Origin of the sequence: Providencia sp. PROV200 (assembly GCF_049901995.1) — a bacterium.
Classification (GTDB): Bacteria; Pseudomonadota; Gammaproteobacteria; order Enterobacterales; family Enterobacteriaceae; genus Providencia; species Providencia rettgeri_E.
On record NZ_CP096307.1, the window covers coordinates 3,336,475 to 3,394,145 of the forward strand.

A 57,671-nucleotide genomic window follows, 5' to 3' on the forward strand; every position below is an offset into this window, starting at 1 on the left:
GCAGAACAAAATAGATAAATATTTTTCTTATTCATTCCTTATCCTTTAATTCGTTCTATTTTTTATTACCGCTGTGACTTATAAATTTTCTTATAGGCTTATCATGTAATCTAACCTTGCACACTAAAGAACATAATTATCTCTAGTTGAAGGGAGTATACTGTCTTCCCTGCACTTACGATAATTCAAACTAGCTAACAATTGTCTCCTATTGACCATCAGCTATGACGACCTTCACATTTATATAAATATTTTGCGTCAATAAAAAAGTTATATTGATATCAAATAATGACAAGAAATGAATTAAAGGTGGGTAATACGACATTTTAATCGAACATTTACAGCCAAAAAAAAGACCCACTTCAACTGAAAGGGGTCTTTTTAAGAAAGAGAAAGTACGAATTAGTTACAAGAAGCTGTTTTGTCGAATTTAATCTCACCAGTTGGTACTAATGCGGCATCAAACTGGCCATCTTCCATTGAAGGGCGAATTGTATAATAACCTTCAATTTCTGCGTAGACAGGCGTACCACCATCAACTCCTGTTTCACCATACGCTTTTTCTAATTCGATGCCAGAAGTTGCGTATTGACGACCACTAGCACACTCTGTGAAGACAGCGGCATCAGCCATATAGCGGTACTGTCCCACTTTTTTACTCGGCTTAACTTGGTCTAATGTATAATTCATCTGTGTTTCAATCGGATTGCCCTCTAAATCCAATAAGGTCACTGATTGGCCATCTTCCGACTGAGCAAAATAAGTACTTTCACCTTTAGGATTAGTTGCACGTAATTTATTATTTTCTATATCCCACTTACCAGTATCATGAAAAGCGGTATCACCATCTCTAGTGCCTAAATAAACCAGTTGTTCAACATAACTACCATCTTGGTTAACTAACAATGTTGCCTCAATACCAGAGCAATCAGCACAAGGTAAAACCCCTGTATAGACTTTATCGACTGGTGCTGCATCAGTATTTTTTGTCGCACTTTGGCAGCCAGCTAACGTAATGCTTCCAACCGCCATTAAGACTAACATTAGTGATTTTTTCATTATAATTCCCTTAAAACCGTGTGTTTTGACTTATTAACCAATATAAGCATCATAGCATTTCATCTAATAAAAATATGGCATACCGAAGAAAATTCGGACATTACTGATCAAATACGTTATGCATTGATTTGGCGAATAAGAATTGTCTTTTTCCCTTCGCTGTGATTATAGTTATTAAAGTTACTATGCTATTATCGTATTAAGCACATTTTTGCTTGGTACAACATGTTCAAGGCGGCAATAACCGCCACTAACACAGTGGTGAGGGAATATGTCTACAGATACTGAATATCAACCTATCAATTGTGATGATTACGAATATCTAGAAATCGCATGCCAACGCCAACTAAAGTTGCAAATAGCACTTAATGACGGCATGAATATTGAGGGGCAGGCCAGTGATTTACTCCTACGAAAAAAAGTTGAGTACCTGATTGTTGAAACACATGAAGGAACCAAGGAGTTAAGATTGGATTGCATAATTTCCTTCAGTCATCCAGAAATCGGCACGATTGTTGTCGACCACTCTCACTAATACTCACGATTTTGAGTCCTTCTATAGCCCCTTATGGTAATCACAGTCATAAGGGGCTTCTCATTAGTTCAATACCTTAAATTCACCCTCTTTTTGCCAATCGATAGCAATCCCCAGAGACGCTTCATCAACTAACCCCTCAGGGGTAATAAAGCACCCTACTGCGGTAATGAGCTGGTCGTTATAATAGATTAATGGCACTCTTTCTCTCATCCATGGCGCTACACCTAATTCTTGCCAGATCTTCTTACTGCTTCTGGAACGATGACGCCCTACAATGTTTAGCGTGCCTTGCAGCCCAAAACGAATTGTCACCATTTCATCTGGTTTGGGCGGACGTATTTGCCCCTCACCTTCCATAACCCGTAAAATTCCCAAGGATCCAGGCAATTTAAAAACCTTAGGAAAGTCCCATTCAAACTGTTGATTTACTAAGCTATTAATTCGCTTAACAACCCACAACGCCCCCTGATAACGACGAATTTCAAATTGCCCTAGTTGGCAAATAGGATCCGCATCCTGACGAGCTAATGCCACTTCTTGCCAAATTCGTTCCAATTGATTAAAAGGTGGCATGGGTAGCTGATGCAACCCAACCCAGCGACGAATAAGTGCATTGCGCTTTGATGATGAGCAGGCTTTCAGGTCATCAATAAATAGCCCGCCTCGATAGTCCATCATGTTTTCAAGGGTGTCTTTTAATAATTCATCGAGTAAGCTTTCTTGCTCCGCACATAGCGCCGCACTACGGGCAACTGCACTAGAAAAATGAGGCCAGCGCTCAACCAAAACTGGCATGACATTCAATCGCAAAAAATTTCTATCATAACGGTCATCTTGGTTACTATCGTCTTCAACCCACGATAATTTCTGCTCTTGCATATAAGCTTCTAGCGCTATACGAGGCGTTGTAAGCAATGGACGTAACAACCATGTTGAGCCACTACACGCGGTAAAAGCTAATACTTCAGGCATTGAAGATAACCCAGCAGGCCCACTGCCACGCTTTAGCGCTAACATGAAAGTTTCTGCTTGGTCATCAAGGTGTTGAGCTGTGACTAACACCTCACCCTCTTGTAACTCTTCTCGGTAAGCCTGATAACGGGCATCTCGTGCCGCAGCTTCAATACCTTTTTGGCTTGAGTCAACCACGACATGTCGGCAAATGAAAGGAATGTCCCACTGTAAACATAATTGAGCACAGTGCTGCTCCCATTCATTTGCTTTACTATTCAACCCATGGTGAACATGAATAGCGCGAATTTCTAGTGAAGGGAGTTGCTGTTGCCGAATAAGATAAAGCGCATGTAATAAAACAGTTGAATCAATACCGCCACTGAACCCCACTAGAATTTTTTGAATACCGTTTATTTTATTGAGAACCCGTTCAACAATGACTTGCGAATGCTGTATCATTTGTTCGCCCTTCTCATAATTTCTGACCATGTTTTTTGGAACCAATACACAAAATACCAGAAATAATTACTAGTAATACCCCTGCAATATAAGCAACTTCAAAAGCATCATTTAAGATTAACACTAACCAAAGTACCGATAATACGGGAGATAAAAATATCACAGAAGCAATTTTTGCTGAATGCCCTGTATTCATCGCCTTGAACCACAAAATATAAGACACTCCATTGATTAAAATGCCATTAACCAATGTTGGCCAAAAAGCGGCTTTTGAAGGTAATCTCATTTCACTGAACAGCATCAATAAGACAAAAGAAGTCAGCGTTGAAAAAATAAATAACCATACGGTACTAATATAAGGGTCAATCGAATATTGGCGGGAGAAAACTGACATTAGTGCGAAACAAAATGCACCACTAAAAACCAGTAATAATGCTGTTGGATTTTCAACATGAAGTTGAGTAATTTGCCCTTTGGTGAAAGTGATAATTACTGCAATAAAGCCAATAATGATACCAACGACTTGTCTTCCCACTAATTTGTCTTTTAGCAATACCACTGATAACAAGATAATAACTAATGGCCAGCTATATTGAATGACCAATACGGCGATACCATTTTCAATGGAATATCCGTAGTACAGTAACAAGTAGAATAAACAATCAAGAAACCCAAGAACAAAGACTTTGATTAGTACATCTCTTGGCAAAATAAACAATTTTGTTAGCCGATATCCTGAAGCAAACGCAACAATAATTACAGATATCGCAGAAATTAAGTTTGACCAGAAAAGGAATTGGAAACTATCCATACCTTCCTGCCCAAAACGAGAGACAATAGGAATAAAGCTCCATATCAATACGCAAGTAAAAGCATATAGCAAATAATTATATTGTCGCACCCTAGTTCCTATCTATTGTTATTCTCAGCAGATGAATAATTTAAATCAAAACACTCTGTTATCATTAAAAATGACTAGCTTAAAAATAAAAAACGGGAGCTGGCAAAAGCAAACTCCCGTTTTTATTAACGATTAGCTGTTAATGATTAACAATAACCATAGTCCATCAGGCGCTGATAGCGACGGTTTTTCAATGCTTCAGCATCTAACGCTTCTAATTCGTCTAAATCTTCAGTCAGGCGTGCTTTTAACTGTTCTGCAATTTCATCATAATTACGATGTGCACCGCCTAATGGTTCAGGGATCACATTATCAATTAATTTTAATTCTTTAAGGCGTGGAGCCGTAATCCCCATTGCTTCTGCTGCTAATGGTGCTTTATCTGCGCTTTTCCACAGAATAGATGCACAGCCTTCTGGTGAAATAACAGAATAAGTGCTGTATTGCAGCATATTGACTTTATCACCCACACCGATAGCAAGTGCACCACCAGAGCCACCTTCACCAATAACGGTACAAATGACTGGGACAGATAAACGAGACATTTCACGTAAATTACGTGCGATAGCCTCTGACTGACCGCGCTCTTCAGCACCAACGCCCGGGTAAGCTCCAGGGGTATCAATAAAGGTAATAATAGGCAAGTTAAAACGCTCAGCCAGTTCCATCAGACGCAATGCCTTACGGTAACCTTCTGGGGCTGGCATACCAAAATTACGACGGATTTTTTCTTTTGTCTCACGCCCTTTCTGATGCCCAATAATCATGACTGGACGGCCATCTAGACGCGCCATCCCACCAACAATGGCTTTATCATCTGCATAAGCACGATCCCCTGCTAATTCTTGGAAATCAGTAAAAATGCGAGAAATATAATCCAATGTATATGGACGACGTGGGTGACGAGCGAGTTTAGCGATTTGCCAAGCTCCTAGATCAGAGAAAATTTTACGTGTCAGTTCAACACTTTTTTCACGTAAACGAGCAACCTCTTCATCTAGGTTGACTTCTAAGTTGTTATCTTGACGGCTAACCGCTGTTAGAGAATCAATTTTCGCTTCTAATTCTGCGATTGGCTGTTCAAAATCAAGAAAATCCAGACTCATAATATTCCTATTTTAGTCAAATTCTAATTCTACCTGCTCACTACCCAGCAGAGTTCGAAGATCGTTCAGAAGAAGATCCACTGGCGTCACACGCCAAACAACACCAAATTTAAGCTTGGCTCTGGCATCATCCTTCTGGTAATACAGATGAACCGGGATCGTTCCTGAACGATGAGGTTCAAGAGTGCTACGAAGCCGGTTCAGCAATTGATCGTTAATTTGTTTATCTGACAGTGAAATTGCAAGTCCTCGAGCATATTTTTCCCTTGCTTCACTAATGTCCATTAACTCACGCACTGTCATTTTATTACCACCATTGAAATCATCAAAGCTGACCTGACCGGTGGCTATCAGGATATTGTCTTTTTCCAACATATGTTGGTATTTATCGAGCGCATCTGAAAATAACATAATATCCAGACGACCGGAACGATCATCAAGCGTACAAATACCAATTCTATTTCCACGCTTGGTTGTAATCACTTTAGCTGAAAGTACTAAACCTACCACAGTTGTCACTTGACCACGAGGGGTGGGGTTCACATCTTTTAATCTAAGCCCGTTAGTATAACGCTCTATTTCGCTCAAGTATCGTGTTATTGGATGCCCTGTTAAATATAAACCAAGCGTCTCGCGTTCACCATCCAATACCACCTGCTCTGGCCATTTAGGTACGCTTGCATATGAACTTTCAACTTGTTCGGGTGCTTCCGCTAAGACACCAAACATATCTGCTTGGCCTATTGCCTCTGCTTTAGCATGTTGGTCAGCCGCTTTTAACGCATCCTCAAGGGAAGACATCAATGCTGCACGGTGAGGGCCTAATCGGTCAAATGCCCCTGCCATAATAAGCTTTTCCATCACACGACGGTTAATTTTTTTAATATCAACTCGCGCACAAAGGTCAAAAATCTCTTTAAATATCCCGCCTTGTTGACGCGCTTCAACAATCGCTTCAATCGGGCCTTCACCGACCCCTTTAATTGCACCGATGCCGTAAACTATCTCACCTTCATCATTCACATGGAAGTGATAAAGCCCACTATTGATATCTGGTGGCAATACTTTTAAGCCCATGCGCCAACATTCGTCAACTAAACCAACCACTTTTTCCGTGTTATCCATATCTGCGGTCATGACTGCTGCCATAAATTCAGCGGGATAGTGGGCTTTGAGCCACAGTGTTTGGTATGAAACTAATGCATAGGCAGCTGAATGCGATTTATTAAACCCATAACCGGCAAATTTCTCTACCAAGTCAAAGATTTTCATTGATAACTCGCCGTCTACCCCGTTTTTGATTGCTCCCTCTTCAAAAACAGAACGCTGCTTCGCCATTTCTTCAGGTTTCTTTTTTCCCATCGCACGGCGCAGCATATCTGCACCGCCGAGTGTGTACCCAGCTAAAACCTGAGCAATCTGCATAACCTGTTCTTGGTATAAAATAATACCATATGTGGGCTCTAGAACAGGTTTTAATGATTCATGTTGCCACTGCACATCTGGGTACGAAATTTCTTCACGACCATGCTTACGGTCAATAAAGTTATCTACCATGCCTGACTGCAGTGGTCCTGGACGGAACAATGCTACCAGTGCGATCATATCTTCGAAGCAGTCAGGACGTAATCGCTTAATTAAGTCCTTCATTCCACGTGATTCTAACTGGAATACCGCTGTGGTTTCTGAGCGCTGCAGCATATCAAAACTTTTTTGATCGTGTAGCGGAATAGCAGCAATATCAATCGGCTCTAAGTTTTTCTTAGCGCGACGCGCGTTGATCATTTCCAACGCCCAGTTAATGATCGTCAACGTCCGTAAGCCGAGGAAGTCGAACTTCACTAGCCCTGCATATTCGACATCGTTTTTATCGAATTGTGTGACGGGGTTATTGCCTTCCGCATCACAATAAAGTGGGGCAAAGTCCGTAATTTTAGTTGGAGCGATAACCACCCCACCTGCATGTTTACCGGCATTTCGTGTGACACCTTCGAGTTTACGCGCCATATCGATAAGCGCTTTAACCTCTTCATCAGCCTCATAAATTTCAGGTAACTGAGGTTCTGCTTCGAACGCTTTTTCCAGTGTCATACCAGGATCTGGCGGCACTAATTTTGAAATTCTATCAACAAAACCATATGGATGCCCAAGTACGCGCCCCACGTCGCGGATAACCGCTTTTGCCGCCATCGTACCAAAGGTAATGATTTGAGAAACCGCCTCACGGCCATACATTTGAGCCACGTGATCAATCACTTGATCGCGTTTTTCCATGCAGAAATCGACGTCAAAGTCAGGCATGGAAACACGCTCAGGGTTCAAAAAACGCTCAAACAGTAAATCAAATTCCAGTGGGTCAAGGTCTGTAATTTTTAATGCGTAGGCAACAAGGGAACCCGCCCCTGAGCCTCGTCCTGGCCCAACGGGTACGCCGTTATCCTTCGACCATTGGATAAACTCCATAACAATCAAGAAGTAGCCGGGGAAACCCATTTGGTTGATTACGTTGAGTTCGATGTCTAAACGTTCATCATACTCAGGACGTCTTTCTGCTCTAATTTTTTCATCAGGAAATAAAAATTCTAAACGCTCTTCGAGCCCTTCTTTAGAGCGCATAACTAAAAAGTCTTCTGTTTTCATATCCCCTGTTGGGAATTGAGGTAAGAAGTATTCACCTAGACGGATAGTTACATTACAACGCTTAGCAATCTCTACACTGTTTTCTAGCGCTTCAGGGATGTCAGCAAACAGCTCACACATCTCTTCTTCGGAACGTAAATATTGCTGAGGGCTATAATTTTTAGGCCTTTTGGGATCGACTAATGTAAAACCATCATGGATAGCAACACGTATTTCATGAGCATCAAAATCACTACTTTCAATAAAGCAAACATCATTCGTTGCAACGACAGGTAGGCCTTTTTTAGTCGCTAACTCGACAGCCGCATGTAGATAACTCTCTTCATCAGGTCGCCCTGTCCTAACCAATTCTAAATAGTAGCTATCTGGAAAATGGGTTTCATAGAATGCAAGGCACTCATCCACTAAGGCTTGATTTCCCCTTAATAGAAATTGCCCGACATCCCCTTTACGGCCACCTGACAGCAGAATCAAGCCGTCTTTGTGCTTGGCCAGCCATTCTCGTTTTATGGTTGGCCCAACCGCACCATAGCCCTTTTGGTATGCTTCAGAAATTAGTAAGGTAAGGTTTTGATAACCTTCATTATTACGTGCCAAAACAGTTAAGTGGGATATTTCATCACCTAATAGTTCACTTTCCACATAAAAATCAGCACCAATAATTGGCTTGATCCCCGCCCCATGCGCTGCACCATAAAACCGGACTAACCCACAAAGGTTAGTAAAATCGGTGATCGCAAACGCAGGCATGCCCATCGAAGCCACTTTTTTAACCAGTGGCCCCGTTTTGGCTAGCCCATCAATCATGGAATAGTCACTGTGGACGCGTAAATGAATAAAACGAGGTGATGCCATCGACCTAATACCTACTTATTGCTGTCTAAAGCTCTTCTCACAGGAGCAAAGCTTTTACGATGGAATTCAGTTGCGCCATACTGCGCCAATTTTTCTAAATGATAAGCCGTTGGATAGCCTTTATGCTTCGCAAAGCCATATTCAGGAAAGGCTATGTCTAGCTCAACCATTTCCCTATCTCTGATCACTTTAGCTAAAATGGATGCCGCGCTAATTTCTTGTACTAAACTGTCGCCTTTAATTACTGCCTGTGAAGGCATTGGCAACTCAGGGCAGCGGTTGCCGTCAATGAGAACATACTCAGGAACAATAGATAAACCTGCAACGGCGCGCTGCATAGCTAACATGGTTGCATGTAATATATTTATATTATCAATTTCTTCTGGCCCTGCGCGGCCGATGCACCAACACAGCGCTTTTTCCTGAATTTCATCAAATAATTTCTCACGTTTTTTTTCGGTGAGTTTTTTTGAGTCTGCCAGCCCTGCAATTGGCTTATTGGGATCAAGGATCACCGCTGCAGTCACTACAGCGCCAACTAATGGACCTCGGCCCACCTCATCAACACCAGCAATTATATTTGCTTTTGGATAGATAAATTCCATTAATTTTTGACCATCTCTAATACCGCTTCAGCCGCTTGTTTATCTGCATCACAACGAATGAGCTGATGTAATTGCAAAAAAGTGAGCTTCAAGTTTTCAACCTGCTCGCCACCATTGAGTAATGGGAGTAACTGCTGTGCGAGTTTATCAGGCTGACACTCCTCTTGGAGTAACTCTTTAACAATCTCTTTTTCTGCTAATAAATTAGGCAAAGAAACATACGGCGTTTTTACTAATCGTTTTGCTAACCAAAAAGTGAAAGGTTTCATACGATACCCCACCACCATTGGGCATTTTGTTAACATGCACTCGAGTGCCGCCGTTCCCGATGCTAATAACGTCGCGTCCGCTGCAATCATCGCATCACGTGCTTGACCATCTAAAATATGGACTGCCAATTCAGGTGCGGTGTTTTCTTTTATCTCATCAAACTGCTGACGGCGTTTTTCATTCACCAACGGCACCACAATATGTAAATCTGGGATATTTCGCTGTAATATTTTCGCTGTATTGAGGAAGTCTGCACTAAGCATTTCGACTTCGGAATGGCGGCTTCCCGGCAGTAAAGCTAAACATTTAGCATGTTCAGGAATATTCAATCGATGTCGAGCGGCTTGTTTATCAGGATGTAATGGAATGGCATCGGCCATTGTGTGCCCGATAAAACGGCAAGGAACATTAAAACGATCGTAAAATGCTTTTTCAAAAGGTAAAAAAGCTAATACTAAATTCGTTGAACGACCAATTTTAAATACCCGCTTTTGGCGCCATGCCCAAACTGATGGGCTAACGTAATGAATGGTTTTGATACCTTTAGATTTCAAACGGCCTTCGAGGGTAATATTAAAATCAGGGGCATCAATTCCAACAAAAACATCAGGTTGCAGTTCGGTAAAACGCTGGGTTAAATCCTTACGGATGGATAATAACCGAGGCAGGCGGCCAAGGACTTCAACAATGCCCATGACAGCAAGCTCTTCCATTTCATACCAAGCTTCGCAACCCTCGGCTTGCATTAAAGGGCCAGCAACACCAACAAAGCGAGCATCAGGTATTTGTTCTTTAAGTGCACGGATAAGCCCTGCACCGAGAATATCACCAGATGTTTCTCCGGCAACAAGGCCAATAGTAAGTGGGCGGCTATTATTCACCGAAATTCGCTCCTTATTAAAGGCCTCGATTCATTAATACTAAATTAACGAATAATACCACGTTTAGACTGCGCAGAATCCTCTAAGAAATCACTAAACACTTTCACGTGTTCATTGGATTTTGCCATTTCTGCGATTTCTTCACGGGCTTCTTCTAACGATTTACCTGAACGATACAACACCTTGTATGCATTACGGATAGCATGTAGTGATTCTTTTTCAAAACCACGGCGTTTTAAACCTTCAAGATTTAAACCAAATGGTGTCGCGTGGTTACCTTGTGCAATGACATAAGGCGGCACGTCTTGTGCAACACCAGAACAACCACCGACCATAACATGGGCACCAATTTTACAGAATTGGTGAACTGCGGTCATACCACCAATAATGGCATAATCACCCAGTGTTACATGGCCACCTAGCGTACCGTTATTTGCAATAATACAACGGTTTCCAATGATACAATCATGGGCAATGTGCACATTCACCATCAGTAAATTGTCGTTGCCCACTTTTGTCAGGCCAACATCTTGAACGGTACCACGGTGAATAGTGACACTTTCGCGAATACGGTTTCTATCCCCGATTTCAACTCGCGTTGGTTCACCTTGGTATTTAAGATCTTGGTTAATTTCACCGATGGAAGCGAACTGGAAAATCACATTGTCACGGCCTATTTTTGTATGACCATTAACGACAACATGAGATTTCAACTCAGTACCTTCGCCAATTTCGACATTCGCGCCAATATAGCAAAAAGGGCCAATTTGAACATTGGCACCGATGATAGCGCCATCTTCTACGATAGAAGATGGATGAATATAGGCTGTATTATCAATCATATCAGACCTCACGGCGACGGGCGCACATCATTTCTGCTTCGCAGGCCACTTCTCCATCAACTTTAGCAACACCTTTAAAACGTGCAACTCCACGACGTTCTTTGATAAATTCAACTTCTAAGACCATTTGGTCCCCAGGCAGAACTGGACGTTTAAAACGCGCATTGTCTATCGCTGCAAAATAGTACAACTCACCAGGCTCTAATTTCCCAACGCTTTTAAACGCAAGGATCCCTGTTGCTTGTGCCATGGCTTCTAAAATTAATACGCCTGGAAAAATCGGTTTGCTTGGGAAATGTCCTTGGAAAAATGGCTCGTTAAATGACACATTTTTCACTGCACGCAATGATTTGCCTTTTTCAAAATCTAATACACGGTCAACCAAAAGGAACGGGTAACGGTGTGGAAGCAGTTCTAAGATTTCTTCTATATTCAGAGTATGATTATCACTCATCGAAATACTCTTCCTGTCTATTAATACGGTTTAATTAATGAATCGGCCTGCTTTAACCTTAGATTAGGTTAACTGGCAGGCCGGAAAACGTAACTCAGATAACTATTTTAGCCTGAATTACAAAATGATTACTGATTTTTTTGATTTTGGCTATCTAATTCACGCTCGACATGTTTCAGTCGCTTATTCATCTCATTGATATTTAAGACTAAAGCAGCTGTTTTACGCCAAGATTTATTAGGCTGTAAAGGGATCCCCGAAGAATACACTCCCGGTTCAGTGATAGGTCTCATGACCATCCCCATTCCTGTTACTGTGACCTTATCGCAAATTTCCATATGGCCGTTGATGACACTAGCACCACCAATCATACAGTAGCGGCCGATTTTTAAACTACCCGCCATGATAACACCTCCAGCAACTGCGGTATTATCACCAATTATGACATTATGTGCAATTTGGCACTGGTTATCGATAATAACCCCATTACCAATCACTGTGTTATCTAAAGCACCGCGGTCAATGGTCGTGCTCGCACCGATCTCAACACGATCGCCGATGATCACTGTGCCTAATTGAGGAATTTTGACCCAATTACCACGATCATTCGCATAGCCGAAACCATCAGAGCCAATTACTGTGCCAGATTGAACCAAACAGTGTTCGCCAATCTCAACATTGTGGTATACGCTAACATTCGCCCACAAACGGGTTCCTGTACCAATACGCGTATTTTTGCCCACAAAACAACCTGCGCCAATCACCACATTATCGCCAAGCTCAACACCACTTTCGATAACGGCATTTGCGCCAATTGCGACATTCTTACCAAGTTTTGCATCATCAGCAATGACCGCTGATGCATGGATATCTTCAGCCGGACTTGGCGTTGTATCCATTATTTGAGCCATTTTCGCATAAGCCAGATACGGGTTATCAACAACCAGTGCTGCAACTTTGCAGGCTTCGAGATCTTTTGCTGTGAGAACCACCGCTGCAGCTTGGCAATCAGCCAATTTATCACTATAACGACTATCAGATAGAAAAGTAATCTGTTGATTATTCGCTGAATGCATTGGAGCAATACCGGTGATGGTAATATCACCATCACCGTGTAATTGCGCATTCAACTGCTGAGCAAGGTCAGCCAATCGAATTGAAGACATCTATTATTTAACCTGTTTTTGAACCTGACTTGTAATGTCAACGCTATCTTTTGCATAAGCTACTGCATTTGCATCGATAACGACATCATAGCCTTCTTTAGCTGCAACAGACTTAATAGAGTTCTGAATACGAGTTAAAATTTTAGCACGCTCTTCGCCTTGACGACGACGGTTGTCTTCTTCAAATTTTTGAGCTTTTTCAGCAAATTGATCACGTTTAGTCATGAGTTCAGATTCAAGCTTTTCGCGCTCACTTTGTTTCATTGTTGCACCATCACGGCGCAATTTTTCAACACGAGTTTGCAAATCTTTCTCTAGATTTTGTAACTCAGTCGCACGGCTTTTGAATTCACTTTCAAGCTGTTTAGCAACGGCTTCACGCGCAGGCATATTTTGGAAAATTTCACCGACATTGACGATAGCGATTTTCTCAGCATAAGCCCCCGCAGACATTGCTAAAGCAATACTCACACCCGCTGCACACAACAATTTTTTCACACTAAACTCCTTAACCCATACGTATGGCTGGAAATTTTGGTTGCTCCCACAAAATTATGGGAGCCATCATAAGTAGAAACTGTAGTAGATTACCACGTTCTACCAATATTAAATTGGAACTGTTCTGATTTATCCCCTTCGTAGTCCTTAATCGGCTGCGCATAAGAGAAGACCAGTGGTCCAAGTGGGGACATCCATTGTAAAGCCACACCCGTAGACACTCGAACGTTAGATGCCTTACCATAGTCAGGCATACCTGCACGCCAAGCTGCTGGGATACTATTCCAATTCGTGTCCCATACCGTACCCGCATCAACGAACAAAGATGTACGAACTGAGTTCGAATATTTTTCATCAATAAATGGAGTCGGAGTGATTAATTCAAATGATGCTGCGTACATCGCATTACCACCGACCGCATCACTGGATGGGCTTCCCGGCTCAGGACCATCTTTTCCATTCACTTTCTTCAGGTAAACTGCTTTTGGACCGATATTATTCGAACGGAAACCACGAATGGTGCTTGAACCACCCGCATAGAAGTTTTCATAGAATGGCATTTGCTTACTACCAATACCATCACCATAACCTGCTTGTGCGCGTCCCAGAACAACCCAACTTTCGTCTTCATCCAGTGGGTAATACTGTGCTGTATCAAAGCGCAGTTTATAGTATTCGTTATCAGAGCCAGGTATTGTCACTTTAGCCGAGACGTTTGTTTTATTACCCGATGTCGGGAAGAAACCACGATTCAACGAGTTATAAGTCCAACCTAAGTTTAACGTAAAGTCATCCGCATCAAAGCTTTCTTTATTGCGTCCATCTGTTGTAACTGGTGGATTTTTACCCATAGAATCAAGGTAATCCCACATAGCAGCTTGAGCACGCATATCTGAAAGTCGGTTATGAACATAACCCGCACCGAGACGGAAAGAGTTATTTTCATTGAATGGGAAGCTTAAGAAACTGTCTAAACCATACGTTTTGTTGTTATAGCCTGACAAGTCTGCATCTTTTGCACTAAAGTCGTTATAGAAAATACGACCGCCTAAGCTCACACCATTAACCGTGAAGTACGGGTCAGTAAATGAGAATTCAACGTTAGTTGAGTAATCATTTTTACTTGCGTTAATACCAACCGCGTTACCTGTACCCAACCAGTTATCTTGTGTAACCCCAACTTGGAAGCTCACACCACTTTCAGTACCAAAACCGATACCGAAGTTCATTGAACCAGTATTACGCTCTTTAACCTTGTAGATAACATCAACTTGGTCAGGGCTACCAGGAACACGTTGAGTTTCAACATCAACCGTTTCAAAGTAACCAGTACGATTCAAACGTTCTTTACCCAGTTCAACAAGGTCATTTCCGAGCCATGCGCCTTCCATTTGACGCATTTCACGGCGTAAAACGGTATCTTTACTGGTGTCATTACCTTGGAAACGGATTTCACGTACATAGAAACGGTTACCTGCATCAATATTTAAATGCAATTTAACTGTTTTATCTGCATCGTTGATTTCAGGTTGTGTCATGACTCGAGGATACGCATAACCATAACGGCCAAACATATCTTTGATTTTGTTTTCCATGCTCGTCACTTGAGCACCGTTATATAATTCTCCCGGTGTGATAGTGATAAGTTCTTGGATTTCGGATAAGTGTTCCGCTGTATTACCATTAACCTCGACGCCAGATATTTTATATTGATCGCCTTCAGTGATGTTAATCGTAATATAAATGCCTTTTTTGTCTGGGGTCAGACTGACTTGCGTGGAGTCAATGTTAAAACGTGCATATCCGCGATCAAGATAAAAACTGCGCAGCGTTTCTAAGTCACCCGCCAGTTTTTGCTTCTGATATTTTTGGTCTGCAGCCAGGTTCCACCAAGGTACATCATCACGCAATTGCAGCTTATTAACTAATTCTGCTGTGGTGTAATTCTTATTACCCACAATATTAATTTGCTGAATTTGAGCTGAAACACCTTCAGAGAAAACAAATTTTAAATCCACACGATTACGCGGCAAAGGTGTTACAACAGCTTTTACTGTTGCATTATATTTACCAACGCTATAGTAAAAGTCTTCTAAACCTTTTTCGATATTCGCAATTGTCGTGCGGTCAAGTGCCTCACCAACGCGGATATTCGAAGCTTCCAAGTTCTGCTTGAGCATATCATCTTTAACAGACTTATTACCTGTAAAGGTGATACTGGCAATCGTTGGTCGTTCTTTTACTTGAACGATCAGCGTGTTTCCATCACGCAGGACCCTAACATCTTCGAAGTTACCGGTTGAAAATAGGGAACGGATCGAACGGCTGATATCATCGTTATCAACTGAATCGCCAACCCTAACTGGCATGTTCAATAATGCTGCACCAACGGCGACGCGTTGTAGACCTTCGAAACGAATGTCTTTAACTACGAATCCGTCTGAACCGTATGCAGTGGCGCTGCCGAAAAGCAGCGACGCTATGAGCAACTTTTTCATCGCCATCGTTGTTATGCGTATTCCTTACTGGTCCCCAGCTTATAAAAATTAGAAGCGAGAGAAATCATTAAAAAGTGCAAGTCCCATTAACAGAATCAATGCCATTGCACCTATCCGAAAACTAAAGTCTTGTACTCGCTCAGACACTGGACTTCCTTTAATTTTTTCAATTAATAAGAAGAGCAAGTGCCCCCCATCTAAAACAGGCAATGGAAACAGATTGATGATACCTAAATTGACACTAATAAGCGCAATAAACATCAAATAATATACCAAGCCTGACTCGGCGGATACCCCCGCACCTTTAGCGATAGATATCGGACCGCTCAAGTTATTGAGTTTGACATCCCCAACAACCAGTTTACCCATCATATTGACCGTCAACTTCATTAATTGCCACGTCTTATCACTGGCTTGGTAAAACGCAGAAAATGGCCCATATTGTTGCACCATTTTATATTCATCTGCTAACGGTAACACTGAAAGTTCTACACCTGCAAACCCAATTTTCTCCCCACGCTGTCCATTCTGGCTATCTGGGGTCAGTGTGAGTGAAATCAATTGTTGTGACCGCTGTACTTCAAGTTTTAACGGGACGCCTGGGTTATTACGAATAATGCGTGTAACTGGGTTCCAAAGACCTAATACTTCCCCATTAACACTGACTATTCTGTCGCCTTTCTGTAAGCCGGCTCGTTCACCAGCTAACCCTTGCGTCACCTTTTGGATAACGGGGTCAATCCTTGCAGAAACCGGCATTATACCTACCGACAAAATTGGATCTTGTTTCTCAGGATCAAGCTGCCAAGTCGTTAAATCAACTGTTTTTGTAATCGGCTCATTATAACCATTTGGTAATACTTGAGCTGTCAGTTCACGGTCGCCTATTTTGCCAACCAATGCTAAACGAACTGAATTCCAGTCAGGAGTTTCGATGCCATCAATGGATTTTAGTTCCATTTTTGGTTCAAAATTTGCAGTTGCCGCAATAGAACCTGGTTTTACGTCTTCAATGATAGGTTTTACGGAAGGAATACCTATCATAAAGACTATCCAATAGACAACAATTGCTAACAAAAAGTTCGCAATTGGCCCAGCACTAATAATGGCCGCTCGTTGACCTACAGTTTTATTATTAAACGCTTGATGGCGACGTTCAGGAGAGACGCTCCCCACTCGCTCATCAAGCATTTTGACATACCCCCCTAGCGGGATCATTGCCAAAACAAATTCAGTGCCATGTTTATCGACTTTGCGCCATAACGTTTTGCCAAACCCAATAGAGAAACGTTCAACATAAACACCACAACGACGAGCAACCCAGTAGTGGCCGAACTCGTGCACTGTAATTAACACGCCTATCGCGATAATAAATGCAACTAAACTCCAAATAAATCCCATGTATCTTCCTAAAGACCAAAACCGTTAAAAATTAACAAATTTAGCCCAGCAAAAACAGGAATTGCTGCTGTCAGGCTATCAATACGATCCAAGATACCGCCATGTCCAGGAATTAAGTGGCTACTATCTTTAATACCTGATTGGCGCTTAAACATACTTTCGGTTAAATCACCAAACACAGATACTATAACAACAATAATTGAAGTCACTAGCAAATAATCAGGCATCACAGGGATTGGCGCAAAGGCACTAAATAACCATGAAATTACCCCTGCAGTTATAAGGCCACCAATTAAACCTTCCCATGTTTTACCTGGTGATACCTTAGGGGCCATTTTGTTGCGTCCGATAGTTCGACCAAATGCATAAGCACCTGAATCCGCGCCCCAAACCAGCAACATGACATACAATAACCACCAAGCACCGAAGAATGTATCACTTTGATAACCAACGGTTCTTAAAACCATCATCCCACAATAGAACGGGATAATTGTTAACACGCCAAATAGCAATCGAATAATGACGGACTTACCCCATGCTGCAGAAGCAGGATAGGTAACCACTAAAATAATGGCAATTCCCCACCAAATAAGGCCTGCCCATAGGCCATACAGGATCATAGGTTCAGTAGAAAACTGATTTATATCGGAAATAGAAAATTGCATTGCGAGTAATATTGCAGTAAAAACAACCGCTAAGCCTATACGCTTAGCTTGTGAATGCCAGCCGACAAATTGCGCCCATTCCCAAGCGCCTAAAGCACAAACCGCAATCACAACAAACCCAAAATTCGCTGGAGAAAGTAAAAACAGCGCTGCAATAACAATCGGTATTAAGACTATCGCAGTAAGCAAACGATATTTCAGCACATCTTTCCCCTATTCTTTGCCCAGTTCATCATCTGATTCAGCTCCACCATAACGGCGCTCACGCTGACTAAAAGCATCAACTGCACTTTGAAACACCATTTCATCAAAATCTGGCCACAAAACGTTGGTGAAATAAAATTCCGCATAAGCGACTTGCCATAAGAGGAAGTTGCTAATACGGTGCTCCCCCCCCGTTCTTATGACTAAATCGACATTCTCTTGGTCATGCATACAAATATGGTTATCAATACTTTCTTCATTGATGTCATCAATAGAAAGCTCACCACTTTGAACCTTTGCAAATACTTGTTTTACACTGTTACTAATATCCCAGCGGCCACCATAATTCGCAGCAATATTCAGTTTTAGCCCAGTATTGTTTTGCGTTAATGCTTCCGCCTTATCAATTCTTTTTCTGAGACGTTCACTAAAACGGTTCACATCACCAATGACTTTTAGTTTTACATTGTTTTTATGTAAGTTTTTAACTTCATTATCAAGAGCAAAAACAAAGAGTTCCATTAAAGAACTCACTTCTTTCTCTGGCCTTCTCCAGTTTTCACTACTAAAGGCATACAATGTCAGCGAACTAATTTTATTTTTTACCGCAAAGCGTACAGAATTACGGACAGACTCAACGCCTGCCTTATGACCTGAAATTCTAAGTTTCCCTCTTTGTTTCGCCCATCGGCCATTACCATCCATAATGATAGCAACATGCTTAGGCATCATTGAATCAGAGAGATTTTCACCACTAGAGTTCATTAAATATTAATCCTTGTGAGTACCACTTTGAGTATACAGACCAATAATAACTACTATTATTGAATTTGCTGATAAGACACATCCTTAAATCTCTAAGCGATACCATGTTGTTTTTCTTTTTTTAAACACGTCACATATTAAAGAGTTATTATGGCTATCAGCAACTAAATAAAACACATACCAGTTCTAAATTGTCTGAGCGATTATTTTTTCTGCATTTTTACGCGCCCATCCGTCGATTTCTAAGACCTCTTCAATCGAAACTGGTTCAGAAAAAACTTGGTTTTCTAATACATTGTGGTTGATTTTGGCGATATCCGTAAAGCGTATTTTACCTTCAAGAAATGCGGCAACGGTCATTTCATTAGCACCATTAAGTACAGTTGTCGCGGCTTGTCCTTGATGACAGGCATCGATTGCAAGCTTCAAGCAAGGATAACGTTGATAGTCAGGCTGAACAAACGTTAATGATGAAAGTGTTGCAAAATCAAGCGGTTTTGCGCCAGATACGATACGCTGGGGATAAGCCATGCTGTATGAAATCGGTGTACGCATATCTGGCGTCCCCAACTGGGCTATCACGCTACCATCTTGATACCGAACCATGGAATGAATAACAGATTGAGGATGGATAATCACTTCCATTTGCTCGGCGCTCGCATTAAAAAAATAGCAAGCCTCAATATATTCTAGCCCTTTATTCATCATTGTCGCTGAATCGACTGATATTTTTCGCCCCATTGACCAATTTGGGTGGTTACACGCTTCATCAGGTGTAACATTATCAAAATGCGATAACGGGGTATCCCTAAATGGGCCGCCTGAACCGGTTAATACGATGCTCGAAATACCCGATGCAGACAAATCAGAGAATCCTAAATTTAATTGAATAATTTCAGGTAAACTTTGGAAGATAGCATTATGCTCACTATCAATAGGAAACACAGTTGCATTGTGCTTGCGAATCTCATTAAAGAATAAACGGCCACTGGTAATTAAAGACTCTTTATTCGCTAATAATATTCTTTTACCTTTGCGTATTGCTGCTAAAGTAGGAAGTAAACCGGCAACCCCGGTAATTGCTGACATCACTTGGTCTGCATCATCAAGGCCAGCAAGGTCAATTGCAGCTTGTTTTCCTGATAAAACTTCAGTTTTACAATTATTCTCTGTCAAAATAGTTTTTAACGCTTTTGCAGATGGTTCATCCGCCATTGAGGCATATTTCGGATTAAACTCAAGGCACTGTTTCGCCATTTCAGCGACATTCTTTCCTGCCACTAAAGCAATAATTTGAAATTTTTCGGGATTTTGGCGAACAACAGAAAGTGTATTGGTACCAATTGAACCTGTAGAACCCAGGATTGTCAGACGTTTCATAGTGATTGGTTACTCTGTATTAATTCAATACTGAGATTATATCAGCTTAATGATTAGAAAAGATTTATTAATAGATATGAAAATAATAAAGCCACGCTAGCGCACACTTTTACAGTTGTTTGCTTTGGTGGCTTTATTATCATGATGGATTAAAACTCCATCAGCTCCGCTTCTTTTTGCGCTAATGACTCATCAACTTTCTTGATGTAGTTATCAGTCAGCTTTTGGATATCATCCTGTGAACGACGCTCATCATCTTCACTGATTTCTTTATCTTTCAGTAAAGCTTTTACTTTATCGTTAGCATCACGGCGCACGTTACGAACAGCAATACGGCCTTGTTCTGCCTCACCACGAACCACTTTAATTAAGTCTTTACGACGCTCTTCCGTTAATGGAGGAAGAGGAACACGGATCACGGTACCCGCTGATGATGGGTTCAGACCTAAGTCAGATGCCATAATCGCTTTTTCAATCGCAGGTGACATGCTGCGGTCAAAAACAGAAATCGCTAATGTGCGTGAATCTTCAACAGTGACGTTTGCTAATTGGCGCAGAGGCGTTGCTGAACCATAATATTCAACAGTAATACCATCTAACAGACTTGGGGATGCACGGCCTGTACGAACTTTACTAATTTGGTTTTTGAATGCTTCAAGGCTCTTTTCCATACGGTCTTGAGCATCTTTTTGGATTTCATTAATCACGTTTTCAACCCTTAAGAACTGGTTATTAAAGGCCGCGATGCGGCCTCGCTTAAATAGTCTGAATTTATATGCTAGATAATACATTTAAACTCAGGTCATGTCTCTGAGTATTAATTGTGAGAAATCAGAGTTCCTTCATTTTCGCCCATAACTACGCGTCGTAAAGCGCCTGGCTTATTCATATTGAATACGCGAATCGGTAAGTTATGGTCACGTGCTAATGTGAACGCAGCCAAGTCCATCACTTTAAGTTCACGCTCTAAAACTTCTTGGTAACTCAGATTTTCATAAAGGACCGCATCTGGGTCCTTAGCAGGGTCTGCTGAATACACACCATCAACTTTTGTCGCTTTTAATACAACATCCGCTTCAATTTCAATGCCACGTAGACACGCAGCAGAGTCTGTTGTAAAAAATGGGTTGCCTGTTCCTGCAGAAAAAATAACAACACGGCCGTGACGTAACAAGCTAATAGCTTCTGCCCAGCTATAGTTATCACAGACACCGTTAAGTGGAATTGCAGACATCAGTCTTGCATTCACATAGGCGCGATGTAATGCATCACGCATTGCGAGTCCGTTCATCACAGTTGCTAGCATTCCCATGTGGTCTCCGACAACACGGTTCATGCCTGCTTGTGCCAAACCAGCACCACGAAACAGGTTACCACCGCCAATAACGACACCGACCTGTATACCCAGTTCTATGAGTTCTTTGATTTCCTGAGCCATACGATCTAAAACGCTAGCATCGATACCAAAACCTTCTGCGCCTTGTAAGGCTTCGCCACTTAGCTTAAGCAGGATACGCTGATAAACGGGTTTTGCATTGGTTGCCATGGTGTTCTGTCCTAACAGAGATTTATTGGGGTAACATACGTAGAATTATAGAATTCTACATACCTAAATTTTTAATGAGTTTAAATACAATGTTTTTATACACAATGAATTCTAGCGCTATTTATGTAAGTGACATAAACATCGATGGGAATAGACGTATATAAAACAGAGCCGCCAATTGGCGGCCCTTAGTTGATTACTTGCTCATTGCAGCAACTTCTGCTGCAAAGTCAGTTTCAACTTTTTCGATACCTTCACCAACTTCAAAACGAAGGAAACCAGAAACTGTAGCACCTTTCTCTTTCAGTAAGTCACCAACAGATTTGCTTGGGTCCATTACGAAAGGCTGGCCAGTCAGAGAGATTTCGCCAGTGAATTTGTTCATGCGACCGATAACCATTTTTTCAGCGATTTCGCGTGGTTTACCCGATTGCATAGCGATGTCTAACTGGATTTGGTGCTCGTGAGCAACAACATCAGCAGGGACATCATCTGGAGTCACATATTCAGGTTTGCTTGCAGCGATGTGCATAGCAATGTGTTTCAGTAATTCTTCGTCAGCACCTTCAGCTGCAACTAAAACACCAATACGTGCACCGTGCAGGTAGCTACCTACTTGTGCGCCTTCCAGAATAGCAACGCGACGAATATTGATGTTTTCACCAATTTTCGCAACTAATGTTGTACGAGCTTCTTCGAATTTTGCTTTCAGCGCTTCGATATCCGCATTTTTGTCAGCGACAACAGAAGCTAAAACTTCTTTACCGAATGCTATGAAACCTGCATCTTTAGCAACGAAGTCAGTTTCGCAGTTCAGCTCAACCAGAGCACCTGTTTTACCACCGTTGAAAACTTCAGTCAGGATAACACCTTCAGCTGCAACGCGACCTGCTTTTTTAGCCGCTTTTGCTTGACCTGATTTACGCATGTTATCAATTGCTAATTCGATGTCACCATTAGCTTCAACAAGTGCTTTTTTACATTCCATCATACCTGCGCCAGTACGTTCGCGCAGTTCTTTTACCAATGCAGCGGTAATTCCAGACATGTGATTTATTCCTCGATATTCCCCGTGGGAATATTCCCCACGTGGATAGTTCTGATTCATATATAAAAGGGGCCTAAATCAGGCCCCTTCTAACATATAGCAGTACCTGTATAGCAATACCTAAATAAGGGTTTAAACCTTATTATTCAGCTTCTACTAAGCTTTCTTCTGCTTGAACAGCCAGATCTTGTGAACGACCTTCACGAACGGTGCTTGCTACAGCGCCCAGATACAGTTTGATTGCACGGATTGCATCATCGTTACCAGGGATAACGAAGTCGATACCGTCTGGATCAGAGTTAGTATCAACGATAGCAAATACTGGGATACCCAAGTTGTTTGCTTCTTTAATAGCGATGTGTTCGTGGTCTGCATCGATAACGAACAGAGCGTCAGGTAAACCGCCCATATCTTTGATACCGCCTAAGCTGTTTTCTAACTTACCAAGTTCACGAGTACGCATCAGCGCTTCTTTCTTAGTCAGTTTGTCGAAAGTACCGTCTTGTGATTGAACTTCTAAATCTTTCAGACGTTTGATTGACTGACGAACGGTTTTCCAGTTAGTCAACATTCCGCCTAACCAACGGTGGTTAACGAAATACTGATCACAGCTGTTAGCAGCTTCTTGAACGGCTTCGCTTGCAGCACGTTTAGTACCGACAAACAGAATTTTGCCTTTACGAGAAGCAATTTTAGTCAACTCAGCCAGAGCTTCGTTGAACATTGGAACAGTTTTTTCCAGGTTGATGATATGAACTTTGTTACGCGCACCGAAAATGAAAGGTTTCATTTTTGGGTTCCAGTAACGAGTCTGGTGACCAAAGTGTACGCCTGCTTGTAACATATCGCGCATGGAAACAGTTGCCATTTAATACCTCTGTATTTAAGTAATTGGGGTTATGCCTCCACAAATCCCATGCTACCGACTCCAAAGCTGCGTTAAAACGCATAAGAGCACCCCGGTGCACGTGTCGATTTGTGTGTGTTATTACACAATTGAGTTTTAAGTTTCGCACATCCAAACTTTCATCATAAGCCACTTCATCTTGATGCCATAAAATGACACTTCGATGATGCTGATAAGAAATAATATGGATTGCCGGCGCGCTTTATACCATAAAACCAACTTAGAAGCCAACTTTTGTTGTTTTTTTCGTTCACAAAAATGCCTAAAAATGGATTTAATTTAAAGCGATTCGCCTGAGCAATATTTAACCATCACTCAGGCTAATTATAGTCACTTTTTGACAAGATAAAAAAGCCTTATTTTTATTATGCCATTCTCAATGGCCTTCGTGATTATTTTGCATTTTGTGCTATTAAAAGCTCAAAATGAACAAACTCCGTACCGTTCCTTATCTACTATGCAGCGACTTCGACTTTCGGATCCACTCGATAGCTAGTTGGCAGAAAATGTGGTGGCTGTTACCATATATCTTATCGAGGTAAAATGGGCTCCCTATTTTCCCCCCTCTTTTTAACATGCCATCAAATCAATGTTGGCATGAATGGACTAAATTCATGGCTATTATTATCAAAACTGAAGAAGATATTCAGAAAATGCGAGTTGCTGGTCGCTTAGCAGCAGAAGTATTAGAAATGATTGCACCGCACGTTGTGCCGGGTGTTAGTACAGGTGAATTAGACCGCCTATGTCATCAACACATTGTTGATGTGCAGAAAGCTATCCCTGCATGTTTGGATTATCACGGTTTTCCTAAATCTGTTTGTATTTCCGTGAATGATGTCATCTGCCACGGTATTCCTAGCGACGATAAAATTTTGAAAGATGGCGATATTGTCAATATCGATGTCACTGTTATTAAAGAGGGTTTCCATGGCGATACCTCCAAAATGTTTATCGTTGGTAAACCGACAATTCAAGGCGAACGCCTTTGCCAAGTCACCCTAGACAGCTTGTATTTAGCTATCCGTATGGTTAAACCGGGTATTCGCTTACGTACCCTGGGCAAAGCAATTCAAGAATTTGTCGAAAAACAAGATTTCTCAGTTGTGCGTGAATATTGCGGCCACGGCATTGGGCAAGGTTTCCATGAAGAGCCACAAGTTCTGCACTATGACGCTGATGACAGTGGCGTAGTCCTGCAAAAAGGGATGACTTTTACCATTGAGCCAATGGTCAACACGGGTGATCACCGCATTCGTACCATGAAAGATGGCTGGACAGTTAAAACCAAAGACCGCGGTTGGTCAGCGCAATATGAGCACACATTAGTCGTAACAGATAACGGCTGTGAAATACTCACACTCCGTAAAGAAGAAGAGCCCTTTATCTCTGCGGTATTAGTTAACGAATAATCTTCTTCTTAGAGCCTTTTTAATCGAAGGCTCTACCTCTGTTCATTTTTATCAAAAAACCGTAAGCTGGTAGCTAACCCCTATTGCTATCAATACGGAAAGATAAAGATGACAGCCAATTCAGCTTCCTACCTATCTCCGAATCAATTTAGTCCTCATGACCTCGAATTGAATTCATTAAGACAACATGTCGATGATTTCGACCAATGGTTGGAAGAGGCTTTCAACCAAGGTAAAAATGTTGCCGACCTTATTCACTTGCGAAGTGATTACCTTGATGCGTTACTAACTCGATTATGGCAATCTTTTAAATTTGATAAGCAGCCCGATATGTCACTGATCGCCGTTGGGGGTTATGGGCGCCATGAACTACATCCACTTTCTGACATTGATATTTTAGTTTTAAGTAAAAACCCCCTTCCAGAACACATCGCTAGCGAAATAGGGCAATTTATCACGCTCTTGTGGGATTTGCGGTTTGATATCGGCCACAGTGTTCGTTCCCTTGCTGAATGTATTGAAGCCGGAAATGCGGATCTAACCACCGCAACTAACCTCATTGAATCACGGTTAATTTGTGGTGATGTCACTCTGTTTTTACGATTACAAAAAACCATTTTTAGCGATGGTTTTTGGCCTTCTGCCGTCTTTTTTGCCGCAAAAATTGAAGAGCAACAAGAGCGTCATCAACGCTTCCATAGCACCAGCTATAATTTAGAACCTGATATTAAAAGTAGCCCTGGGGGATTGCGAGATATCCATACCTTACTGTGGGTCGGACGACGCCATTTTGGTGCAACTACCGTCGATGAAATGGTAGGCTTTGGCTTTCTCACTGAAGAAGAGCGCCAAGAACTCAAAGAGTGCTTAATGTTTTTATGGAAAATTCGCTTTGCACTCCATTTAGTGGTGAAACGCCATGATAATCGACTGCTATTTGACCGCCAGTTTAGTGTGGCTCGCTTACTGGGTTATGAAGGCGAAAAAAACCAACCCGTTGAACGGATGATGAAAGATTTCTATCGCGTCACTCGCCGTGTTCGAGAACTTAATCAAATGTTATTGCAGTTATTTGATGAAGCTATTTTAACACTTAACCCCAACGAAAAGCCCCGCACTATTGATTCACTATTCCAATTACGCGGGTCATTGATTGACGTTATTGATGAAGAGTTATTTATTAAGCAGCCAGCCGCCATTTTAAAAATGTTTTATCAAATGGCTCGCTATCCAAATATTACAGGGATCTATTCCACCACATTGCGTCAGCTTCGTTATGCACGCCGCAACCTTTCAGTGCCACTATGCGAAATCCCTGAAGCCCGAAAACTGTTTATTAAAATTTTACGCCATCCCAGAGCAATCAAAGGGGCTTTTGTCCCTATGCACCTTCACAGTGTATTAAGTGCCTACACTCCATTATGGGGCAATATCGTTGGTCAAATGCAATTCGACCTATTTCATGCGTATACCGTTGATGAACACACGATCCGCGTACTGCAAAAAATTGATAGTTTTACATTAGAAGAAAACCGCCGAGATCACCCTCTTTGTGTCAGTGTTTACCCCAAGTTATTGCATCCCGAACTTTTACGATTAGCTGCGATTTTCCATGATATCGCTAAAGGCCGCTCAGGGGATCACTCTGATCTCGGCTCTGAGTTTGTTTATGATTTCGCCTTACTGCATGATTTTTCTGTCAAAGAAGCTGAATTGGCTTCCTGGTTGGTAAAAAATCACTTATTAATGTCAGTGACAGCTCAACGACGCGATATTCAGGACCCTGATATTATCAAGCAATTTGCAGGAGAAGTTAAAACTGTTGCACGGCTTAACTACTTGATGTGTTTAACAGTTGCAGATATTTGTGCCACAAATAGCACGCTATGGAATAGCTGGAAACAAAGTTTAATTCGTGAGCTATTTTTATCGACAGAACACCAGTTAAATCAAGGCATGCAAAGTACCCCTGACTTACGCGAACGCATTCGTCATCACCGTTATCAAGCTTTATCATTACTGCGCCAATCATCCATCGATGAAGAGAAACTACAAAACTTATGGTCTCGCTGCCATGCTGATTATTTTTTACGTCATACGCCATCCCAATTAGCATGGCATGCTAAGCACTTACTGGCCCACGACTTGAGCCAGCCATTGGTGTTAATCAGCACGCAACCTAAGCATGGCGGAACCGAAATTTTTATTTGGTGCCATGATAAACCCCATTTATTTGCAGCTGTTGCCAGCGAATTAGATCGGCGAAATTTAAGCATTCATAGCGCTCAAATTTTCACCAATAAAGACAATATGGCCATGGATACCTTCATCGTACTGGAACCTAACGGTAGCCCTCTATCCAAAGACAGATACGACCATATCCGAAAAATGTTGTTATTAGCCGTACAGCAACCTGAAATTTCACTGCCTAAGTCGCGTACCTTACCGTCAAAATTACGTCACTTTACTGTGCCAACAAAAGTGAATTTCCTGCATTCCACTAACGAACGTCGCACTTATATGGAGCTGTTCGCTTTGGATCAACCGGGGTTATTGGCTCGTATCGGTCATATTTTTGCGCAAATGGAAATTTCGCTATATGGCGCACGCATCACGACAATTGGCGAAAAAGTAGAAGATTTCTTTGTCTTAGCAGATAAAGATCACAAGGCCTTGACTAAAAATATGCAACAAGAGTTATCAGAAAGGTTGACAGAAACCCTAAAATCGAAGGATAAAATATAGCGTTCATCACATTTTTATGGTGAACGTTCACTTTTAGGTCATTTAAGAGGAAAACACAATCAATGCAGCATTTACAAGCGATCATTGAACAAGCGTTCGAAGAGCGAGCCAATATCACACCAAATACCGTATCAAGTTCGGTAAAGCAAGCCGTGCTAGATACCATAGCATTACTCGACAACGGAAAATTACGTGTCGCTGAAAAAATTGCTGGTGTTTGGGTTACCCACCAATGGCTGAAAAAAGCAGTTTTATTATCATTTCGCATTCAAGATAACCAAGTCATTGACGGTGCAGAAAGCCGTTATTTCGATAAAGTCCCGATGAAATTTGCAGATTATGACCAAGCTCGCTTCGAGAAAGAAGGCTTCCGAGTTGTTCCCCCTGCCGCGGTACGTAAAGGCGCTTATATTGCTAAAAATAGCGTATTAATGCCGTCATATGTCAACATTGGTGCCTACGTTGATGAGGGCTCGATGGTGGATACGTGGGCAACCGTTGGCTCATGTGCACAGATTGGTAAAAACGTGCATTTATCTGGTGGTGTAGGGATCGGTGGTGTACTCGAACCATTACAAGCCAACCCAACGATTATTGAAGACAATTGCTTTATTGGTGCTCGTTCTGAAGTCGTTGAAGGGGTAATTGTTGAAGAGGGTTCCGTCATTTCAATGGGCGTTTATTTGGGGCAAAGCACCAAAATCTATGACCGTGAAACGGGTGAAATCCATTATGGCCGAGTCCCTGCTGGCTCCGTAGTTGTTTCGGGTAATCTACCATCTAAAGATGGTCGTTATAGCCTGTATTGCGCAGTCATTGTCAAGAAAGTCGATGAAAAAACCCGCGGTAAAGTAGGCATTAATGAATTATTACGAACCATTGATGAATAGTTAACCCTTTATAATCTCACGCCAAACCTGTTACTGGTTTTTATAATAAGCTTTTATGTGAGCGACGGTAATTAGGTTAAAAAACCAAAGCTATCCCGAATCGCATACCCCCGTATGCAACTCGGGTGGCCATATCAGTGTTACCTTTTAATATTAGCGCATTAATTGCAAAGAGAAGTTTGTCAATTTCTACAAATCGCGCATAATATATCCGTGGCTTTTGCCGTTTACCTTTAATAAAACTGTATTATTTTATTTTTCATTATAATGATGCTGTTTGTGTAATAACATCATTCTATCTATCATCCAAACGAGTGGAATAGATAACTTATTAACGAGAAATAGACCGATATTGTTACGGCCTGCTCACACTATCACTTTGTTTACCGACTCTGTCTCTACAGTAAAGCGAGCTAACATGTACGATAATTTGAAAAGTTTAGGCATCAGTAACCCTCAAGACATCGACCGCTACACCTTACGCCAAGAAGCGAATAATGACATTTTAAAAATATATTTTCGCAAAGATAAAGGTGAGTTTTTCGCTAAAAGTGTAAAATTCAAATACCCACGCCAGCGTAAAACTATTGCTGACGGTAATAATAATTTCAAAGAAATTAATGAAATTAACACTAACCTGCGTTATGCCATCGAAGAACTAGACCAAATTTGCCAAACAGATCAAACTGATATTGATTTAAAACACAAAATTCTTGATGACTTACGCCATCTTGAACACGTGGTTTCAAATAAGATCGCAGAAATTGAAGCGGATCTAGAAAAACTGACCCGTAAATAATTTACAGGTGAAATGATTAATTTACTGCGCCGTAGCACTGCCAATATTTATCATTAATATAGGTAATACTACGGTGCAGACATTTTTTAGAGCAGCTCTGCCCACGCTTCAATCCAAGGCTTAGCAAACTCCTCAGGAACATCCACCTCAATTGCATCAATAAATAAAATATCACCAATACGGGTCGCTGATTGTTCAGCTAACAACTCATCAAAACGAATACCGGCCCCACAAAAGCTTTCATAGCTGCTATCGCCTAAAGCAATTAAGCCATAACGCAAGTCAGGTTGATAACCGACAACATCTTTGATTTCACTATATAACGGAGCGATAGTGTCCGGTAAATCTCCTTGCCCTGTCGACGAGGTAACAATAAGCGCAATTTCATTGCCTGAATTATAAAGTTGCCAATCGTTCAAGGTGGGCTCATCAAAAACAACCACTTCATGCCCTAGCTGCTCTAAAATTTCTTGTGCTGTTTCTGCAACAGCTAAAGAGTTACCGTAGACAGTTCCAACAAAAATGCCTATTTTTGACATAACTTTCCCTCTATTTTATAGTTAACTTGATGAGTTAATAACGTTTATCCCTAATTTTTCAACTTTGCCTGACCATCCAAATTGCTCAATTAATGACAACCATTGTGTATCCCATGTGGCAACCAACGATATATTTTCTTTTGTTATTGGGTGGTTTAAATTTAATAAGCTGGCATGTAACATCAAGCGCGATACTGAAAAATGCGTATTCACGCCTCTATTTTGGCGTAAGTCGCCATGCTTGCTATCTCCAATAATAGGATGGCGAAGGTGAGACATATGCCTTCTCAATTGATGTTTACGACCAGTTTCAGGTTTTAATTCAACCAAACTAAATCTTGATGTTTCATATCGCCCAATCGCAATGGGACATTCAACTGTTGCTATCGGTTTACAGTGGGTAACACACTCCTGCAAAACAGGCTCACGTGATGCATGCTTATCCGCAATTTTATCTAACTCTTCTAACAACGGATAATCGATGGTTTGCTCTTCAGTTAAATAGCCACGAACAATGGCATGATACACTTTTTCTAACTGATGGTTTTCAAATTGAGCCGACAACAGCCTTGCAACCTCACTCGATAATGCAAAAAGTAATATACCTGAGGTTGGCCTATCTAAGCGATGAATGGGATAAACATACTGGCCAATTTGGTCACGTAATGTTTGCATCACAAAGACGGTTTCTTTACTGTCCAGCCAACTGCGATGCACTAGCATCCCCGCGGGCTTATTCACAGCCACCATATACTCATCGTGATAAATAATTTCCAGCATCAATAAATTACCCGTGGGTCTTTGTTGAGAAAAAACCATCTAATTCACGCAAATAATCAATAATTAGGGTGTATTGTTCTTCTTCATCATGCTTATAAGCTTCTTCAAAATAAGGAGCAACCGCAAAGTTAGTTGGCAGCGTCGCCCCTTGCTCAATTAACATTTGCAGGCGGGGGATCAAAATCCACTGTAGCCACTCTATCGCCTCCATCGTGTCAATACAAAAAGGCTCTACACTATTAAAAGCGTCTGGCAAAGGCGGTTGCTCCCTCCAAAGAGATTTTAATTTCATTTCCTCTTCTAAGTGACGAAGCTTCTCAATGATACGTTGTTCAATATTCATACTTAAACTCATTTAGTAATAGCAATGGCAAATATACGATATTTTGTATAACAATTCTGTCGAATAAATGGGGTTAAAAATGAGTAAATACAAGCTGATTCATTTTCCTTATCTATAATTATTATCGCGACCATTAAGCTAACAACTCATTTAATAAATTCTGTTTATGTTTCGTTGCAGATAACACATGTAAAATTAAATGTTTTATCAATTTATAACTTACAAAATAATTAACAGCAAAATGGTTTATTTATGGGACGACTAAAACAGTGGCGCAAGGAAAATAAAGTCTGGAAAGCTTTAAACTCTAACTATATTGAATTAAAAAGAAAAATACGCATTTCAAAGCTACCTTCGTCACAATATCAGCATTATCAATTTATGTGTCAAAACTACCGTAGTGCTCAGTTTTCTTCCGTTATTGAAGGCGTTCCTCACTTCATTGAGCGCCCAATCAATAAATACCTACATAAAAATTGGAATGGAAAACAAAAATTATTAACTGCCAGCTACACGCTAAATTTAATTGAAACCACATTTAAACCTGAAGCGCTTGAAGCGATGTTTTGTGCTAAGCGCCAAGGGCTTAATGTAGCCAACATTGAATTAAAATCAGGAGAATTTGCTCAATTAACATTGATTTATTCTCAATATCCTCGGGAAGGTGATCTCACCTTACACTTGAGAAATGAAACGGGTGACGATATTTATTTAATGAGTTTTTCCTTTGGCCCTGAAGGACAATTGTATGTGTGCTCTTTACAAGGCCCTTCCACTGAACAAAGTGTCGACCAAGTTAGGTTGATAACTAAGCAGATGCACGGAATGAGACCGAAAAACTTATTAATGTCCGCGGTTTATGCAGTAGCAACCTTCTTTCAGGCCAAATCAATATTAGGGATTTCAAACCAGTGCCATATTAAGAGCCAGCATTTGAAATCAAGCTACGATACGTTTTGGCAAGAATGTAGTGCAAAGAAAACACCTGATGGTTGGTTCCAATTACCCATTCAAGAACCAGTACGAGACATTGAGTCAGTGAAAAGCCAGCGTCGTGCTGAATTTCGCCGCCGAGAAGCACTACGCGATACCATGACCCAAGATATTATTGCCTCGTTAACCGAAAACTCAACCAGGGCAATGCATTGATTTTTAACAAGTTAAATTACCATTGATACTTTTCTATCTCTCTACTGTAATAAACGCATAACTAAAAAAGCCAGTCAACCGAAGCTGACTGGCTCATACTTTAAAATTTACGCATCCTGCAAATGACTTCCCGTCATTCAACATCCTGTTGATTAAAACAAATTTATAGATTCGTCACCTAGTCGCGTTCCATCGCTTTGTTTTAAACAATTTTTACACCTTATATTAAGCATTAAGGTATAAAAAGCTAAACGAGTTTACCCTGTCCAGCGAGATAAGAATGCATTAAATGTATTAATGAAACAACCTAGCAAAATAAACAATAATACGGTGAAAATACCTACAAATCACAAACCAGATAGTAACGCCATGAAATTAAAAGTTAAATAATTATCATTACAATATAAAGATCGTTTTTTAAGAGATGACTTAGCTCAATTGTAGGCATTTGCTTACACAAAACCACTTCAAAATACTTACCCCTGAGGTTCAATGACAACCACTAGTTCATCGAGAAAACTTGTTAAATTCGAAGAAAGTACACGCCTTTCCTGACTACCAAATTTTTCTAATATAATTTCCCCCGTGAGATTACACATTGAAATCATTTCAATCTCTGATTCTAAAGTCGCAATGAACAGCGTGGGGGATAGTTTTAAGCGCTTCTGAGTGACTAAATGGCCAATTAAATTTTCTTGCAAACGGATGAAATCATCTTCATTCCATACCTGCACTAAACTCAGCGTAATATCTCGAAATGTGGCTTTCATATCACCAGCAAGTTGTGTCGTATAAAAAGCATGGATGTCATCTTGTAAATTGATTTCCAATGCTGTCGCGACTTTGTCTAAGTTCGCATCCTTTATTGGGAATGGCTGAGGCTCCCAATAAACCCAGTTTTCACCTGTACGGACAATACATGGAGATGGAACACCATAGAGATCTGTTGAGGCAGGAGGTAAACCCGTTTGTTGGTGCCACTGCGAAATATATTTGTGAGTAAAATTTTGTAGAGCGACAGAGTGTGATGTATTCATAGTTATGCGTTTTTTGTAGCCAATTTAAAGAGAAAGGCGTCAATGTAGTAGATAAATGGTATTATGACAGAAGTTTGCAAATGAAGAAAACATCCCAATTTTTTACCTGTAAGCCTCATTTTAAGTTTATGAAGTATAAGGACCCCTATGTCACACTACCAGAATAATCCCGCACTTAATAATTTAACACTTGGGAAGAAAACGACGTACCATGACCGATATGATGCCACATTATTGCAAGCCGTCCCTCGTAGTTTAAATCGAGATCCTTTAGCCATTCACGCTAAGGCGCTTCCGTTTCACGGTGCCGATATTTGGACAATGTATGAGCTTTCATGGCTAAATCAGCGTGGTGTTCCTCAGGTAGCAATAGGTTCGGTTAGTGTTGATGCAAATAGCGAAAATTTAATTGAATCAAAAAGTTTTAAGCTTTATCTAAACAGTTTTAACCAAACACGTTTTGAAACTTGGGAAAATGTGCGAAGCGCTTTGCAAAATGATTTAAGCCACTGTGCTAATGGCCAAGTAAGCGTTACACTCCATAAATTAGCCCATTTTTCTCATCAACCTATCCAGCCATTACTTGGCGAATGTATTGATGAGCAAGAAATTGATATTGATAATTATGAGTTTAATCGAGACTATTTGGCGAATTGTACCCAGCAACAGGTTGTCGACGAAACGTTAGTAAGCCATTTATTAAAATCAAACTGCTTAATTACCAATCAACCTGACTGGGGCTCTGTGCAAATCCACTATCGTGGGCCAAAAATTGATCGCGAAGCTTTATTGCGTTATTTAGTTTCATTTCGTCATCATAATGAATTTCACGAACAGTGCGTTGAACGCATTTTCACTGACATTATGCAATTGTGTAAACCTGAAAAATTAAGTGTTTACGCACGCTATACTCGCCGTGGAGGGCTTGATATAAACCCATGGCGTAGTAATGAAGAATTTAAGCCTGAATTAGGTCGTTTATCACGGCAATAAGTGACATATAGTTGAAAAATAAATGTAATTAATGCATTTACAGTACAATCACATATCAAGAACCCATTGGGTAAAGGAGTACTACTTGATTACTCACATCAGTCCATTAGGATCTATGGATCTACTCTCTCAACTTGAAGTTGATATGCTAAAACGCACGGCCAGTAGCGATTTGTACCAATTATTTAGGAATTGCTCTTTAGCCGTTTTGCATTCAGGCAGCTTAACCGATAGCAGTAAAGAGCTTTTAGAAAAAAGTAAAGATTTTGATATCAACGTATTACGTCGTGAGCGCGGCGTTAAGCTCGAACTTATCGAGCCACCAGAAAAAGCCTTCGTTGATGGTAAAATCATCCGCACCTTACAAGCAAACCTGTTTGCCGTATTACGTGACATTTTATTCGTACATGCGCAAATTACACATGCCAAAGAGCGATTTAATCTAGACCTCGAAAATGGCACCCACATCACCAACATGATTTTCTCCATCTTGCGTAATGCTCGCGCACTGCACATTGATGAAGACCCAAGTATGATTGTTTGCTGGGGTGGCCACTCAATTAATGAAATTGAATACCTATATGGTCGTAAGGTCGGTAACGAACTTGGCTTACGTGAACTCAATATCTGTACAGGTTGTGGTCCCGGAGCTATGGAAGCACCAATGAAAGGTGCTGCTGTTGGCCATGCCCAACAACAATACAAAAATAGCCGTTTTATCGGCTTAACTGAACCTTCAATTATTGCGGCTGAGCCACCAAACCCATTAGTGAACGAGCTCATCATTATGCCTGATATCGAAAAACGTTTAGAGGCATTCGTTCGATTAGGTCATGGGATTATTATCTTCCCTGGCGGTGTCGGTACAGCTGAAGAGTTGCTTTATTTACTTGGTATCTTGATGGATCCAGCTAACAGTGAACAAGTTCTGCCATTGATTTTAACGGGTCCAAAAGAAAGTGCTGAATACTTTGAAGTATTAGACGATTTTATTCGTCACACTTTAGGTGATGAAGCCAGCAAGCATTACCAAATTATTATTGATGATGCTCCAGAAGTTGCTCGTGTGATGAAACGTAGCATGCCACAAGTTAAAGAAAATCGCCGTAGCACTGGTGATGCCTATAGCTTCAACTGGTCGATCAAAATTGCTCACGATTTACAGCATCCATTCGAACCAACGCATGAAAATATGGCGTCACTGAACCTACACCCAGGACAAGCACCTGAAAAATTGGCTTCAGATTTACGTCGTGCTTTCTCCGGTATTGTCGCTGGTAACGTGAAAGAAGTTGGTATGAAAGCCATCGAAAAACATGGCCCATTCAAAATTCACGGTGATAGTGAGCTAATGAAGCGTATGGATGTGTTATTACAAGGCTTCGTTGAACAACATCGTATGAAATTACCGGGTGGTACTGCATACGAACCTTGCTATGAAATCGTGAAATAAATAATGATGGCGTATTTATGATCCATTTATTAATTATTGATGCATTAAACTTAATACGCCGGATCCACGCGGTGCAAGGAAGCCCATGTGGAGAAACTTGTTTATCTGCAATAGCGCAGTTGATCACCCATACAGAGGCCACACACATTGTCGCTGTGTTTGATGAAGAAGGACGTCATCAAAGCTGGCGCCATGAAAAGCTGCCTGATTATAAAGCTGGCCGACAACCTATGCCTGAAGATTTGCATGCCGAACTCCCTGCATTAACCGCTTTATTTAAAGAAAAAGGGATTCACTGCTGGCAGTCTGAAGGGGATGAAGCTGATGACTTAGCCGCAACCTTAGCAACACGCATTGCGGGCTCTGGTCATACGGTTACCATCGTGTCCACAGATAAAGGTTATTGCCAACTCCTTTCTCCTAACTTAAGAATTCGTGACTATTTTCAAAAGCGCTGGCTTGATATCCCCTTTATCGAGAAAGAATTTGGTGTTTCTCCTGAGCAACTCCCTGATTATTGGGGACTCGCAGGGATCAGTAGCAGTAAGGTTCCTGGGGTTGCAGGTATTGGCCCCAAAAGTGCCACAACCTTATTGCAGCAATACCATTCTATTGAAAATATATTTGCTAATTTAGATAAACTTGAAGAAAAGTGGCAGAAAAAACTCATCAATCAACAGGAAATGGCATTGATTTGTCGAGATATTGCAACTTTAAGAACCGATATCGCGTTACAAGGAAATTTGAATCAGCTACGTTATAGAACCAACTAATATATACAAGAAGGCCACTTAATTAGTGGCCCTTCTTATTAGCTGATTTTATGGATTAATAATACTCGCGTGCCATTGGATTTGCCGACCATATCCTCATCACATGTACAGTCACTTCTTCGCGGTCATGATAAAGCTGTTTCGCTTGAATCAACACATTAACGCCTTGCTCTTTAAGCTGTGTTTTCATCTTTTCTAAGATATGTGAAACTTCTTCATAGCGCTTTTTCATCGGCAATTTTAAGTTAAAAATGGCCTCTCGGCACCAACCTTGTGCAAGCCACTCCGTCATTAACGCAGCAACTTTAGCCGGTTTTTCGACCATATCACAGACTAACCACGTAATATTGTGGGACGTTGGTTTAAATTTAAACCCATCTTCACGGTGATGCTTAACTTGCCCTGTATCCATAAGGCTTTCCGCCATTGGGCCGTTATCTACAGCATCCACCATCATACTACGTTTTACCAATTGATAAGTCCATCCACCTGGACATGCACCAAGATCGACTGCTTTCATTCCGCTCGCTAAACGCTCTTCCCACTCTTCATAAGGAATAAAGACATGGAAAGCTTCCTCAAGTTTTAAGGTTGAACGGCTCGGCGCATCCGATGGGAATTTTAACCTTGGGATCCCCATATAGAAATTTGAACTATTATTGGTATATGAATACCCGGTATAGCAACAACCTGGGGCAATAAAGAACACATGAATAACGGGCCGCTTAAAGTTTTCTAGTGGCAATAAGATTTTTTCTTTGCGTAATGCATTACGCAAAGGTACCGTAAACTTACGGCAAAATTTCAGCAGCTCTTTCGATTCGTTGGTATCAGCAACTTCAACACGGATATCACCTGCCCGCGCAACTTGCTGACTCAATGCATTTACAATCGGAGTAATACGGTCTTCAGGCGGTAAGTCCTTAAGTAAGTCTCCTATTACAATCATTTGACGAGCAAAAATTAATTCTCGAAAAGGCAACGTCCGTGCGAGTGTGTCGGCATCTTCTGCTTGATAACACTCAAAAATAACATAACCACTATTTTCTTTTACGCGGGCAAAACCATAAATCTCTTTTTGCCCTGCTTTATCTGTAATCTCTGCTGCACATTCTTTTTCAAAGCCTGGACGGCAATATAGTGCAATTTTATTACTCATTGCGTGACGCCGATTTCCTTAGACGCATAGCGCCAATAACCACTAACAGCCAACCAATTAGGAAACATACACCACCTATTGGCGTAAAATAAGAGAAGTATTTTACCTGCAATAGTGCCATACAATAAAGGCTACCGCTAAAAAGAAGTATTCCAACAGAGAAAAACACACCTGACCAATAGAACCATAGGATAATTTTACGCAATAAAACAGCCCCAAGCACCATCAGTGCTACAGTATGCAGCATTTGATAACGTAGCCCTATTTCAATCCAGTCCATTTGATGGACACTCATAATTGACGATAACGCATGCGAACCAATAGCTCCGAAAGCCACAGTAAAGAAGCCACTAATTCCAGCGAAAATTAACATCAAACGACTATTCACAGTAACACCTTTTATTTAAATACTTGATTACTGAATAAGCGCCACATCTTGGTCACCCGTAATAAAGCCTAATTTCTCTTGTTCACTTGCTGCCTGCCCAAGGATCCATTGGCGAAATGCAGCTATTTTTCCTAAATCTGCCTGATTTTCTTGGCAAACTAGGTAGAAAGCGTTTTTACTAACTAATACCTCACTAAAGGGACAAACTAAGCGCCCTGCGTCAATTTCATTTTTGGCCATAACATTATTCGTTAATGCAACCCCCTGACCATGAACAGCAGCTTGAATCACCATAGCACTATGACTAAAAATAGGGCCTTGCTGTACATTGACTACATTTTGTAACTCTAGTTGCTTAACATATGCTTGCCAGTCTCTTCGTGAAGAATCGTGAAGTAACGTATGTTTTGCTAGATCTTCAGGAACTTTTAGTTGGCTATCCCCAGTTAATAAAGATGGTGAACAGACTGGCATTAAATATTCAGCATAAAGCCTATCTGTTCTTAATCCTGGCCAATTACCCTTACCGTAGAAAATAGCGACATCAACGTCATCAGCCAATTTATCTTCTTCTCTATCTACAGCTTGGATCCGCACATCAATTCCTGGGTAGGCTTGATTAAAGCCTGAAAGCCTTGGTACCAGCCACTGAATCGCAAAACTTGGGGATAAACTCACTGTTAATGCTCCCTTCGCGCTCCTTGCCTGTAGCTTACGTGTCGCCTCATTTAAAGAAGAAAAAATTTCTTTAATATCAAGGTAATAACTTTGTCCCTCTTCTGTCAACAACAATGACCGATTGCGTCGACGAAATAATTTCAACCCAAGGAAATCCTCCAAACTTTTCATTTGGTGGCTAACGGCCGCTTGAGTGACAAATAATTCTTCTGCTGCCTTAGTAAAACTTAAATGACGAGCTGCAGCGTCAAAGACTCTCAGTGCATTTAGGGGCGGTAATCTTTTAGACATAATCACTTCTACTTGGCATCTTGTTATGCATTAGTTTTTTTCATCCGAAGCATTATAATTTGTCCCTTGAGGATACGCTAGTAAATACCTATAGTATGCACACTTCCTAAGCCGGAACGAAAAGTTACAGAGTTTAGTTACTTTGAAACTTTTGGCTTTGTGGTTGTGATGTTGTGTTTGCAAGTTGTCTGGTTGAACCAGACCTTTGTAGCTTTAGCTACTGTTTTTTCACTTCCTGTACATTTACCCTGTCTGTCCATAGTGATTTTATATAGTGCACCGCCAACACGCGGTGCTTTTTTTTACTCTTTTTTTACTCTTTTTTTAATGTCATTTCGGTATTTACTTAAGCAATTTAACTTAATAAATACAAATATCTATAGATAAATACAAGTGTACAGAAAAAACTTTCAGTAAGATATTTAAGATAAATCTTGAAAATTATTTACTAAGCACTTAAAAAAATAAATTTATACGTAAAAGGCGTTGCATTGTAATGCAAAACACTGAATCATCTTGAAACCACATCTAGAATAATTACCAACAATTAATACCAAACGTAACAAAATATTTCAATGTTTAGATTAAAAAATGATGGGTTTAAATTAATCAGAAAATAACTATAAATGTACTAATAAATGTACAATCAGCAATACAGCACTCAGTAATTCAAATTACCTTGAAATTTTGACTAAAAAGAAAATACTCATGGATCATTTTAGCGACACCACATTTCGCCTCGCCTTTCCAGCGATAGACTCGTCAACACTATTTTTTGATAGTGCCGCCACTGCACTGAAACCTATTGCCATGATCAATGCATCAAATGACTACTACCGCTTGTCGGGCAGTTCGGTATACCGAGGGCAGTCACCTGAATCATTAAAATTAACACGTGATTATGAGCAGGGGCGAATTCGTGCTGCAAAATATATTCGTGCTTCAAGTGAAAGAAATATTATTTGGACACGCGGGACAACAGAATCAATTAATTTAATTACACAAGGTTATTTTCGCTCAACATTACAACCTGATGATGAAATTATTGTTAGTGAAATAGAACATCATTCAAATTTATTACCATGGATTATGCTTTCACAGCAAACCGGTGCAAAAATTATAAAATGGCCAGTTGAAAAAAACCTGACATTGAGCATTGATGTACTCAAATCTAAATTATCAGAAAAAACGAAGGTGATCGCTATTACGCAAATGTCCAATGTAACTGGGTATCAGCCAGATATACAGACAGTCACCCAACTTGCCCACCAAATCGGAGCTCTCGTCGTTGTTGATGGTGCACAAGGTGTCGTCCATAGCCCTATTAATGTCAGTGATCTGAATATCGATTTCTATGTATTTTCAGCACATAAGTTATATGGACCCACAGGGCTTGGGGTTTGCTATGCAAAAACAGAACTGTTAGAGCGAATGTCCCCTTGGCATGGTGGCGGTAAAATGCTGACTCACGTCACATTTGATAATTTTACACTTGCTCCTATTCCCCAACGGTTCGAAGCAGGGACACCGAATATTGCTGGAGTAATTGCCTTTTCAGCTGTCCTAGAGTGGCTGGAAGAGACAAATTTAACACTAGCAGAAACATATACTTGCTCATTAACCGAATATGCAACTAAAAAACTATCGGCACTTCCCGGCTTTATTAGCTATAGTGTGCCACATTCTCCTTTGCTATCATTTAACTTCAAAGATGTTCATCATAGTGATCTGGGAGCCCTCTTGACCGAGCAAAATATTGCACTACGCTATGGTCAACACTGCACCCAACCATTAATGGATGCATTAAATATAAGTGGCTGCTTGCGTATCTCAATGATGCCTTACAACAACCTGCAAGATGTCGATAAATTTATTGACGCAGTCACCGTTTCACTTTCTATACTCAATGAATAAATCAATAAAGGAAGCCTAATGACTTCGACTAACCATGAACTTGCTCCGCACCCATTCGGTACAGAGATTAAAATTCAAGAAATAGTTGAACAGTTTTCCACACATAAAGCATGGGAAGATAAATATCGTTTGTTAATTCAATTGGCGAGAAAACTGCCTGTATTGTCTGATGATGAAAAGCTGCAAACTCAAGAGGTTAAAGGCTGTGAAAACCGAGTTTGGATTGGAGCGCTTCTCAATGATGATGAAACATTTCATTTTTATGGGGATAGTGAAGGCCGAGTGGTGAAAGGGTTATTTGCCATTTTATTAGCGGCAATAGAGCAAAAAACAGCAAAAGAGATCATGGAAATTGATTTTAATAACTTATTAGCTCAAACCGGCTTACCTAACCAACTCAGCGAATCCCGCCAAAATGGTATTCAATCACTCATTACTGCAATTCAAAATATTGCCAATGAAATGACACCTGCGTAATTCATTGGATGAGGCTATCTATCGCAATAGCCTCATTCACTTTACAGATTTTCCATTTCCCGTTGTGATTTTGCTATCATCTTTTTAAGTGCATGTGAGACAGCAATAAACCCAAAACTCGCCGTAACCATAGTCACTGCCCCAAAGCCTGAAGCGCAGTCCATGCGCTTAGAACCATCCGCAGTACTTTTTGCCGCACATACCGTGCCATCACTTTGTGGATACATAAGCTGCTCGGTAGAAAAAACACAATCAATCCCAAGCTTTCCTTTTCCATTTTTAACGACGTTAAAATCAGATTTTAAGCGTTCTCGCAACTTAGCCGCTAATGGGTCTTGGATAGTCTTAGCCAAGTCTGCCACTTGAATTTTTGTTGGGTCGATTTGCCCACCAGCCCCACCAGTGGTGATAATAGGTATTTTAAAGCGCCTACAATACGCTAGCAACGCAGCTTTAGGTCTTACGCTATCAATGGCATCAATAACATAATCAAACCCTGTACTAAGGTAATGAGCGACATTATCAACCGTAATAAAGTCATCAATAACATTCACTACACATTCAGGATTAATGTCTAGAATACGATTTCTCATCACATCAACTTTTGGCTGCCCAACAGTCGACTTGATGGCATGTAATTGACGATTAGTATTAGTCACACAGATATCATCCATATCAATCAATGTGATGCACCCAATACCTGAACGTGCAAGCGCCTCCGCGGCCCAAACACCGACCCCACCAACCCCAATGACACAAACATGGGAACGTGCAAAAAGATGAAGAGCATGTTGCCCATATAAACGCCCGATCCCAGCAAAACGCTGCATCCAAGCATCAGAAAGCTTAGCTTGCATAATAACGAATAACCTCAGTTAAACCTGTAACTACAGTCAACCAAATAGCGGCTGGCTTTTTTTCAGCACCCAAACTCGCCCATAATGATTATAAAAACCGGCCATTTTCCCAGCGTCATGGCCTATACCATGGTAAATATCAAAATGATGCCCTTTAATTGCACCACCGACATCCAAGGCTATCATCATACGCATTTCGTACTGCCCCGTAAATTTCCCATTATTATCTAATACAGGGATTTCCGCGAGTAAGGCTGTACCCGGTGGAATGAGAGTTTTATCTGATGCAACGGATGCCTTCGCAATTAAAGGAACTGCACTTGCTCCTCTAACAGGGACAAATGATTGCGGTTTAAAAAAGACAAATGACGGGTTTTCTTCTAAAAGTTGGCGAACTTCTTGCTCGCTGTGCTGATTAGTCCAATCATGGATAGCTTGCAATGACATCTGGCTTAGAGGAACCTCACCGCGATCTACCAGCACTTTTCCGATACTTTTATAGGCGTGACCATTTTTACCTGCATAACCAAAGAAATTCAGTGGGCTGCCATCCCCAAAATCAACATAGCCACTTCCCTGAACTTCCATCATGAAATTTTCAACGGGGGAATTACTATAAGCTAAAATTAAATTATCACTCAGGGCACCGTTATAAATCGCTGCTCGGCTAGGTAAACGTTTTTTTCCTTTTGGGGGCATTCCGTACAGCGGATAACGAAATTCACCTTGTGCCATACGACGTGCCTCAATCACAGGTGTGTAATACCCTGTAAATTGTACGTTTCCATAATTATCGGCACCTTCCATTTGAAAAGCGGTTAAATTGAAATTTGCCAATTGAGCTGGATCTCCCCCCGCCATCAACCAATTTTCTATGGCATGGTAAGCATCATTGTTATTTTTAAACAGCCGTGGTGATGCATTTTTAATTTCATTAACCTGTTTATTAAAATCTGGCGCATTAATTGGTCGCCCCTGTACATTCACTTGATTTACTTTTTGTAAATCTTGCACTAAGCGGCCATCTTTATATTGTTGGCCTTTATCCGTTGGATGAGTTTGGCACCCAGCTAATAAAGAAAGAAATATACTAGTTACAAACCATTTCTTTAGTGTTTGTTTATTGACGATTTTTATTAGCTCTATATTCATACTCTACCACCCAGATAAATCCAACAATCCAATATGAAACGCACAATAGCAAACCCCATTAGGGAATGAAACGTGTAAATATATTTAGAGTGGTTATTTTCATTCACCAACTCATCAAAGTGTAAAAAACAGCCAGACAGAACAAATTTTGTTCTGTAAATGCTAAATTTTGAAAAAAAAACACGAAAAAACTTGCATCAGATCTCATCCCGAGTATAGTGCCCGCATCGGACGCGGGGTGGAGCAGCTTGGTAGCTCGTCGGGCTCATAACCCGAAGGTCGTTGGTTCAAATCCAGCCCCCGCAACCAATTACTGATTAAATCAGTAAAGTCACAAAAATCTGCAGTATAAAGTCGTAAAAATTCAGTCGCGGGATGGAGCAGCATGGTAGCTCGTCGGGCTCATAACCCGAAGGTCGTTGGTTCAAATCCAGCTCCCGCAACCAATTTTTTACCTCTTCAGTCGCGGGGTGGAGCAGCATGGTAGCTCGTCGGGCTCATAACCCGAAGGTCGTTGGTTCAAATCCAGCCCCCGCAACCAATTTATTTGTATATTCTTTCTGATCCCATCACCTTTTTTAATCCCACTGTAAAACACTATTTTTAACCATCCATAAAAAATAAAAAAAGGCGATTCACATACGTTCATCACCTTTCTTAATCTGTTTAAAATTAACTAATTGCGGATCGCTAATTCACCACCGTTACGAAAATAAGCTTTAACGCCTTCAAAAATGGATTCTGCCATTTGCTGTTGGAATTTCGCTGTTTTTAATTTTTTCTCTTCTTCCAAATTACTAATAAAAGCGGTTTCGACTAAAATCGACGGGATCTCAGGTGCTTTAAGTACCGCAAACCCGGCTTGGTCAACTTTGTTCTTATGCAGTTTGTTAACCCTCCCCATGCGTTTTAGCACCTCATCACCAAATTTCAAACTGTCATTTATTGTCGCAGTTTGCACAAGGTCAAACATCGTATGGTCAAGATACACATCACCACTTTTACTCACTCCGCCCACTAAGTCCGCTTCGTTTTGTGTTTGGGCAAGGTAACGAGCCGTATTACTGGTCGCACCTTTCGTCGATAGCGCAAAAACAGAAGAGCCTCGGGCTGAACGATTAGTAAATGCATCCGCATGAATTGAAACGAATAAATCTGCCTGCATTTTACGCGCTTTCGCCACTCGGACTTTTAACGGAATAAAGACATCTTCATTGCGTGTCATATAGGAGCGCATTTTAGGGTCTTTATCTATCAAAGCTTTTAACCGCCGTGCAATCTGTAAAACCACATCTTTTTCACGTGTCTTGTATTTACCTACCGCACCAGGGTCTTCACCACCATGTCCAGGGTCGATCATAATAATAATTGGGCGATCCGTCCCTGCTTTCCCAGGCTTTTTCGCTTGAGCAGGCATGCTTTCTTCAAGATCGCCTTTATTATAATCCTCAAGTAATGCCAATAGAGGATCATCATTGGTCTCCACGCCTTTACCTGGATAAAAATCGAGAACCAAACGGTGCTTAAACTCCGCGACAGGGGTCATTGAAAAGAATTGAGGGCTGACTTTATTTTTAACTTCAAATACCAAGCGAACCGTTTTCGGATCAAATTGCCCAACTCGAACCAATTTGAGGTAAGGATCACGTGTTTGGATTTGGGTTCCCATATCCTTCAATACATTATTTAACTGCACCCCTTCAAGATCGACCACAATACGCTCAGGGTTATTAAGCACAAACTGACGGTACTTCAATGGAGTACTAGATTCCAATGTAACTCGAGTATAGCTCGATGCTGGCCAAATGCGCACAGCCACCACGCTGCTACTCGCAGAAAAACCGAATGGGCTAATGCTCAGTAACATAACTGCTGCTGCGCCTTGAATAAAACGACGCTTCGATGGGTTGTGATCTTGGTGACTCATCAATAATTCCGAACCTAGAACTGAGAAATAAAGTGATTTTAGGATAATTGCTAATAGTTAGCCTTGAAATATGCACTCTAACTAATCATTTGCACTCTGTCATTAAGAATATATCAAAGCATCTATAGAGTTACAGACATGAGTATAACCTAATCATACTGAGAGAAAATATTTGTGAGTGACTTTCTGTGTCAATTTTATGCAAATTAGTTTTTATAGAGTATATCGAGTTAAGTTTAGAGATATGTAAATGTAAAAAATAAAAATGTGACTTTTTTTATCCCATCTTTTACTTGATATTTACCGACAAAAAGAATAAAAATACAATATTAACGAATAAAAATTCAATTAAGAGGGTTGTTATGAAAGAGCGCAGCACCGAGTTGGTTGATGAGTTTCGCCATTCGGTCCCTTATATAAACGCCCACCGCGGCAAAACATTTATTATTATGCTTGGTGGTGAAGCGATTGCGCATGAAAATTTTCCTAGTATAGTCAATGATATAGGATTATTACATAGTTTAGGCATCCGAATTATTGTCGTTTATGGCGCTAGGCCTCAAATTGAGGATATTTTAGCAGAGCACCAATATGACGCGGTTTATCATAAACATACTCGCGTAACAGATTCGAATACTCTTGAATATGTAAAACAAGCTTCAGGCGCTTTACAATTAGATATCACAGCTCGGTTATCTATGAGCTTAGGTAATACCCCACTTCAAGGTGCACACATTAATGTGGTTAGTGGTAATTTCGTTATTGCTCAACCTCTAGGCGTTGACGATGGTATTGATTATTGCCACAGCGGTAGGATCCGCCGTATTAATGAAGATGCCATTAATAATCAGTTAGATAATGGTTCAATTGTGTTAATTGGCCCGGTTGCCGTTTCAGTCACCGGGGAAAGTTTTAATCTGACCTCCGAAGAAATTGCCACTCAGTTGGCAGTAAAAATGAAAGCGGAAAAACTGATCGGTTTTTGCTCTTCTCAAGGTGTCACAGACAAAGAAGGCAATATTTTGTCTGAATTATTCCCAAATGAAGCAGAAAGCCGTATTCAAGAACTTGAATCTGAAGGTGATTACTATTCAGGAACAGTGCGTTTTTTACGCGGAGCCGCAAAAGCTTGCCGCCGAGGTGTCCGCCGTAGCCACCTATTGAGTTACCAAGAGAATGGCTCATTGATTCAAGAGTTATTCTCTCGTGATGGTATTGGTACCCAAATCGTCATGGAAAGCGCGGAACAAATCCGCCGTGCAAACATTAATGATATTGGTGGAATATTAGAGCTTATTCGCCCATTAGAGCAACAAGGGATTTTAGTTAGACGTTCACGCGAGCAATTAGAAATGGAAATTGATAAATTTACTATTATTGAACGTGATAGCTTAGTGATCGCTTGTGCAGCGCTTTACCCTTATCCAGAAGAAAAACTAGGTGAAATGGCTTGTGTCGCTGTTCATCCCGATTACCGAAGTTCATCTAGAGGAGAGGAGTTACTGCACCGTGTCGCTGTACAAGCGAAACAATTTGGCTTAGATAAACTATTTGTCCTGACAACTCGTAGTATCCATTGGTTTCAAGAGCGTGGTTTTACCCCTGCAGAGATTGAAATGTTACCAATGAAAAAGCAGGCTTTATATAACTACCAACGTCGATCTAAGATATTGATTTTAGACCTAAAAAACCAATCTGATAAGTAAACATTAACGTCTTTAGCATAATGGCTGTTTCATTACTTACTTTAGCCCAAACTATACAAGGATGCATAGTTTGGGTCGTAGCTTTAAAACTAGGGAATAGCCGCTAAGCTATCTGAATAACTCTAGCTTTCTCGCACAAAGGAATGGAATCTAAATGTGGTTGGATTGCCGCTTTCATCTCAGCGAAAGAAGTACCATAAAAATAAAATGCGGTTTCTGTCGGACCATCCCAAACGCCATGAATACTCCCAATATCTTCCACAGCGTCATCTAGAACATCGAACACTTCACTGATATCCCCGTTTTCATAAACGTCATCGGCGAGTTCTGTCCCGTTGAAATAAATAGCCATACCTTCATCTGAACCAAAATCGATTCGAACATCTTCACCATGAATAAATAAACGAGAGCCTTTTGGAGCTAACATTGAGGAAAAAAGTTGAATAATTAAACTGATATTTTCGTCACTCGCCTCTTCAAGTGCTATTTCTATATCACATTCCTGCGCTTCACCATTATCACCTAATAATGTCCCACCGCCTGTGACATGGATATTTTTATCCATGCTTTTCATGACTTCATTAAATGCATCTTCTAAATCACCACGCCTAGTAGGCTCAAGCCTTGCATTTAATGTTACTGTAATTGCTGTCATTTCTTGCTGGTTATCCATCTCATTACCTTTACTTTAGGGTGAATTATTCACGTAACTTACAAATAAGTTAGTTATATTAATTGAGTCGCTAAACCGCTTCGTCGCTTAGTTGGCGTTTCAACGGCTCGACGTAATACTTTTGGGCTACCATAAAGAGATAGCTCTTTTTTAGCTCGAGTTATCGCTGTATACACAAGCTCACGTGTCATCACCGGAGAATATACATTTGGTAAAACCAATGCGGTATGAGCAAACTCCGAACCTTGTGATTTATGAACTGTCATTGCATAAGCTGTTTCATGCTGTGGAAGCCGGTTAGGTCGTACTCCACGAATAGTCCCATCTGGAAATTGGAAATAGGCTCTCAGTGCATTTTCTTCATCTGGTAAAATGATGCCTATATCCCCATTAAAAAGTCCTAATGGGCTATCATTACGGCTAATCATAATTGGCCGGCCTGCATAGTGCTTATTCAATAAATTATATGGACGATTTATTATCCCTTGCCTATGAAATAATTTTTCCAATTTATCATTAAGGCCAATAACGCCAAAAGGCCCTTCCCGCAGAGCCGTTAGTAACCGATATTGATTAAATTTTTTCAGAACTTGCTCAGGATCTTCTTTATCTTTAACCGCAAGTAGATATTCTTTATAATTTTCAGCGGCATCTAATAAAATTTGAGCGTAGTCATCCGCTGTTTCTTGAATATAACAATGCACATCTGGACGTTGTTGATTTAGTAATTGTTGAACTCGAGAAACATTGCCTTCATTTACAGCAAAAGCGAGTTGGCCAATCCCTGAATCTGCAGAAAAACGGTAACTTTTACGCAGTAAACATAGGTTATCACGAATAATTGGGCCGTTTGGTGATGCATAAGCTGCAACAGAATACCCTGTTAGCGCCGAAAGTTGAGATGCTCGTTCTATGCTATAACCGTTATCAGCAAACTGACAAATATCCCCTAACACAGCACCTGCTTCGACAGAAGCGAGTTGATCTTTATCACCTAGAAATATTAATTTTGCATTTTCAGGCAGTGACTCAAGTAGTTTGCTCATCATGGGTAAATCTACCATTGAGGCTTCATCAACAATGAGTACATCAAGAGATAAACGGTTGTCTCGGTTATAACGAAACTGCTGACTTTCAGGTTGAGCCCCTAATAAACGGTGTAATGTTTTGGCATGATTAGGCAAAACAGCGCGTTCTGCATCGGTTAAAGGCATCTTTTTCATCGCCTCACCTAGAGATTCCGTCAACCTAGCAGCCGCCTTACCCGTTGGAGCTGCCAGCTCTATTCTAATTTTGTGGTGAAGTTTGGCTTCAAGCTTAATTAATGCGGCAAGGATACGTGCAACCGTTGTTGTTTTTCCCGTCCCTGGCCCCCCTGATATGATTGACACCTTGCTGGTTACAGCAACTGCTGCTGCAATTTTTTGCCAATCAATATCATCAGTAGTGGGAAATAAATTATCTAGTATTTCCTTGATTTGAATATTATTTTGCTTCTCTATTGATGTGTTAGAGAAAAACTTTGCAACATGTTGCTCATATTGCCACATCCGTTGAAAATATAAGTATTCCCCTGAAAGTATTAAAGGCGAGACCTGGTTTTCTGTTGATAGCGACACTGCATTTGCTTGTTTGAGCGTTTGATAAAGTACTTGTTCGCTCGGCTCCCCCATTTTCTGCCAAAATTCAACGGCTAATTCAGGATGCCTCCCTGCAAATAACTTTTCAGGTACAACATCGGCCAATGCTAAGCAAACGTGCCCAGCCATAGTTTCTGCGCTAAGAAGTGCGGCAAGCATAAGTACTATCGGGTGCTTATCATCAGAAATACTGTAAGCAAATTGCACATCAAGAGGTGTGAAGATACGTAGCTCAATAGCCTGATTAAATAGGGATTTCATTAAACGTGTTCCCCTTGTTGAACATTTTTAAATAAGCTATCTAACGCTTCAATAAACGCCTCTACAGGACGATAAAAGAAAATACCGTTACTGGCGTTAACATCATCTACCCCTCTTAGAAATAAATAATAGACACCCCCAAAATGGGTTTCATAATCATAATTAGGCATTCTTTGCTTTAAGTAACGATGTAAAGCCAACGAATATAGTTGATATTGCAAATCATAGCGGTGGTCTATCATCGCTTCAGCCATGGCTTCTTGGGTATAAAAACTAGCATCTTCCCCTAGATAATTTGACTTATAATCAAGAAGGTAAAATTTACCTTTCCAGTAAAAGGTAAGGTCAATAAACCCTTTTAAAATTCCCTGGACTTTCTCAAAACTTAGTGGAGGACAACGTTGTGATAATGGGTCATATTGATGCGTTACCTTATCTAAATGACCTGCCCCCAATATTGACTCAATAGGAAGATAAAACTGCATCTCATCTAATTGGTCTTGAGGCCGTAAAGCAGATAAACATAACCCATCTTCTGATAGTGGTGCCTGTACAATAGCGTGTAGCCATTCTTGCAGCATTGGTGCCCACTGTAAGTCAAACCCAGAAGATTCAAGTTTTTCAGCCAACCATTCTTGCGAAACTGGTTCACTAAAGTCAATCTCTTCCATTAAGCTATGTAAAAATGTTCCGGGTGACGCACCTTTAGGAAATTGATGAGGAGTTAAAGTAAAAAACTCATCTTCCTGTTGTTCCACATCAACACTGGCCTCAACATCCATATTAGGAGCTAATGAATTAGCAAATTGCAATGCTGAAACTGATTCTTCTGCTTCAGTATGGCTTGAACCATAACTTAACCCCGAATAGCTGGTAACACGCCAGTGGTCATTAAAATGACGAGTCACTGCTCTTGCCGATAAGTTTATGCTATCATTTTGTTCTAATAGCAGGCGTTCCGACTTAGGTTGATTAATCACTGCAACATCAATAACGTCATTGCTAATTTCAGCCAACATTTCGTTTAAGAGTTGGTAATCACCAGCTTGTCCTTTTTGGATAACGTAACCCAGCGCAGATAAGTGTAAATCGGTTTCACCACTTTTTTTCCTGTTACCTTTAATTAATGGCGCAATACCGACACTACAGTGATAAATGGCCCTTGTGAGTGCCACATATAATAAACGTAGGTCTTCTGCCAAGCGTTCTTGGTCAGCTAAAGCCACATTTTCTTCGCTGTCATTTAAGTCTAGCCGTACCCCATAATCTGTTCTGTCGTGATATAAGCCTTTAGATTGAGGTAAAAAATTGCTTGCAAAAGGCAACCATACAATCTTGTATTCAAGGCCTTTAGATTTATGTATGGTACTGATCTGCACCAAATGTTTATCACTTTCAAGACGCATTTGCTGTACATCAGATTGATGATCAGGGTGGGCTATTTGTTGCGCTAGCCAACGAGTTAGTGTGTGCTCACCTTCAAGCTGTAATGACATTTCTTGCAGTAGTTCACCAATATGCATCACATCCATCAAACGGCGCTCTCCATCGGTGCCTGATAATAATGTTTCTGCAATTTTCCTCTGTGCCATGACCATTCTAAGCATGGGGAGCACACCTCGTTTTTGCCAAACCATCGCATAACGAGCAAATTCATCAACAATCTTTTCCCATGCTTTTTCATCATGGTTAAGGTCATCAATGTGTTTAGCAGTTAAACCCAATATCCCCGTCGCCAATGCACTGCGCAAAACACGTTCTTTTTCCGGTGTTAAAACTGCCTGTAGTAACCACAATAAATCTCTCGCTTCTGGCGTTGAAAATACACTCTCCCGATTAGATTGAAACACGGAGGGGATATTTAACCGATTTAAAGCATCACGAATTAATACGGCTTCGCGCCGACTGCGCACCAACACAGTGATATCAGAAGCTTCGACAGGTGTACGCGTTCCTTTGTTGTCAAAATAGCTACTACCTTGCAAACCGCCCTGCAAATATTGTGCGATTTGTACTGCACATTGTGAAGCTGTTGCTTGCTCGTATTCAGAAACGGAGACACCTTCTTCTTCCAATTGCCAAAATGTAAGCGCTTTGGTTTCTTCACCATTATGGATAAGTTTTTTACCGCTATTTTGCTTGGCAAAATTAACGGGTTGAAAAGGAATTTGTTCAAAAATAAAAGGTGACTGACAATGGCTAAATAGATGATTAATCGCTTCAACCATATTTTGTGATGAGCGAAAATTAGTCTCTAATGTATAGTGAGCGCTAACTTCATTTTTTGCTTCAATATAAGTGAAAATATCAGCGCCTCTAAAAGCATAAATAGCTTGTTTAGGGTCGCCAATAAAAAGTAATGCACTGTCATTAACTTCTCGGTAAATTCTTTGGAAAATACGATACTGCTGTGCATCTGTGTCTTGAAATTCATCTATCATCGCAACTGGAAAACGTTGTCTAATAGCCTGAGCTAAAAACTTTCCACTTTCTTGAGCAAGAGCATTGTCTAAACGGGTCAACAAATCATCAAACCCCATTTCACCACGGTTATGTTTTTCACCGCTAATTGCTGCCCTCACCTCTGAAATTGCCAGTGGAATAATTAGATCTTTCAGGGTTAATGATTGAGAAAGTAGCTCATCTATTCTTTGAAAAACAACATGCTCTGGCCCTGAGCCACTTTTTGATTTTTTATGTAGTACCGTTTGCGAGAAGCGTTCAAGATCTTTAGGCAGCTGATAATCTTCAGTTTCTTCTTGAGCCCATTCGCCAATTTTTATCAGCCATGCGGGTAGAAAACGCGTACTATAACTTCGTTTATCAACATCTGACTCAGCGATAAGCTTCTCAAAATCCGCTGAATTTTCTAACCATGCCGTTTTAACTGACTCAATTAACAAAATTAGCCGCTGATGCCGTTCTTCTAGGGTTTCTACTTGTTTCGGTTGGTTAATAATTAAAGGAATATCACCCTGTAAAAAAGGTTTAATCTCTGAAAGCAATGCTTCTGGACTATTCCACAGTGACTGAATAACTTTTGTCATGGAGTAATTCAGAGGATAAAAATGGCGACGCCAAAAGTCTGCACAGGCTTGTTTTTGTATAGGAAATTCATCTTGGATCATTGTTTGTTCAAACAATACTCCAGACTCAAATGCGTTATGAACTAGCATTCTTTGGCAAAAACCATGGATAGTATATATAGCGGCTTCATCCATTTGCCTTTCCGCATCCTGCAGCCATTGCGCAGCAAATTTTCTTTGGGACTCCCCCGAAAGCTCAGTTAATAATTCAAGGTATTCAGGCTGCGACTCGAAACCAACGCCATTTCTTAAGCAAGCCAAGCGCATATCGTGAATACGTTGACGAATACGCCCACGTAACTCATTTGTTGCAGCCTCTGTAAATGTTACAACTAAGATTTCTTCAACACTTAACGGCCTAGGAAACGCATTAGCGCCTCCCAAACCTAATAAAAGCCGCAGATAAAGTATACCAATTGTATATGTTTTACCTGTTCCCGCAGATGCTTCAATTAGCCGCTGCCCACGCAGAGGTAATGAAAAAACATTCAGTAATTGGGACTCTACCTGCACTTTATTCACTCAGCATCTTCCTTTATTGGTAAAATCTTTTGCAACTGAGAAGCTGTCGAGTAAAGCACCCAATCTTTTAGATGAGCATACCCCTCTTTAATATCAACTCCCTGGCCGATAACTTGGGAGCTAACAGCTAACCCTTTGTGTTTTATCACTGCATTTTCATAATACTCAATGACTTGCTCTTTTGTTGCAGTACCTAAAGTTGCAATCACTTTTTCACGAGTATCAAAACTGAAAATATTCCTAGAAAAATCAGATGAATAGCGACCTACTTCTTCATAAAATGTTTGCGGTGGCTGATTCATCTCAGTGATAATAGATTGTTTATATTGATTAAACTCATCTATCGGCAGCTTTTTCAATTTCTCTAATGCTTGAAGATAAAACTGTTGGTAACGCGTATTCAAGTAACTCGGTGTCTTGGCATTACTTTGAATCAAAAAGCCCATTCCCCACTGGTCACCCAACCCTGCTTTAAAAGCAAATACGGCGTAACCCAGCTGCTCATTGGTTCTTAATTGATCATAAAACCAAGGCTGAACCACTTTAGAAAGAATACCGGATAATACTGCACCATCGATGCGGCTATAACCGTCTGGAATAAAGATTTCTGCAAGCGCATTATCGGAGCTGTTCCCCTGTTTGTGGAAATCTGCTAGGTAATTTTTGTCAATTACGACAATATCGCCACGCCACCAATTGGTACCTTCGCTCTTTAATAGTTGCTGTGCATCTTTAATAGTTTTAATGCTTTGTGACTCAGTCATATTGCCAAAGACCAGAGCTTGTAATGCTGCGCTTTTAACTATCATTTCACGGTAGTTAGTGATGTCTTGTAGTGAAATTTTATCTAGCTCGGCTAAGCGCTGCTCTTGCTCAAAATAAGGCACACTATTAATACGCTGAAGCGGTTGCATAGCCAGCTCATAAGCTTTCGCATTATTGGCGACTTCAATTTGCTCTTTATACCAAGATTTTGCTTGAGCTAACTCTTGTTTCGTTGGCTCAAAATTCAGGTATAGCTTAGTCATGGATAAAAAGAGTTCAGGTAAATGTTGGGTGTAACCACTGGCATTTAATTGCAGGCCAACACCTTGGGAAACAGAGACCGACATGCCTGCTACAGATGCCTGATATTGCAATTCATCCATTTTCAATGAAGCAATATATTGTAGTAAAGAGCCAGTAACTTGCTCCTTGGCATTTTTATCTCCTTGATTAGAACGTAATGACAAGGTGATACTTGCCTTTGGCTCATCTGCAAAATATTGACTTGGCATATATAACACGCGCGTATTACCATCTTGATAGATGAATTCAGGGTGTTTATAAGCCTTATCAGCTTTAATTAATGACAAGTTATCAGCAATGTACGGGTTTAAAGTAGGTAGTTTGAAGTTCATTTTGGATTCTAAACTTGCCCACGTTTTAAACTGTTTTGCTGTGATCTTATTGACTTGATACGGTGCATCAACAAAATAAGCTTTTTTGTTATTCGGTTCGTTCGGACTAATAAACCAAATCCTCGCCTCTTGTGCAGTAAGCTCTGATAAACGTTGTTTAATCGCCTCAGGGTTATACTTATCAGCAATGTAATCTGAATCAAGGACATGGTTAACAGGAACATCAATCATTTGGTCTGATAACCATTCAATATAGTTCATATCCCTAACAATTGAGCCATAACGGAATGATAAATTAAGAACTTTTGCTATTTCATCAAAGTAACTTTTATTGACGCCATCATTCTTAATTAACTCAAGATAAGAAAAAATAGCTGCAATAATTTCATCTCTTTCTTGTAGCCCTTTATCAGTCAATGTGACATAAATAGAGAATGAACCATAGTTTCTATCTAAATTTGGGGTGGCAGAGGCGCTGATACCTTCAGCAAGCCCTTGCGATATTAACCAATCAGCCAATGTTCCTGGGCTTCTGTTACCAATTAAGTAACTAATATAGCTATCACTTTTGCTACGGAAGTCCGCCATATTATTTTTAATACTAAATTCAATTTGTATGGCTTTTTGTGGTTGAGCAGGCACATAGTGAATGATAATGCCTTTTTCGTTATCCGTTACTGCAGGGATATTAACAGCAGGAACACTGGCATTAAAATTAGGTATACGCCCAAATGTTTCCTGAGCAATATTTGCTAATGACTCAATAGATTGGTCGCCGTACAGCACTGCATTCATTAGATTTGCAGAATAATACCGCTTATAAAAACCCACTAGCTCATCTTGTAATTTGCTATTAGGTTTATCTTTCAGAGTCTCTAAATTTCCTCCAGAAAAACGTGAGTTTGGGTGCAACGGATTCAAAGTTTCAGAACGCACTTGCCACATACGCATCCCATCACGAGAACGTGCCATCGTGAGTTCTGCATTAACGGCATTACGTTCTCTATCGGCATTAATTGGGTCTAAAAGCGGGTCTGCTAATGCATCTGCAAGCCTATCCGTCGCTTCTTTCAATGCTCCATTTTCAACTTCAAAATAATAAGCTGTACGGTGCGATGCCGTGCTTGCATTATGGCTACCACCATGTTTTTGCAAAAACTCAGAGAAACTACTTGGCTCTGGGTACTTTTTGGAGCCCATTAAAACCATATGTTCTAAATAATGGGCTAACCCTAATTGGCTATTTGGGTTTTCAATACTACCAACAGGTATCGATACCGCAGCCAATGATTTAGTTGCTTTAGCGTCCGATACTAATAAAACCGTCATATCATTACTGAGTTTGATGGCTTTGTATTCCCTAGGGTCACTTTCACTTTTATTTACTGTTTCAGGCAAAACCTGCCAAAGTGGTTGTGCTGCAATAGCTTGACCACCGAAGAGAATTATCAGTAATAAAAATAGATGAGCGATATTTTTGGATAAATATTGCATCCTTTGGTGCTCTCCTGTCATTTCAAGTATTTAGTCATCGGCAATAAAAACCGCTGAGTATTTGATAATAAAGATTTAATCATCGCATCATCTATGCTTCTGCAAGCTCTTGATACATAATCGTCCTCCATCTCACCTTTTTGCATCTGGCTTCCTTGTAAGCTCTGGAACAATGCAGATAATGCTTTTTGTTGAATTTCTTCACTCGAAAAATCGTACTGTTTAGTCTTTTTATCAAAACAAGCCTTAACCCAACTCCAACAACTTTGAGAAAGAAGAATTAGTGGGGAATTAAACCCTTCACAGTAGCCCTCGACTAAGTCTTGCAGATAAACCAATGCATCTTCTTTGCTAATTGCTGAGAACTGCCAAATGCTATTCTCTCTTCCCAGTGCCAGGCTTTCCCCTTCACCTATTTGTAAGTTAAATAACAAATGCTCCACCCATAGCTGTACGCCATCATTAGCAGTTAAGTAAGCCGGGCGATAACGTACTATTCCTGTTTCATGAACATTTTTCAGCACACCAGTGATTTTTATTCCATTTAACTGAAAATCAAATGGATAATCAAATAGCTGCATATCATATTCTTTAACTTTTTCAGCTAATGGCGATATCTCATTCAACTGTTGTTCCCAAAAAAGTTGGCCAAATTGCCTAGCTGGCAGCTGACCTGATGCCTTTAAAGCAGAGTAAAAAGGTTCAATGCTTTTATCTTTGACAAGCAAATCTAAAATTTGGTCATTAATTTTATATCGCTGTAATCTACCTAAGTTAAATGGTTCTTCTTCTGGCAGTTCAGTTTCTTCAATAGAAAAATGGACTTTCAAACGCTGTTGAAAAAACGCCCTAATAGGATGACGATAAAAACGTAATAATTGTTCTAACGAAATTTCAGTGATGGGTTCACGTATTTCAAGTACTGAACAAAATGGTTCATCAACTTTATTTGTTGTTTTTGCAGCAGGTAACCATTCACTCGCGAAGCTTTGATAGGGCGTTTCTGGTAAGAAATTTTCTTTGGCGAATGGGACTCTATTATGTTGAATGACCAGATGTGCTCTTAATCGTTTAGCACTTTCATCTATATTCAAGGTTTCATCGCCAATTAAACAAAAACTTTGGCAAATATAGTCAATTAATTCAGTCACTAATACCGATGGATTACAAGGCTGATTATCACGAATAGAAAGCCCAATATAGCTAACATACAGTTGTTTAGATGCTGAATTCAATGCTTCTAAGAATAGATATCTATCGTCGTCCCGGCGTTTTCTATCACCACGAACAGGCTTTTCAGCCATCAAATCAAACCCTAAAGGTGGTATATTTCGCGGGTAAGCCCCATCATTCATCCCCAATAAACACACAACCTTAAATGGCACTGAACGCATTGGCATCAAAGTACAAAAGTTAACAGCTCCAGCCAAGAAACGTTGACTAATCTTTTCATCATCAAAACGAACTGAAAGTTCATCACGAATTAATCGC

At 40.6% G+C, this 57,671-nt stretch carries 48 protein-coding genes and 3 tRNA genes (2 of these 51 only partly in view); 15 read left to right on the forward strand and 36 right to left on the reverse strand.

The genetic code is table 11. The features are described from left to right. On the reverse strand, positions 1 to 35 hold the 5' end (the start) of the coding sequence (locus M1E86_RS15285; protein ID WP_094961145.1) for a PTS sugar transporter subunit IIB. 286 nt of this gene lie to the left of the window's left edge; only the first 35 of its 321 coding nucleotides appear in the window; its start codon is at positions 33 to 35; its stop codon lies off the left edge, out of view. A 367-nt stretch (positions 36 to 402) separates the two neighbouring features. Next, a complete protein-coding gene (gene nlpE / locus M1E86_RS15290) occupies positions 403 to 1,059 on the reverse strand; it encodes an envelope stress response activation lipoprotein NlpE (protein WP_125890274.1) in 657 nt (218 codons plus the stop codon). Between the two features lie 271 nt (positions 1,060 to 1,330). Here nlpE and rof point away from each other — a divergent pair, with 271 nt between their 5' ends. Continuing rightward, entirely contained in the window at positions 1,331 to 1,594 is a 264-nt protein-coding gene (rof, locus tag M1E86_RS15295; RefSeq protein WP_102139922.1) for a Rho-binding antiterminator, read from the forward strand. A gap of 63 nt (positions 1,595 to 1,657) precedes the next feature. On the opposite strand, the gene tilS is transcribed toward rof, so the two are convergent. The 19 genes from tilS to rpsB all read right to left on the reverse strand — a co-directional run bounded on the left by tilS (position 1,658) and on the right by rpsB (position 23,603). Continuing rightward, complete coding sequence (tilS, locus tag M1E86_RS15300; protein WP_213913018.1) at positions 1,658 to 3,010, reverse strand: tRNA lysidine(34) synthetase TilS; 1,353 nt, start codon at positions 3,008 to 3,010, stop codon at positions 1,658 to 1,660. A gap of 13 nt (positions 3,011 to 3,023) precedes the next feature. After that, entirely contained in the window at positions 3,024 to 3,911 is an 888-nt protein-coding gene (locus tag M1E86_RS15305; protein ID WP_125890276.1) for a DMT family transporter, read from the reverse strand. 146 nt (positions 3,912 to 4,057) lie between these two features. Then, complete coding sequence (gene accA, locus M1E86_RS15310; protein WP_125890277.1) at positions 4,058 to 5,017, reverse strand: acetyl-CoA carboxylase carboxyl transferase subunit alpha; 960 nt, start codon at positions 5,015 to 5,017, stop codon at positions 4,058 to 4,060. A 12-nt stretch (positions 5,018 to 5,029) separates the two neighbouring features. Further along, positions 5,030 to 8,512, reverse strand: a complete 3,483-nt coding sequence (dnaE, locus tag M1E86_RS15315; protein ID WP_213913019.1) for a DNA polymerase III subunit alpha — start codon at positions 8,510 to 8,512, stop codon at positions 5,030 to 5,032. Between the two features lie 11 nt (positions 8,513 to 8,523). Beyond that, positions 8,524 to 9,117: a ribonuclease HII gene (gene rnhB / locus M1E86_RS15320; protein ID WP_213913020.1), complete on the reverse strand. Its 594-nt coding sequence runs from the start codon at positions 9,115 to 9,117 to the stop codon at positions 8,524 to 8,526. Next, entirely contained in the window at positions 9,117 to 10,268 is a 1,152-nt protein-coding gene (gene lpxB, locus M1E86_RS15325) for a lipid-A-disaccharide synthase (RefSeq protein ID WP_125890280.1), read from the reverse strand. Before lpxB ends, rnhB begins: the two co-directional genes overlap by 1 nt. 44 nt (positions 10,269 to 10,312) lie before the next feature. Continuing rightward, positions 10,313 to 11,110 (reverse strand): acyl-ACP--UDP-N-acetylglucosamine O-acyltransferase, encoded by a 798-nt coding sequence (lpxA, locus tag M1E86_RS15330; RefSeq protein WP_125890281.1) that lies wholly within the window; start codon positions 11,108 to 11,110, stop codon positions 10,313 to 10,315. A 1-nt stretch (position 11,111) separates the two neighbouring features. Then, on the reverse strand, positions 11,112 to 11,564 hold the full coding sequence (gene fabZ / locus M1E86_RS15335) for a 3-hydroxyacyl-ACP dehydratase FabZ (protein WP_004257450.1): 453 nt from the start codon (positions 11,562 to 11,564) through the stop codon (positions 11,112 to 11,114). A gap of 128 nt (positions 11,565 to 11,692) precedes the next feature. Next, positions 11,693 to 12,730, reverse strand: a complete 1,038-nt coding sequence (gene lpxD / locus M1E86_RS15340; RefSeq protein WP_125890282.1) for a UDP-3-O-(3-hydroxymyristoyl)glucosamine N-acyltransferase — start codon at positions 12,728 to 12,730, stop codon at positions 11,693 to 11,695. A gap of 3 nt (positions 12,731 to 12,733) precedes the next feature. Next, positions 12,734 to 13,228 (reverse strand): molecular chaperone Skp, encoded by a 495-nt coding sequence (skp, locus tag M1E86_RS15345; RefSeq protein ID WP_125890283.1) that lies wholly within the window; start codon positions 13,226 to 13,228, stop codon positions 12,734 to 12,736. A gap of 89 nt (positions 13,229 to 13,317) precedes the next feature. Beyond that, positions 13,318 to 15,732, reverse strand: coding sequence for an outer membrane protein assembly factor BamA (gene bamA, locus M1E86_RS15350; RefSeq protein ID WP_213913021.1), 2,415 nt, complete (start codon positions 15,730 to 15,732; stop codon positions 13,318 to 13,320). A gap of 42 nt (positions 15,733 to 15,774) precedes the next feature. After that, positions 15,775 to 17,127 carry a sigma E protease regulator RseP gene (gene rseP / locus M1E86_RS15355; RefSeq protein ID WP_102139932.1) on the reverse strand — a complete coding sequence of 451 codons (1,353 nt, stop codon included), beginning with the start codon at positions 17,125 to 17,127 and terminating at the stop codon, positions 15,775 to 15,777. 8 nt (positions 17,128 to 17,135) lie between these two features. Beyond that, the gene (gene cdsA, locus M1E86_RS15360) at positions 17,136 to 17,996 is read right to left on the reverse strand and encodes a phosphatidate cytidylyltransferase (protein WP_125890286.1); all 861 of its coding nucleotides are present in this window, start codon (positions 17,994 to 17,996) and stop codon (positions 17,136 to 17,138) included. A gap of 9 nt (positions 17,997 to 18,005) precedes the next feature. Then, positions 18,006 to 18,761: a polyprenyl diphosphate synthase gene (uppS, locus tag M1E86_RS15365; RefSeq protein WP_213913022.1), complete on the reverse strand. Its 756-nt coding sequence runs from the start codon at positions 18,759 to 18,761 to the stop codon at positions 18,006 to 18,008. A 186-nt stretch (positions 18,762 to 18,947) separates the two neighbouring features. Further along, on the reverse strand, positions 18,948 to 20,141 hold the full coding sequence (gene ispC, locus M1E86_RS15370) for a 1-deoxy-D-xylulose-5-phosphate reductoisomerase (protein ID WP_125890288.1): 1,194 nt from the start codon (positions 20,139 to 20,141) through the stop codon (positions 18,948 to 18,950). Positions 20,142 to 20,290: 149 nt separating this feature from the next. Further along, positions 20,291 to 20,848: a ribosome recycling factor gene (gene frr, locus M1E86_RS15375; protein WP_125890289.1), complete on the reverse strand. Its 558-nt coding sequence runs from the start codon at positions 20,846 to 20,848 to the stop codon at positions 20,291 to 20,293. Positions 20,849 to 20,958: 110 nt separating this feature from the next. After that, a complete protein-coding gene (pyrH, locus tag M1E86_RS15380; protein WP_004257499.1) occupies positions 20,959 to 21,687 on the reverse strand; it encodes a UMP kinase in 729 nt (242 codons plus the stop codon). A gap of 196 nt (positions 21,688 to 21,883) precedes the next feature. Then, positions 21,884 to 22,735 (reverse strand): translation elongation factor Ts, encoded by an 852-nt coding sequence (gene tsf / locus M1E86_RS15385; RefSeq protein ID WP_213913023.1) that lies wholly within the window; start codon positions 22,733 to 22,735, stop codon positions 21,884 to 21,886. A gap of 142 nt (positions 22,736 to 22,877) precedes the next feature. Next, the gene (gene rpsB, locus M1E86_RS15390; protein ID WP_004257504.1) at positions 22,878 to 23,603 is read right to left on the reverse strand and encodes a 30S ribosomal protein S2; all 726 of its coding nucleotides are present in this window, start codon (positions 23,601 to 23,603) and stop codon (positions 22,878 to 22,880) included. A 653-nt stretch (positions 23,604 to 24,256) separates the two neighbouring features. Here rpsB and map point away from each other — a divergent pair. The 4 genes from map (at position 24,257) to M1E86_RS15410 (ending at position 29,488) form a co-directional block, all read left to right on the forward strand. Beyond that, positions 24,257 to 25,054, forward strand: a complete 798-nt coding sequence (map, locus tag M1E86_RS15395) for a type I methionyl aminopeptidase (RefSeq protein ID WP_166264459.1) — start codon at positions 24,257 to 24,259, stop codon at positions 25,052 to 25,054. 108 nt (positions 25,055 to 25,162) lie between these two features. Then, positions 25,163 to 27,799, forward strand: coding sequence for a bifunctional uridylyltransferase/uridylyl-removing protein GlnD (glnD, locus tag M1E86_RS15400; protein WP_213913024.1), 2,637 nt, complete (start codon positions 25,163 to 25,165; stop codon positions 27,797 to 27,799). A gap of 62 nt (positions 27,800 to 27,861) precedes the next feature. Beyond that, entirely contained in the window at positions 27,862 to 28,689 is an 828-nt protein-coding gene (dapD, locus tag M1E86_RS15405) for a 2,3,4,5-tetrahydropyridine-2,6-dicarboxylate N-succinyltransferase (protein WP_213913025.1), read from the forward strand. Between the two features lie 418 nt (positions 28,690 to 29,107). Next, positions 29,108 to 29,488, forward strand: coding sequence for a DUF3461 family protein (locus M1E86_RS15410; RefSeq protein ID WP_004908747.1), 381 nt, complete (start codon positions 29,108 to 29,110; stop codon positions 29,486 to 29,488). A gap of 86 nt (positions 29,489 to 29,574) precedes the next feature. Here M1E86_RS15410 and M1E86_RS15415 read toward each other — a convergent pair whose 3' ends face one another. The 3 genes from M1E86_RS15415 to M1E86_RS15425 are packed head-to-tail and all read right to left on the reverse strand — an operon-like array spanning position 29,575 to position 31,150. Then, complete coding sequence (locus M1E86_RS15415; RefSeq protein WP_319862124.1) at positions 29,575 to 30,027, reverse strand: flavodoxin; 453 nt, start codon at positions 30,025 to 30,027, stop codon at positions 29,575 to 29,577. 21 nt (positions 30,028 to 30,048) lie between these two features. Continuing rightward, on the reverse strand, positions 30,049 to 30,807 hold the full coding sequence (gene truC, locus M1E86_RS15420; protein ID WP_213913027.1) for a tRNA pseudouridine(65) synthase TruC: 759 nt from the start codon (positions 30,805 to 30,807) through the stop codon (positions 30,049 to 30,051). A gap of 7 nt (positions 30,808 to 30,814) precedes the next feature. Next, positions 30,815 to 31,150 (reverse strand): YqcC family protein, encoded by a 336-nt coding sequence (locus tag M1E86_RS15425; RefSeq protein ID WP_125890295.1) that lies wholly within the window; start codon positions 31,148 to 31,150, stop codon positions 30,815 to 30,817. A gap of 252 nt (positions 31,151 to 31,402) precedes the next feature. On the opposite strand from M1E86_RS15425, the gene M1E86_RS15430 reads away from it, so the two are divergent. Beyond that, positions 31,403 to 32,299, forward strand: coding sequence for a DUF535 family protein (locus tag M1E86_RS15430; protein WP_213913028.1), 897 nt, complete (start codon positions 31,403 to 31,405; stop codon positions 32,297 to 32,299). Positions 32,300 to 32,775: 476 nt separating this feature from the next. On the opposite strand, the gene syd is transcribed toward M1E86_RS15430, so the two are convergent. After that, positions 32,776 to 33,336 carry a SecY-interacting protein gene (gene syd, locus M1E86_RS15435; RefSeq protein WP_213913029.1) on the reverse strand — a complete coding sequence of 187 codons (561 nt, stop codon included), beginning with the start codon at positions 33,334 to 33,336 and terminating at the stop codon, positions 32,776 to 32,778. Between the two features lie 147 nt (positions 33,337 to 33,483). On the opposite strand from syd, the gene queF reads away from it, so the two are divergent. The 3 genes from queF to xni all read left to right on the forward strand — a co-directional run bounded on the left by queF (position 33,484) and on the right by xni (position 36,555). Beyond that, positions 33,484 to 34,329, forward strand: coding sequence for an NADPH-dependent 7-cyano-7-deazaguanine reductase QueF (queF, locus tag M1E86_RS15440; RefSeq protein WP_213913030.1), 846 nt, complete (start codon positions 33,484 to 33,486; stop codon positions 34,327 to 34,329). An 85-nt stretch (positions 34,330 to 34,414) separates the two neighbouring features. After that, positions 34,415 to 35,782 (forward strand): nucleotide 5'-monophosphate nucleosidase PpnN, encoded by a 1,368-nt coding sequence (gene ppnN, locus M1E86_RS15445; protein ID WP_102139946.1) that lies wholly within the window; start codon positions 34,415 to 34,417, stop codon positions 35,780 to 35,782. 17 nt (positions 35,783 to 35,799) lie between these two features. After that, on the forward strand, positions 35,800 to 36,555 hold the full coding sequence (gene xni / locus M1E86_RS15450) for a flap endonuclease Xni (protein ID WP_213913031.1): 756 nt from the start codon (positions 35,800 to 35,802) through the stop codon (positions 36,553 to 36,555). Between the two features lie 55 nt (positions 36,556 to 36,610). Here xni and rlmM read toward each other — a convergent pair whose 3' ends face one another. The 3 genes from rlmM to M1E86_RS15465 are packed head-to-tail and all read right to left on the reverse strand — an operon-like array spanning position 36,611 to position 39,071. Then, positions 36,611 to 37,714 (reverse strand): 23S rRNA (cytidine(2498)-2'-O)-methyltransferase RlmM, encoded by a 1,104-nt coding sequence (gene rlmM, locus M1E86_RS15455; protein WP_125890299.1) that lies wholly within the window; start codon positions 37,712 to 37,714, stop codon positions 36,611 to 36,613. Then, positions 37,707 to 38,102 carry a DUF423 domain-containing protein gene (locus M1E86_RS15460; RefSeq protein WP_125890300.1) on the reverse strand — a complete coding sequence of 132 codons (396 nt, stop codon included), beginning with the start codon at positions 38,100 to 38,102 and terminating at the stop codon, positions 37,707 to 37,709. The genes rlmM and M1E86_RS15460 overlap by 8 nt, the downstream gene beginning before the upstream one ends. Positions 38,103 to 38,129: 27 nt before the next feature. Further along, positions 38,130 to 39,071 (reverse strand): transcriptional regulator GcvA, encoded by a 942-nt coding sequence (locus M1E86_RS15465; RefSeq protein WP_102139949.1) that lies wholly within the window; start codon positions 39,069 to 39,071, stop codon positions 38,130 to 38,132. 708 nt (positions 39,072 to 39,779) lie between these two features. On the opposite strand from M1E86_RS15465, the gene csdA reads away from it, so the two are divergent. After that, positions 39,780 to 40,985 (forward strand): cysteine desulfurase CsdA, encoded by a 1,206-nt coding sequence (gene csdA, locus M1E86_RS15470; RefSeq protein WP_213913032.1) that lies wholly within the window; start codon positions 39,780 to 39,782, stop codon positions 40,983 to 40,985. An 18-nt stretch (positions 40,986 to 41,003) separates the two neighbouring features. Continuing rightward, positions 41,004 to 41,462 (forward strand): cysteine desulfurase sulfur acceptor subunit CsdE, encoded by a 459-nt coding sequence (gene csdE, locus M1E86_RS15475; RefSeq protein WP_125890302.1) that lies wholly within the window; start codon positions 41,004 to 41,006, stop codon positions 41,460 to 41,462. A 41-nt stretch (positions 41,463 to 41,503) separates the two neighbouring features. Here csdE and tcdA read toward each other — a convergent pair whose 3' ends face one another. Continuing rightward, on the reverse strand, positions 41,504 to 42,319 hold the full coding sequence (gene tcdA / locus M1E86_RS15480) for a tRNA cyclic N6-threonylcarbamoyladenosine(37) synthase TcdA (RefSeq protein WP_125890303.1): 816 nt from the start codon (positions 42,317 to 42,319) through the stop codon (positions 41,504 to 41,506). 36 nt (positions 42,320 to 42,355) lie between these two features. Further along, a complete protein-coding gene (gene mltA, locus M1E86_RS15485) occupies positions 42,356 to 43,471 on the reverse strand; it encodes a murein transglycosylase A (RefSeq protein ID WP_248466945.1) in 1,116 nt (371 codons plus the stop codon). 232 nt (positions 43,472 to 43,703) lie between these two features. On the opposite strand from mltA, the gene M1E86_RS15490 reads away from it, so the two are divergent. From M1E86_RS15490 to M1E86_RS15500, 3 genes are all read left to right on the forward strand, one after another. Further along, positions 43,704 to 43,780: transfer RNA gene (locus M1E86_RS15490), tRNA-Met, on the forward strand. A 60-nt stretch (positions 43,781 to 43,840) separates the two neighbouring features. After that, positions 43,841 to 43,917 (forward strand) — tRNA-Met (locus tag M1E86_RS15495). Between the two features lie 18 nt (positions 43,918 to 43,935). Then, positions 43,936 to 44,012: transfer RNA gene (locus tag M1E86_RS15500), tRNA-Met, on the forward strand. A gap of 135 nt (positions 44,013 to 44,147) precedes the next feature. Here M1E86_RS15500 and amiC read toward each other — a convergent pair. Beyond that, complete coding sequence (gene amiC / locus M1E86_RS15505) at positions 44,148 to 45,398, reverse strand: N-acetylmuramoyl-L-alanine amidase AmiC (RefSeq protein WP_213913033.1); 1,251 nt, start codon at positions 45,396 to 45,398, stop codon at positions 44,148 to 44,150. Between the two features lie 362 nt (positions 45,399 to 45,760). Between amiC and argA the strand changes: the two genes are divergently transcribed. After that, on the forward strand, positions 45,761 to 47,104 hold the full coding sequence (gene argA / locus M1E86_RS15510) for an amino-acid N-acetyltransferase (RefSeq protein WP_213913034.1): 1,344 nt from the start codon (positions 45,761 to 45,763) through the stop codon (positions 47,102 to 47,104). Between the two features lie 103 nt (positions 47,105 to 47,207). Here the strand turns inward: argA and M1E86_RS15515 are convergent, their stop codons facing one another. The 5 genes in view from M1E86_RS15515 to recC are tightly spaced (at most 53 nt apart) and all read right to left on the reverse strand, a layout consistent with a single transcriptional unit that may run on beyond the window. Beyond that, positions 47,208 to 47,777: a hypothetical protein gene (locus tag M1E86_RS15515; RefSeq protein ID WP_213913035.1), complete on the reverse strand. Its 570-nt coding sequence runs from the start codon at positions 47,775 to 47,777 to the stop codon at positions 47,208 to 47,210. 53 nt (positions 47,778 to 47,830) lie between these two features. Continuing rightward, positions 47,831 to 49,678 carry an exodeoxyribonuclease V subunit alpha gene (gene recD / locus M1E86_RS15520; RefSeq protein ID WP_426099151.1) on the reverse strand — a complete coding sequence of 616 codons (1,848 nt, stop codon included), beginning with the start codon at positions 49,676 to 49,678 and terminating at the stop codon, positions 47,831 to 47,833. Beyond that, on the reverse strand, positions 49,678 to 53,286 hold the full coding sequence (gene recB / locus M1E86_RS15525; protein WP_213913036.1) for an exodeoxyribonuclease V subunit beta: 3,609 nt from the start codon (positions 53,284 to 53,286) through the stop codon (positions 49,678 to 49,680). Before recB ends, recD begins: the two co-directional genes overlap by 1 nt. Continuing rightward, positions 53,283 to 56,180: a pitrilysin gene (ptrA, locus tag M1E86_RS15530; RefSeq protein WP_319862135.1), complete on the reverse strand. Its 2,898-nt coding sequence runs from the start codon at positions 56,178 to 56,180 to the stop codon at positions 53,283 to 53,285. The genes recB and ptrA overlap by 4 nt, the downstream gene beginning before the upstream one ends. 17 nt (positions 56,181 to 56,197) lie before the next feature. After that, positions 56,198 to 57,671: the 3' end of an exodeoxyribonuclease V subunit gamma gene (recC, locus tag M1E86_RS15535; RefSeq protein ID WP_213913038.1), read on the reverse strand. The gene runs 1,901 nt beyond the window's last position; only the last 1,474 of its 3,375 coding nucleotides appear in the window; the start codon falls outside the window, past its right edge — the gene reads right to left on this strand; it ends in the stop codon at positions 56,198 to 56,200.

Coding starts and splice junctions, on each gene's coding strand:
- nlpE (WP_125890274.1), bottom strand. CDS start 1,059: ATGAAAAAATCACTAATGTTAGTCTTAATGGCGGTTGGAAGCATTACG.
- rof (WP_102139922.1), top strand. CDS start 1,331: ATGTCTACAGATACTGAATATCAACCTATCAATTGTGATGATTACGAA.
- tilS (WP_213913018.1), bottom strand. CDS start 3,010: ATGATACAGCATTCGCAAGTCATTGTTGAACGGGTTCTCAATAAAATA.
- accA (WP_125890277.1), bottom strand. CDS start 5,017: ATGAGTCTGGATTTTCTTGATTTTGAACAGCCAATCGCAGAATTAGAA.
- dnaE (WP_213913019.1), bottom strand. CDS start 8,512: ATGGCATCACCTCGTTTTATTCATTTACGCGTCCACAGTGACTATTCC.
- rnhB (WP_213913020.1), bottom strand. CDS start 9,117: ATGGAATTTATCTATCCAAAAGCAAATATAATTGCTGGTGTTGATGAG.
- lpxA (WP_125890281.1), bottom strand. CDS start 11,110: ATGATTGATAATACAGCCTATATTCATCCATCTTCTATCGTAGAAGAT.
- fabZ (WP_004257450.1), bottom strand. CDS start 11,564: ATGAGTGATAATCATACTCTGAATATAGAAGAAATCTTAGAACTGCTT.
- lpxD (WP_125890282.1), bottom strand. CDS start 12,730: ATGTCTTCAATTCGATTGGCTGACCTTGCTCAGCAGTTGAATGCGCAA.
- bamA (WP_213913021.1), bottom strand. CDS start 15,732: ATGGCGATGAAAAAGTTGCTCATAGCGTCGCTGCTTTTCGGCAGCGCC.
- rseP (WP_102139932.1), bottom strand. CDS start 17,127: ATGGGATTTATTTGGAGTTTAGTTGCATTTATTATCGCGATAGGCGTG.
- uppS (WP_213913022.1), bottom strand. CDS start 18,761: ATGAACTCTAGTGGTGAAAATCTCTCTGATTCAATGATGCCTAAGCAT.
- ispC (WP_125890288.1), bottom strand. CDS start 20,141: ATGAAACGTCTGACAATCCTGGGTTCTACAGGTTCAATTGGTACCAAT.
- pyrH (WP_004257499.1), bottom strand. CDS start 21,687: ATGGCAACCAATGCAAAACCCGTTTATCAGCGTATCCTGCTTAAGCTA.
- tsf (WP_213913023.1), bottom strand. CDS start 22,735: ATGTCTGGAATTACCGCTGCATTGGTAAAAGAACTGCGCGAACGTACT.
- rpsB (WP_004257504.1), bottom strand. CDS start 23,603: ATGGCAACTGTTTCCATGCGCGATATGTTACAAGCAGGCGTACACTTT.
- map (WP_166264459.1), top strand. CDS start 24,257: ATGGCTATTATTATCAAAACTGAAGAAGATATTCAGAAAATGCGAGTT.
- glnD (WP_213913024.1), top strand. CDS start 25,163: ATGACAGCCAATTCAGCTTCCTACCTATCTCCGAATCAATTTAGTCCT.
- dapD (WP_213913025.1), top strand. CDS start 27,862: ATGCAGCATTTACAAGCGATCATTGAACAAGCGTTCGAAGAGCGAGCC.
- M1E86_RS15410 (WP_004908747.1), top strand. CDS start 29,108: ATGTACGATAATTTGAAAAGTTTAGGCATCAGTAACCCTCAAGACATC.
- M1E86_RS15415 (WP_319862124.1), bottom strand. CDS start 30,027: ATGTCAAAAATAGGCATTTTTGTTGGAACTGTCTACGGTAACTCTTTA.
- truC (WP_213913027.1), bottom strand. CDS start 30,807: ATGCTGGAAATTATTTATCACGATGAGTATATGGTGGCTGTGAATAAG.
- M1E86_RS15425 (WP_125890295.1), bottom strand. CDS start 31,150: ATGAATATTGAACAACGTATCATTGAGAAGCTTCGTCACTTAGAAGAG.
- M1E86_RS15430 (WP_213913028.1), top strand. CDS start 31,403: ATGGGACGACTAAAACAGTGGCGCAAGGAAAATAAAGTCTGGAAAGCT.
- syd (WP_213913029.1), bottom strand. CDS start 33,336: ATGAATACATCACACTCTGTCGCTCTACAAAATTTTACTCACAAATAT.
- queF (WP_213913030.1), top strand. CDS start 33,484: ATGTCACACTACCAGAATAATCCCGCACTTAATAATTTAACACTTGGG.
- xni (WP_213913031.1), top strand. CDS start 35,800: ATGATCCATTTATTAATTATTGATGCATTAAACTTAATACGCCGGATC.
- rlmM (WP_125890299.1), bottom strand. CDS start 37,714: ATGAGTAATAAAATTGCACTATATTGCCGTCCAGGCTTTGAAAAAGAA.
- M1E86_RS15465 (WP_102139949.1), bottom strand. CDS start 39,071: ATGTCTAAAAGATTACCGCCCCTAAATGCACTGAGAGTCTTTGACGCT.
- csdA (WP_213913032.1), top strand. CDS start 39,780: ATGGATCATTTTAGCGACACCACATTTCGCCTCGCCTTTCCAGCGATA.
- csdE (WP_125890302.1), top strand. CDS start 41,004: ATGACTTCGACTAACCATGAACTTGCTCCGCACCCATTCGGTACAGAG.
- tcdA (WP_125890303.1), bottom strand. CDS start 42,319: ATGCAAGCTAAGCTTTCTGATGCTTGGATGCAGCGTTTTGCTGGGATC.
- mltA (WP_248466945.1), bottom strand. CDS start 43,471: ATGAATATAGAGCTAATAAAAATCGTCAATAAACAAACACTAAAGAAA.
- amiC (WP_213913033.1), bottom strand. CDS start 45,398: ATGAGTCACCAAGATCACAACCCATCGAAGCGTCGTTTTATTCAAGGC.
- argA (WP_213913034.1), top strand. CDS start 45,761: ATGAAAGAGCGCAGCACCGAGTTGGTTGATGAGTTTCGCCATTCGGTC.
- M1E86_RS15515 (WP_213913035.1), bottom strand. CDS start 47,777: ATGGATAACCAGCAAGAAATGACAGCAATTACAGTAACATTAAATGCA.
- recD (WP_426099151.1), bottom strand. CDS start 49,678: ATGAAATCCCTATTTAATCAGGCTATTGAGCTACGTATCTTCACACCT.
- ptrA (WP_319862135.1), bottom strand. CDS start 56,180: ATGCAATATTTATCCAAAAATATCGCTCATCTATTTTTATTACTGATA.